Source organism: Nitrospira marina, from assembly GCF_059568365.1.
Window position 1 is genome coordinate 3,229,602 of the sequence record NZ_JCANTH010000001.1, and the last position, 57,671, is coordinate 3,287,272.

Genomic DNA, 57,671 nt, shown 5'->3' on the forward strand with positions numbered 1-57,671 from the left:
AAAAGTTATTGGTCAAAGGGTATGTGCTGGGTCCCGGAGCCGGAGGTGTGACTTCCGGTGAGGCGGCCTCACTGGATCACTTCTTGATGATATTTTTCCTAAACCCCAATGATTTGCTCCAACGAAGGATCGACACTCAGACTGTAAATCCCTCACGAGATTGTGTTATTGGACAGAACTCACCGGGATGTCCCACGAACGTTGAAAGACCAAAAACATTAAATCCGACGGTGAATAGACAGGCGCCCCTAAGCCCGATAATACAAAGTCCTCGAAGTCCGATAATACAAAGTCCTCGAAATCCGATTTTACAAAAGCGTACCCCTTAAAGGCGCGCGGCAGAAAAACATCAAAGCCCGACGGCTCCACACAGCCTCGGGCTTTGGTGTGATCCGGCTACCTGATGGCTGCCTCGATCCGGGAGCAAATTGTTCCTGCCCCTGCCAAACACCAAGCTTTTCCTCAAAAGGAGGAAAATTTTTCAGAAATCCCTGGAGTTTCTTGGTCAAGCCGCTTCAGGAGAAGGCAGCTTTATCGACGGCTCCCGGGACACTGGGAAGTGGATTAACCGTGGTTGCCTGTGGCCCCTTCTCCCCATCTTCCACATTGAAGGAAACCTCCACCCCATCCTCAAGTTCCTCGAATTTCATTCCGTGTACCGCATTTTTGTGAAAGTAGACCTCACCTCCACCGTCCTGGAGAAGGAAACCATATCCTTCCTTGGGAAACAATTTAGAGATCACTCCGCGTAACGGAATAGGGGGAACCCGTATTTCTTTGGAGGCCCGTTTGTCCCGAAACTTCTTCACCTCGATGGCCATGGCAAAAAACGCCGCACGGATCGCCTCTTCAAACGTCTTTTCCTCTTTTCTCGCTGTGAGGGTATGACGGCCAGGCATCGTGACAACCACCAGGGCTTCTGCCACATTTTGGGATTTTTTGTGATGGGCATTTTTTGTGAGCGTCACCCGCCCGTGGATCAGATCCTCATGACCGGCCTGGAGATCGGCCATCCGACTTTCAATCTCCGTTTTCCACCGTGGAGTCATTGTCACATTTCGACTGTCAATTTGAAGATCCATAGTGTTTTCTTCCCTCTCGATTTGAGTATTAGAGACAACAGGCACTCACATCCCACAAACTAGGCTTTCAGTATACTCATGAAAGCGCAGGAGGGAAATATGGAAAAATTCTCCTAGCACAAGGCCACGTGACGAAGTGCGGTCATTGGTCCACAGATTTTCAATCGATCAAGCTGAGTCTGATTCTTCACCAAAAAGCCTCCGGCAAACCCCAGGGCATTCACGGAAATGCCTTCAAAACACTCGGTGGACCGTGGCACCACAAACATCCACTGTCGTGTGACCAATAAATTGTAAGGACCAGGGCTCCTGGTTTCCTCTCTCGTTCCACTGTCCGCCAAGCCGAGAATCTGCAACATACGCAGATATTGATTCAGCAACTCTTGTGCTCCTTTCAAGGGAGAAGCAATCCATTCCGGGTTCATCCGGACCAAAACATGGGGAAAAGGAAGCCCGGTAGCTCTCCCAATCGTCCCCCCGAATCGGGCTCTATCCAAAAGGGGTTCAATGGGAAGATGTGACATTTCAGCCGTCAAGGGAAGAGGGACCATTTGCAAATGCTTATGGCGTTGACTCGCGCCAGCAGCTTCCCCCGCGTTATAAAAGGCCAATCCTTCGAATTCGGTCAAACACATTAACACGGCTTCGATATCACTCAGTGTGAGGAAGGATTCCTGTTCCTGAAACGATCGCGTCACCATGAGGATGTGATGATCCAGAACGTTAAATTTATTCAATAAACACACATGGGTATCGGAAATGTCCACCACAAACAAATCCGGATCATAAGGCAGAAAGGGGTCCTGATCCATATTAGCAGACTTGGAAAGATGCCGTTGATCGACGTTTGCCTGAGACTTCCTGACCAGATTGGAGACCATTCGAATGAGAAAATTGACCCCGGCTTGTTCCACCAACTCGAAACGGGTGGGAATCCTATGAATCGCGCCTCGGTGCAGGGCGTGAGCGGTTCTGGCTTGCACCTTGGCATGCAAGGTTCCTGGTTCGAATGGCTGAATGATAACAGACATATGTATTCCCCCGGCTTAGGAGGGCGCCACCCCTTTAAAATGGGGTATCTCACTCATATGGACTTCTTTTTTGAAAATGTAGTCTCACGTTTTTCAAGGGGTACCGGTTTTTTAGTCAAATCATCTCCATTCTGCCAGATCCCGTTAAACCTTCAAAACACCAAACCCAGCTTACCAATTAATCATTCAGGAATCATGGTTTCTAACCTACTGAACGCCCTAATGGACTTAGCCCGTTCCGGGTAAACCCTGATTGGGTTAGAGGCTTTTCCGCTGAATTTCTACCTATCCTTTTGCCAGAGTAAAAATACCTCTCGGCATGAGACCTCAGGCCTCGCCATTTTGTATAGTCATCCCTCGCGTCCGATCCATTCACAAATAGCAGAGAGAAGATGGTGACATCGAGAATAGCGAGAAGAATCCGGAAATCGTACGACCCGATGTTTTGCTAGAACTACTGTGCGAGTTTTAATATACACGTCCACATGATCCTATCCAGGATCGCCTTATAGGAATTTTTATTCATCTTTTAGGAGGTTTCATGGCTACACCGAATCTTCAGATTAAGGCCCGTGATCTTATGCAAACACGTATGGTCGCGGTCACCCGTCAGTATAGTGCTCGTGACCTCTCGATCCTCATCCATTCCGGCACGTTTAGCGGAGTACCTGTCATTGAACCGGGCAACCATCTGGTAGGAATGGTCACCGAATTTGATGTGCTGAAAGCCCTGGTCGATGGGAAGGATTTGCACGGGCTAAAGGCCGAAGACGTCATGACCATGAACCCGGTGACAGTTGATGAAACCGCAACAGCAGAGGAAATTGTCCAACACATGATCAAGCATCAGATTATCCGGATTCCCGTCGTACGTGATGGTAAGCTTCTGGGTATGATCTCCCGCACAGACCTATTGAATCACCTGATTGATAACCATTTGATTAATGTCTATGGAGGTTAGCAGCCGGGGGAGTTAATTTTTCAAGCATCGAGGAGGCTACATCCTCCTCGAAAGGCGGCCAGGTTGAAGGCTGTTTCGGTTCCAAGAAGGCAGCGCCTTTCCGACCACTAACCCACCCGTTTTTTCCATCTCTAGAACAAGTCAAGACAAAGAGGACGTCATGCATGGGGAAAGGGACCACACGTCGTTCTCTTCATCAATGCTTGGTGAAAGAGCCATATGCGAAGACCATGAACTTCTTCAGAATGCGTAACTCAGTTCAAGCATGTGCAAGTCTACACCACGACTTTCCCCATATATTGTCGCATCAGACATGTGATGGAATCTCCAGCCCACAATCATATTTTTGGGGAGCTGAACACCCACACCAACGTGTGCAATGAATTGAAACGGACCACCGATATCTTGGCGGCCAAACTTCCACTTGCTGATGAGCGCTCCTCCGACTCCGCCATCAATTATCAACCACCATTTTGGAATTTTTAAAGCTAAACCCGGGGTAAGCGTGGTGATAAAACCGAGATCCCCGGCTCCCCTCAATGCACCAGCAGATCCCCATACTTGCGAACGCACCTCCCATCCGGACGCACCCTCCCACCTCCAGGGAAGCCCCAGGATCCCAAAGACGTCAAATTGTTCAAAATCTTCTTTTTCGCCAGGCTGCAAACCGGCATCTTTAAAGTTCATGCCACCTCTCACCCCCAGGGTAACCAATTCAATGTCTTTGGCCCATCCGATTCCCGAACATCCCAAGAAGCAAAGGAACATTAATAACGCCCTCATTAACTTATGACTCCTTTTGAAAATTATGACGACACGTTTCTGACAGCCCCTCAGACCCACATACTTCCCTACCCCACCAGGATTCTCATATTTGTCGTCAAATGAATTGATTGGGTATGACAAATATTTAAAATGAAATATCCCTAAATGTGAGGCTCTAAACCTGGTAAAACTGAGGACAGGCGCAACACCTCTCCTAAGTTGAAATGAGGATTTTTGCGCCACTTTCCCAGGTTGGAAGATTTTCTTTCCTAAAAAATCAAAGTCATCTCTTTCTGGCATTTTGGCACAGGTTTTGATGTTTCCAGATTGTACAATATTTCCATAACGGATAGCTCTTCTTATGTTACTCATTGCCACCATCGACCCCATCTTACGAAAAAACTTACAGCGGACTTTAATGGAGAAGGGCGATCCTTTTCTTTTGCTAGAAGAGGGGGAAAATATTATTGAATCCGTAATAAGTCATAACCCTTCCCTGGTCGTAGTGGATTTATATTTGACCCAGCCCAGCGGTCTGGAAATTTTGCGTCAACTCCGCGAAAAGGGATTCTCAGGAAAGGTGGTGGTATTGGGAGGGCAATCTAACCAAAGCCTCTCTCCAGAAGCCAGTCAACTGGGTGCCATTCAAATTATCGGACGTCCTTTCAATGCCAACCAGGTACTGGGCGCAGTACGAGTTGCCAGTGGCGACTTAGACTAAGTGACCTACCAAATTGGCTTTTCCCATCTGAAGAGGTGTGATATGAAAAAGTATCGTAACATCGGACACCATGAACGAGTGATTCGCGTCGGGGTAGGGTTTTTCCTTCTTGCCTTGTCAGGATTTTCCTTCTTGCCGGGGTGGGCCGATCTCATCCTTATAATTGTCGGCCTTATCGCCTTGTTGACCGGCATTATAGGATACTGTCCGGCGTGGCAAGCGTTGAGAATTAATACATGCCCACTCCAAAAACCTGAGCATCCGCTTTCACACTCTAGTCCAACAGTTCATGAACAGGCGAATCCCTCATCCCACAGATCGTAAAGAAGCGGATTTTCAACTTATAATCAAGCTCCCTGGCACGGACAACACCAAGATAATGATGAATTCTGAAATGTTCTGCGCAGAGAGTCATTTGTCCACGATGCGAAATTCAACGACATTTATTCTGAATCGTAGGGGGGGGACTCATTTTAGTAAACGAATATTTCGCCATTTGCGTTGAACGTGCTGGTATGGCCGCCGGCTCAATATTCATGCCCTCTATTTTTAGTCGCCACACGCTTGATGAACCATTTGATTGGCGACATTTTATTTAGACCGGTCACGATCATCAATCATAGACGAACGCTGGTCCACCACATTGAGATACTCCATATGCATGATCCTTTGACGCGGTTGGGGCTCGATTGCCATTGGCTCCCCAGATTGAAGACCAACAGGTATCACCACCCATGAAAGCCTCCCCTAAACCATGCCAGGATATTGCAACAGATTCTTCTACCAGATTACACGGAGCCTCATCCCATAGTCTGGTGGGGTCCCCATAAAACAATACATGAAAACTTCCTCCGCGCCAGTGAAATCCAAAACTATTTTGATTCCTGTGGATGATTCGTCACAAGCAGAGGAGGCTGTTCGAAGCTTACAGGCTTTGTCTCCTCCAGAACGCGTAATGCTGCTCCACACCATTTCCATACCCCAACTCGCCTATCCAGGTACAGGGATGAGTATTGGTCATAATTTTTCCGGAGCCGCAGAAAAGGCGTTGCGGGAAGAAGGCGCTCGAATCCTCGAAAAAGCCGCCTCCCTCTTGCCACCGAAGTGCGGGAAGGTCTCTCAACATCTTGAAATTGGGATTCCCGCATCGGTCATTCTCGCGATGGCCGGACACGAATCGGTTGACCTCATCATCATGGGTTCGCGTGGGCTCGGGACCATTAAGGAACACCTGATCGGAAGCGTCTCGCACCGGATCGCAACCCACGCATCTTGCCACATATTTCTCGTCAAGGCTCCCGTTGTCCCCTTCAACAATATTCTTCTTCTCATCGAACATCCTCTTGATGCCGAATGGGCCATTGAGTTTCTATCCCAGAAGCCTTTTCGAGGCACTATTCATGTTTCCGTGCTGCATGTCATCCCTTTTGCCCAGCCTCTTCTCCCAATTGGCGCACTCTTACCTGATTCCTGGAAGAAGGAGCTCCGGAATGGAGGAGCCCGTTTAACGAAAGACGTCACGGACAAACTTTCAGGCCTGGGGTATTCCATAGAGAGAATAGTCGAACCAGGGGCTCCTTCCTCAGTCATTCAACGGCAGATCTCACGTCTTCAACCCCAATTAGTCCTCATGGGTCCTCCCGGTCGTTCACCGCTTCAACGACTGGCACACGGGAGTGTGTCTCATGCGACCATTCACCACTCCCCCTGTTCCGTGCTCTTGATTCGTGAACCGACTTCACACGCTCCGGCTTGATTACTCGAACGGGCTCTCCCTATGATGGTCTGCTATAATCTTAAGTGCGAGAAACGACACCATGGATTCCCCATCCCCTAAATTCGCCATTCTAGTCGGGGGCGGACCTGCTCCCGGCATTAATAGTGTCATTGAAGCCGCCACGATTCGGAGCCGTCTCTGTGGGGTGGAAGTGATTGGGATTGAAGATGGATTCCAATGGTTGATGAAAAGCGACCTTTCCCACACTCAAGCTCTCACCCGCGAAACGGTCAGCCACTTGCACTTCCGTGGTGGCTCGTTATTGGGCACATCTCGAGCCAATCCGACCAAACGCGGTCAAGATTTATCTACCACGTTGACCTCCCTGCAAAAACTGGATGTAACCGGCCTTATCACCATTGGCGGAGATGATACGGCCTTTTCCGCATTAAAACTGGCGGAACTGGCCAATGGGCAATTGCACGTTGTTCACGTTCCCAAAACGATTGATAACGATTTATGCCTTCCCCACGGCATGCCAACCTTTGGTTTTCAAACGGCCCGACACATGGGAGTCGAACTGGTCAAAAATCTCATGATTGACGCCCATACCACATCCCGATGGTATTTTGTGGTCACCATGGGGCGAAAGGCCGGACACCTGGCCCTAGGCATCGGTAAAGCGGCAGGGGCGACCCTCACCCTGATTCCTGAGGAATTCAAGGGGACCACACTCAAGCTTGGGCACTTAACCAACATTCTGGTGGGTGCCATGGCCAAACGTCTGGTCCAAGGCCGATCGGATGGCGTGGCGGTGCTGGCTGAAGGACTATCGGAGTTTTTGGATCAGGACGACCTCGCACTCTTAGGCGGAGTTGAACGAGATGAACATGGCAATATCCGGCTGGCGGAACTGGATATCGGAAAAGTCTTGAAGGAAACCGTCACTCAAAAGCTGAAACACTCTGGCATCAAGATCACCATCGTGTCTAAAAATATCGGCTATGAACTTCGCTGCGCCGACCCGATTCCGTTCGACATGGAATACACACGGGACTTGGGGTATTGCGCCGCCCAATTTCTTCTGGATGGAGAAAATGGCGCCATGGTGTCTATCGTGAACGGACGCTTTACCCCCCTGCCGTTTAGCGACATCGTGGACTCCGCCACCGGCCGCACCCGCGTGCGCATGGTCGACGTGGATTCGGAATCCTATAAGATTGCCCGTGCCTATATGGCCCGATTGGAACCGGAAGATTTAGCAAACATGGAGACCGTTTCGCAGTATGCGGAAACCCTAAATATGACCCCCGACCAATTTCGTAGCACCTTTGACGGGGTCGCCAATCCCTCCTGAACATTCACGACATTTTCTTCCCACTGACTCTTTTCGAAATGGCCATTCTCTCCCTAAAGGGCAGAAACTCCCACACATCCAAATCCTTGCATAGACCATGGGTTGGCCATAGGAGACTGAACGCTTAGACAAAAAAAAGGAGGAAGTGGCAAGCCTTGGCAAAGAAAAAAACAAGGACGTGTTGTTATTGATGCGTTTCGTGTTTATAGAGGGATTCCGACACATCCATCGAAAATCCTCCCTCATCCGTGAGCACCAACCCTCCATCCTGATCCAGACTAAATCTCATCGAATCCAAGAGAGCCGTCACCGGTAGTTGATACACAATAAGGGTCCCTGAGACAATCGACATGACCTTTGTGCGTAGATCGGACTTCTTTTGCATGTTTCCGCTAAACATATCTTTGACAAACGTATACCCTTTCACTTTGACGATCCCGGCTTCATAGATCATCACCTCTCCCACAAAAAACCGGGGGGTATCTTTTTCAAATAGTCGGCGATGGACGATTAACAGTTTCTCTCCTTGGTTTAGCATGCGTTTTCTCCTTTAACTCGGCAAAAGGATACGTGAGGAATTGCCCGCTCCCTCACCATTGGGCCGAGAATCTCTTTCGCTTATACCCATTGGTCAAAGTCAGGATGGGCGACCAGGGCACGCAGAATATCACTTCTGGTAATCATGCCCACTAAGCCCACGGATTCAGACACAATCGGCAATGCGCCAATGTGTTCCTCCAACAACACTCTCGCCAGTGCGCAAAGCTCGGCCTCCGGGGACGCGACTAACACCGGGCGACTGACCAGACCTTGGATAGAACCCCCCGCTGGTGTATTAAACTCCGTTGTCCCTGTAAGAATCGACTCTATGGTTCCCCGGAACAGATCCCGATCGGACAACATTCCAACCACGACGTCCTCTACGCCCAGAATAGGAATGTGTCGAAAACGCCTGGAATGAACCACAGCCCAGGCTTGGGCAAGTGAGGACGTCACAGGAAGCGTGACGACAGGGGAGGACATGATGTCCCTGGCAAGAATCTTTGCTCGAGAAGATTGCGTGAGCGAGTCAACCTGTTCATACAAACGGGCCGGCAAGGAAGATGGGCCGGCATTCTTCTGGGAAACCGAGGGAGGATCTTCATGTCCAACCTTCACCTGGCGGGATGGAGAGGCCTTGGAAATTTTCTCGACATTTCTCTGCCGGAACGAACCCGGCACATAGGGAATCCGCATGCCTCCCGGCTCAAATAGGGTGAACATTCCGACACTCCGTGTGTGGTGGCATGGATTCACACTCTATACTTGTGAATGAGATATTGCGCATGTTCCTTGAACCACCTTCACCGTTTTGTGAGGTCCAAATTTTCCTGCTCAGCGCAGGCACGCAGATGGTGCCAGCAATCCTTCCGGCAACCGGGTTCGTGCATCAACACAAGCCTGATTCAGTTGTGCCTGGTTTAAACCTTGGGCATACCGAATGGCCACACCCTCCAAACGCGTGCCCTGAAAAGAGGCTTTTTCGAGATTCGCTCCCCGAAGATCGGCCCCGTAAAACCTCGCCCCATCTAGTTTTGCCTCTTGCAGATTGGTACGGAACAACACGGCAAATTCCAGATTGCTCTGCGAAAGATCTGCTTCAACCAGATTCGCCCACGAGACATCGGCGCCTTCCAGATTTGCCTTCTGCAGATTTGCCTTCGCCATATAGGCTTCATCCAATGTCGCCCGCAAGAGATTGCTACTCGCTAAATTCGCCTCAAGCAAGTCGGCATTTTGAAAACTTGCCCCGGCGCAATTGGCTCCTTCGAGATTGGCCTGAAACAGGACGGCCCTGTCCAAATTCGCTTCGCGGAGATTGGCCTGCGTCAGCACAGCCTCATTCAGATTGGCTAATCCCAAATCCGCCCCGGACAAATCGGCCGAGCGAAGATCGGCTTCTTGCAAGTTGCTTCGGTTTAAATCCGCATCCAAAAGTTTGACATTGGCGAGTAAGGCTCGGTGAAAATTGGCTTCTCGACCATCGGCTCGAATAAGAGACGCCTCCGCCAAATTGGCCATTTCGAAATCCGCCCTGACCAGATAGGCCTCCTCCAAATCAGCGCCTCGTAAAACACCCAGGCGGAAACGGGACTCTGCGAGATTCGCTTCTCGCAAATCGGCTCCTGTGAAATTGGCCTGGGTCAAATCGGCTTTTCGAAAATCCGCCAACCGGGCCCTCGCACCGGAGACTTTGGCTCCGCGCATATCAACCGAGTAGAAAGAGGCTTCGGTGAGAATAGCTTTTTGAAAGTTCACATGGACTAACTTGGCCGTGGTGAATACGGCCCGCGTCAGGTTGGCCCCTTGAAAATTGGCCCCGCTCAAATCTTTTTCCCGAAAATCGACCCCGGCCAGATCGGCCCCGCATAAAACAGCCTGCACGCCTTTCGGGTCTTGATGATCGGCGAGCCATCGGGCATGTGCGGCAAACATCCGGGTCAGCGTCTCTCCCGGAACCTGTTTTCCGAGGAATGCCCCATGACAGTCCGAGGAGGTGTCTGTGAGGCCATCGGCCACATCCAGATGCTCCCCATAGGCTCCGTTGGCCATCAGCAATCCGATGAAGACGAATCCCATCTGCCATCCGATCCACCACCCTCTTGGTTTCACCGAGCTCACATGCGAATAACCTGTCTTTCTTCTGTTCAACAATATCCCTCCTTTATTTCCTTTATGTCGTGTAAGGTCCGAGCTTCATCAGATGGTCATCTATGAAGGCAGACAAAACATTCGGCGTTCATGCGATTGTGGTTAATGCCGGACGACCAGCACGGACGAAGGCGCATAGGCGCTCACCCATTCCGAGACACTTCCCATGGTAAACCGTTCAACACCCGTCAGACCCTTGGATCCCATGATCACCAATTGAGCGTGACAGGCTGGCACCGTCTCGACGATTTTCTCCCGTGGATTCCCCTGAAGACGTTCTCCCACCACTTGAAACCCTTCTTTGAGAAACAATTCTCGATATTGCTCAAGGGATTCCTGAGCATGCTTCCGAAGAGGAGCCACCAGGGTCTTCAGCCGTGATTTCGGGAGTATCTTCTTGGACGCATCCGTCAAGATATCGGGCACAACCGACACCAGATGAAGGGTCACCTCTTCAGGAGACAACCATTCTTTCACCTTATTTGCCGCGAACTTGGATGGCTTGGACCCATCCAAGGCGAGTAGGACGGAAGCCGGAACGTCGAGCGGACTCTTGACCGTCAGGACGGAGCAAGGACCATGGGTCAGAATCGTCCTTGAAATACTTCCAAGCAAATATCCCGGGAGATCGTTCATTCCGCGTGATCCCACAACCACCAAATCAGGGAGGCTTCGCTCGGCATAGGTAATAATCGAATCAGCCACCTGCCCTTTCACCAAGGCCGTCTTAATCGCCGCGAAGGGTTTCGTGGTGGCCTGGCTTAATGCCAAATCGATTCGGTGGGCACAACCCGTCAAGACCTTCTGACCCGCTGCCTCTAGTTTCCTAGAAATATCTTTGGTATCTGACTCATGTTTTTTGGGTCGCTTTCCCCCACCACCTCTCAAGATCCGTGGATCAACCGCGTGCAATAGCACCAACTCTTTTACCGAATGGCGAAACAGCTTGCCTATACATTCCAGGGCCCAGAGAGAAAACTCCGAGCCATCAACCGCACACAGAATTTTCATCGTCTGATCTCCTCAATCTTGGTCATAGGATATTTCCCACCAGACCTTTTTTCATAACGGTACATTCTGGTCCTCGCAGGAATCCTGCCAAGTTGTATCTTTTTCAACAAAAATTTTTGTCTCCAGAATTTTGAATTTTTATGAAAGGAAAATATAGGGCCCGTTCACTTCATCCCCACATGCCCTTTTTTGGGACTATTTCCCTTTATCATACTGTAGCTTTTTTCCACTTTTTCCCAAAAACAATTGTTTAAGTCTCACTCAGAACTGGCTCTCAGGGAAGGAACATGATCTGGCATTTTCTTTGCTGAGTTCTCTTATGAAGATGATGATCATCAGTACTTTTCTGACTGGTTGTTAACGTTGCCGGAACCCGTACTCCAAAATTTTCAGGACGGCAGATGTGGTGGTTTGGACGCTAAAGTGGCGCGCGTCAGAATTCAAACGTCCTGAATCAAAGCCATTCACCATCCCTAGAATCTTTTCATGGCTCCTAACCTCAATCACTCGAATCCCGGCACAGTCGTCTCGGTACGTGGAAGTGTGGTGGATGTCCGGTTCGATGACCATTTACCGCCCATTTACTCCTTGTTGCGCACCGGACAGGAAGGACGAATCGCCATTGAGGTGTTAGCCCAACTTGACACACATCGCGTGCGCGGCATTGCACTGACGCCCACACAAGGCCTCGCGCGCGGCATGGTCGTGGAGGACACCGGTGGGCCGCTGATGGCCCCGGTCGGTAAAGGCATTCTCTCCCGCATGTTCGACGTATTTGGAAATTCCATCGACCGTGAGCCGGCACCAACAGAGATACAATATCGCTCCGTTCATCGAGCCCCGCCATCGTTGGCCCGGCGCTCCACCAAATCCGAGATTTTCGAGACGGGGATCAAGATCATTGATGTGCTGTTGCCTCTGGAGCGCGGAGGCAAGGCCGGTCTGTTTGGTGGAGCAGGCGTGGGCAAAACCGTCTTGCTCACCGAGATGATTCACAATATGATCGGGCACCACCAGGGTGTCAGCATTTTTTGCGGGATCGGCGAACGCTGCCGTGAAGGAGAAGAACTCTATCGGGAAATGAAGGAAGCCGGTGTGCTGCCGAACATGGTGATGGTGTTCGGTCAGATGAACGAACCACCTGGCAGCCGGTTCCGTGTAGGCCACGCGGCGCTGACTATGGCGGAGTATTTCCGGGACGACGAGCATCGTGATGTCCTGCTGCTGATCGATAATATTTTTCGGTTCATCCAGGCCGGCTCGGAGGTTTCAGGGTTGATGGGACAGATGCCATCACGTCTGGGCTATCAGCCAACGATGGGGACCGAATTGTCCCGGTTGGAGGAACGCATCGCCAACACCGATTCCGGGGCTATCACGTCCATTCAAGCCGTGTATGTGCCTGCAGACGATTTCACCGACCCGGCCGCAGTGCACACCTTCTCGCATCTTTCCGCATCCATCGTGCTTTCACGAAAACGAGCCAGTGAGGGGCTCTACCCGGCCATCGATCCCTTGCAATCAAATTCAAAAATGGCCACGCCGGGCACGATTGATGAACGGCATTACCGCATTGCGCAAGACGTCCGGCGGACACTCGCACAATATGCAGAACTCAAGGACATCATCGCCATGCTTGGCTTGGAACAACTCTCCATGGCAGACCGCAAGGTGGTTGCTCGCGCCAGACGGCTGGAGCGGTTTCTCACCCAGCCGTTTTTCACGACAGAACAGTTCTCAGGCCTCAAAGGACAGCTCGTCAGCCGCAAGGACGCCCTGGACGGTTGTGAACGCATCCTGCGGGACGAGTTTAAGGATTACCCGGAACATGCCCTGTACATGATTGGCAAGATTGAGGATGCGCAGGAACAAGCGAGATCAGGCAAACCTCCCGTTCAAGACAAATGTGAATCGGACAACCCACCAACGGGAAACCCGACACCGCATGCAAAGTCCGAACGGTAGACGAAGCCATCGTCGATATCGCAACCGGAGGTCAGACATGCCGCCGAACTTCATGACGCTGAACATTCTTCTGCCGTTCAGGATTTTCACCCAGCAGAAATCGGTGATGCGAATCATCGCAGAAACCCGGGAAGGCTCATTCGGTCTTTTGCCGCAACGGCTTGACTGCGTGGCCGCCCTCGAGCCGGGGATTCTGACCTATGAAACCGACACGGAAGAAGAGAGGTACGTCGCCCTTGATGAAGGGGTACTGGTCAAAAGCGGTCCGGACGTGATGGTCTCCGTGCGCAACGCCATTGCCGGAACCGACCTCCACCAATTGCGCGAGGCTGTGGAACGTGAATTCCTCATTCTGGACGAATACGAGCAGAGCCTTCGCTCGGTGATGGCCAAGTTGGAAAGTAGCTTTGTGCGCCGCTTCGCGGATTTTCGCCATGACTGAGGACCCGGAAGAGAAGCCTCTCAGGGAAGAGACGCCCTTAGCCCGACAGGTCGGAACGAAAGCCGCGCGCAAACTCAAGGCGCAACGTCACACAACGCGGACCATCTGGTTTGGGTTGGGCATGATGGGGTTGATCGGCTGGTCGATCGCCATTCCGACACTACTTGGGGCGATACTCGGTCTCTGGCTGGACAAACACTATCCCGCACCACATTCATGGACGCTCACACTGCTCTTCATCGGCCTGATCATCGGCTGTGTCAATGCGTGGCATTGGGTGACCAGGGAAGACCGGGAGATACGAGCGGAACAGGAGAATCACGATGAGTGAAATCTTGCATCTCGGGCCCGCACTGTTCACAGGAATGTTACTTGGAGCGATGTTTTTCGGAGGTCTGTGGTGGACGGTTCGGAAAGGCCTGACCTCCACGCGGCCGGTTCTATGGTTCTCCGGCAGTCTGATCCTTCGAACGAGCGTGACCCTGGCTGGTTTCTATGTGATCTCAGACGGCCATTGGGAGAGGCTGCTAATATGCCTGGTTGGATTTACCATGGCGCGTCCGATCGTGACGCGGCTCACCCGCTCAGACGAAAAGCCAACCCGCCTGGCACAGGAGGGCGGCCATGCACCTTAGTCCGGACGACATCATATTCTGGCAATACGGCTTCATCAAGCTGAATGCCACGATTATGGTCACATGGGGATTGATGCTCCTGTTGGCTATTGGATCAACAGTCATTACGCGCCGCCTGGCCACCGGACTGACACGCTCTCGCTGGCAAAATCTCCTGGAAATTGTCGTCACCGCCATCCAGAACCAAATTGAAGAAGTCGGCCTGCCTCATCCGCACAGGTATCTGAGTTTTCTGGGAACGATCTTTCTCTTCATCGCGCTAGCCAGTCTCTGCACCATCATTCCCGGTTACGAGCCCCCCACAGGCTCCCTCTCAACCACGGTGGCCCTCGCCCTGTGTGTGTTTGTGGCTGTGCCGCTCTTCGGCATTGAGGAGCAAGGAGTCGGCAACTATTTCAAATCCTACCTGATGCCAACCGTCATTATGCTCCCGTTTAACATTATCAGCGAGTTCTCCCGGACGCTGGCACTGGCCGTCCGCTTATTCGGCAACATGATGAGCGGGGCCATGATTCTCGCCATTCTCCTGACCATCACGCCCTTCATCTTCCCGATCGTCATGAGCCTGCTCGGTCTGCTCACCGGGATGGTGCAGGCCTATATCTTCAGCATCCTGGCCACGGTCTATATTGCGGCCGCGACACGAACCCGACAGCATGAACTTCCACCCGATTCTGGAGCACCGGACTGACACACAACTCACAGCAACCCAAGGAGATCCTATGGACAGCATGACTCTAATCGCCATGGCATCAATAGTCACGGCCGGCCTCACCACCGGAATCGGTACCATCGGCCCAGCACTGGGGGAAGGAAGGGCAACTGCAGCAGCTTTAACTTCCCTAGCCCAGCAGCCCGATTCCGCCAACACCATCACCAGGACGCTGTTTGTCGGCCTGGCAATGATCGAGTCCACGGCCATTTATGCTTTTGTGGTCTCGATGATTCTGATTTTCGCGAACCCGTTCTGGAATCATGTCCTTGCCCAGGCCGCAGGAAAGTAAGACGATGCTCATCGACTGGTTCACCGTAGTTGCGCAGGCACTCAACTTTCTCATCCTGGTCTGGTTGTTGAAGCGCTTCCTGTACAAACCCATCCTGAATGCGATTGACGCCAGGGAAAAGCGGATCACCACTGAACTGGCAGACGCCGACGCGAAAAAAGCCGAAGCCAGGCAGGAACGCGACACATTCAAGCGTAAAAACGAGGAGTTCGACCAACAGCGTGCGGCACTGCTGACCAACGCCGTGAACCAGGCCACCACTGAACGTCAACAGCTCCTCGAGAACGCGCGGAAGGAATTGGACATCTTGCGCGCCCAGTGGCAGGAGGCGCTAAGGAGCGAACATCAAAGTTTAAGTGAAGAACTCAGCCGACGAGCACGGGAAGAAGTCTTTGCCATCGTGCGAAAAACATTGGCGGACCTTGCCACAACGAACCTGGAAGAACAGATGGCCGACGCCTTCGTCCGCCGATTGCACGAACTCAATAGTGTGGAAAGAGAGGGGCTAGAGTCGGCCTTCAAGGCTGCGTCCACTCCCGCAATCGTACGCAGCACCTTCCATCTGCCTGCAACTCAGCGTCAGGCAATTGAAGGTGCGGTCAAGAACGTGCTCGCGATCAACACCCAAGTCCAGTTCGAGACAGCCCCGGACCTGGTGAGCGGAATCGAACTCACGGCAAATGGACACAAGATTGCCTGGAGCATCGGGTATTATCTCGCGTCGCTTCAAAAAAGCGTCGACGACCTACTGAAAGTGCGTCCAAAAGCGGCAACAACACCCAAAGCACACCCCGAACAACCTACCAATGAATAACCCATTTGAGAACCTGCACAGTCTCTTCGACAAAACGTTCACTGGTATGAGCCACGCACGCGAAAGCTTCGCGCCCGGCATAACAGCCCACGAGATAGGGAGAATCACAAACGTCTCCACCGGCATCGCCAGGGTTTCCGGTCTTCCAGGCGTGGGGTTTGAAGAGGTGCTGAAATTTCCTGGTGATATGTACGGCATCGCCTTCAACGTCGATGAAGACGAAATCGGCGTCGTGCTCCTTGGCGACTACTGGCAGTTGCATGCGGGTGATGAAGTCGAACGAAGGGGACACGTCATGGACGTGCCGGTAGGCAACGGATTAATCGGACGAGTCATCAACCCATTGGGACGGCCTCTGGATGGCTACGGGCCTGTGGTTTCCACAGAGCGTCTGCCTATTGAAGGTCCGGCACCACCCATCATGAATCGTGCCCCCGTCACGGTGCCGTTACAAACCGGCATCAAGGTCATCGATGCGCTTATTCCCATCGGGCGGGGCCAGCGCGAGTTAATTCTCGGCGACCGGCAGACGGGGAAGACTGCCATTGCGGTCGATACCATTCTCAACCAGCGCGACCAGAATGTGGTCTGCGTGTATTGCGCCATCGGCCAGCGTGCGTCCGGCGTGGCCAAAGTCATTTCCACACTCCACGAACAAGGCGCGATGGAGTATACCGTCGTCGTCGTGACCGAAGGCAACGACCCGCCGGGTCTCGCCTATATCGCGCCCTATGCCGCAACCAGTCTTGCGGAACATTTCATGAACCAGGGTCGCGATGTGCTGATAGTCTATGACGACCTGACGCATCACGCCCGCGCCTATCGTGAGCTATCCTTGCTCTTGCGCCGCCCACCCGGTCGGGAAGCGTTTCCCGGCGACATCTTTTACATCCACTCGCGGCTTCTGGAGCGCGCCACCCATCTGCGCAAAGAACTCGGTGGCGGCTCCCTGACTGCCCTACCCATCATCGAAACCGAAGCACAAAACATTTCCGCCTACATTCCGACCAATTTAATTTCTATCACGGATGGACAGATCTACCTCTCACCCTCCCTATTCGAATTAGGGGTGCTTCCTGCGGTCGATGTCAGTCGATCCGTTTCCCGCGTTGGAGGCAAGGCACAACGGGCGGCCTACCGGGCCGTCGCGGGAAATCTCAAGCTGGCCTATGCCCAGTTTGAGGAACTGGAAACCTTCGCCAGGTTCGGCGCCCGGCTGGATGACGACACCCGGCAGATTATGGAGCACGGACGGCGAATCCGCGCCTGCCTCAAGCAGCCGGCATTCGCCCCGATATCCGTGCCCGCTCAAATCGCCTTGCTATTGGCGTTGACGGAAAAATTGTTCGACCCTGTGCCGCTTGACCAGATGACCAAGGCCGAACAGACTTTACACAAGGCGTCCCTCGACGTACCGCCGGAGGTGTGTAAACGATTGAAAGACGCAACCAAATTGAATGCCGAGGATCGTGAAACGATTCTTCGGATTGCCCGCAAAGCACTGGAAGAATTTCAACTCGTACCGGAACTCAAGGAGAAGGCATGAGCGACAGCATGGTCAATCTGCGTCGGCAGATTGACGGAGCGGGGGATCTCCAATCTGTTGTTCGCACGATGAAGGCTTTGGCCGCCTCGAGCATCGGACAATATGAGCAATCGGTGAGTGCTTTGGCCGACTATGCTCGGACGGTGGAACTGGGATTAAGCATCTGTTTCGGGGAAAACCCGGCGGTGGGCTTGATGGGAGAACAGGAGAGAACACGACAAACAGGTGCGATTGGCGCAGTCGTGTTCGGTTCAGACCAGGGACTGGTCGGTCAGTTCAATGAGGTGATCACCGATTATGCGGTCAAGACCTTGGCCGCTCGGCCTGGTCATCACAGTGTTTGGGCCATTGGTGAGCGCGTGCAGTCGCGCCTGGCAGATACAGGTCTGTCATCAGCAGGATTCTTTCCCGTTCCGAATTCCGTCAAGGCCATTCCCCCGCTTGTCGGAAAGATTCTCCTGGAAAGCGAAGCAGTTCATAGCCGGGGAAAGATCCACGAACTCCACCTCTTTTACAATCGCCCCACGTCGAGAGCGGTCTATGCGCCGGTCAATCAGCGCCTGCTGCCACTGGACGAAACCTGGCGAAGCGAGTTGGCCATACTCCCGTGGCCCACGGGCAATTTGCCGGAGGTCATCGGCAGTGGTGCAGCAACGCTACGGGCGCTCATTCATGAGTATCTCTTTATCTCCCTCTTTCGGGCATGCGCAGAATCTCTGGCCAGCGAAAACGCCAGCCGACTGACCGCCATGCAACGCGCCGAGAAAAACATCGACGAATTGATGGAAGACCTCAATCGGCACTTCCACCAGTTGCGCCAACGTGGCATCGACGAAGAACTTTTTGATGTCATCTCAGGCTTTGAGGCGCTGGTCGACAAACCAGCCGCCAGGGAAGGCCATTCAGGTACCTCACACATCGCACTATGAAGGAAGAACAATCATGAACATTCAGACCAAAGGGTTTCGCATAGCTGAAGGCACAACGGTCGATCTCAGCAAAAAGCCAACCAGGGTAAAGAATATCTATACCTCGAAAAAACAGTACAGGCAGATTCTCAAGAAACATATTGAAGAGCTCAGCGACCTGCAGCGACTCCTCTATGCGTCGAACCGTTATGCGTTGTTGCTTATATTTCAGGCTATGGACGCCGCAGGCAAGGACGGCGCTATCCGGCATGTCATGTCAGGAGTGAATCCACAAGGGTGCCAGGTGTTCAGCTTCAAACATCCCAGCGCTGAGGAATTGGACCATGATTTTCTATGGCGCACCACCCAGTCTCTGCCCGAACGCGGACGCATCGGTATTTTCAATCGTTCCTATTACGAGGAGGTTCTCATCGTGCGAGTGCATCCGGAGATTCTGTTGAGCCAGGGGCTGCCGGACGAATTGCTTGACGAAAAGAATCTTTGGCAAGACCGGTATCGCTCCATCATCGACCTGGAGAGCCATCTCTATCGCAATGGCACGCGAGTCATAAAATTTTTCCTTCATCTTTCAGAGGAAGAGCAGCGAAAGCGGTTCCTTCAACGGATTGATGAACCGGAAAAGAACTGGAAATTCAGCCTGGCCGATATAAAGGAACGAAAGTATTGGAAAGAGTATATGCAGGCCTATGCCGCCTGTTTGAGTGCCACAAGCACAGAGACCGCTCCCTGGTATATCGTGCCTGCCGATGACAAAAAGAACGCCAGACTCATCATTTCGAATGTGATGGTCGAAACATTGAAGAGTCTCAACATGAATTACCCGACCATCACCAAGGCGCGCCAGAAAGAATTGCAGTCAATCCGAAAACGTTTGGTGAAGTAAGAAAATTATACGGAAATTATGGCTCGAGCCCTTTGACGTCACGCTCAGGACAAGCTCTGGAAGACTCCGTGCCTCTGCCTTTCATCCTGAGAGAAATGCGGGATCTGGGCCCAGCCCAACCAGGCCATGGCTCAGCCGAATGCTTCGCGCCCCTGCTTTGAGCGGAGTCGAAGGGGTTCAGCATGACAATTCTGTTGCGGGTATTTCCCATCTGGTCTTCTTGTCATCCTTAAACCTTTATGGACCCCATCAGGATTCATCTGTTCAGAATGATGAGCGCTGTGGAGCGTAGAACCCTATATTTTGTATGATCCAGTAAGATCTGAAGCTCAAGAGTAAAGGAGCAGAGATAGATTTTCAGCTTTTCATTCGCCGCGATGATTAACTTTTCAAAAGAAACCTTTCAGCCGTGAGCGCCTGCGGATAACGGAAACAGCACACGTGCATATACGACATAGAGAACGCCATCGGACTGATCGCATCGGATGGCTCCGGGCAGCGGTTTTGGGCGCCAACGACGGGATCGTGTCCACAGCCAGCCTGCTCCTCGGCGTTTCGTCGGCAAATGCCACTCACGGCGATGTTTTGATCGCAGGAGTAGCCGGGCTGGTCGCAGGAGCCATGTCGATGGCTGCCGGTGAGTATGTATCCGTCCAATCACAGGCAGATACCGAAGAGGCTGACCTTGCTCTTGAGCATACGGAACTCCTCTCGGACCCTTCAGGTGAGCACAAGGAACTTGCCGCTCTCTATGTTGGGAGAGGTCTCGATCCAGCACTCGCAAAGCAGGTCGCCACACAACTCATGGCCCATGACGCCATCGGGGCGCATGCACGCGACGAATTGGGCATTTCCGAAAACCTCAGTGCGCGTCCGATTCAGGCGGCCCTGGCATCTGCCGGAAGCTTTGCCATCGGAGCCGCCTTACCGCTTGTGACCGCGACCATGGTCCCCGAAGCCAGTTTGATTCCCGTGGTTACGGGAACCTCTCTGATGTTTCTCGCGGGGTTAGGAGGGTTAGCCGCTCACGCGGGCGGGGCCTCGGTCATGACGGGCTCTTTGCGCGTCACATTTTGGGGTGCACTGGCCATGGGACTGACCGCCGGAGTCGGAACGCTCTTCGGCCCAGCGGGGTAAATGAAAGCACGCGCATACGAATGAAGACTCAGGCCGACTTCATCTAAATTTTGTTACATCAAACATGAGCCGACTTCGAGAAATTCGCCGGATTCTGTGGTGGATCCTCATATTGAACCTGGCTGTCGCCGGGGCAAAGTGGGGCTATGGCGTAGTAACGCATTCATTGGGCATGCAGGCTGATGGCCTTCACTCAGCCTTCGACGGCCTCTCGAATGTGATTGGTTTGATCGGGCTCTGGCTGACCGCCCCTCCTCCCGATGCCAATCATCCCTATGGTCATAAAAAATTTGAAACCCTGGCAGCCGGAAGCATTGGCGGTTTTCTGGTCATGACCTGTCTCTATCTCCTGTGGAAAGCCTATCAGTCATGGACCTTTGATGTGCACCCTCAGGTGACCGGGATCAGTTTTTTCATCATGATCGGAACCATGGGAGTCAATATTTTCGTGACCCGATGGGAACGGCGGAAAGGCACCGAACTCAAAAGCGACATTCTCACAGCCGACTCCTATCACACGGCGAGTGATGTCCTGACATCATGTTCTGTCCTGGCAGGGCTCTTGGCTGTGAAAGCCGGGTATGCCTTCGTTGATCCTCTGGTGGCGGTCCTGATTGCCGGCGTGATCGCCTGGACAGCTTTCATCGTGCTCAAAGACGTCCTGTCTTCTCTAACAGATGCCGTTCGATTGGACCCTGGGGAAGTTCACACAGCTGTCATGTCGATGGCCGGCGTCCTGCATTGTCACGATATCAGAACTCGCGGGCTGAACCATCATGTCTTCATGGATCTCTCGGTTCACGTTGATCCAACCCTATCCGTCGAAAAAGCCCATACGCTCGCCAACCGGATTGAAGAGCATCTCATTGATCATTTTGAATCGCTGGAGGACGTGGTCGTCCACATCGAACCGGAAGGACACGAACAACGGTGATGGAAATCTTGAAGGGGGATCTTAAGGAGTGGAGTCAGGGATCAGAAGAAAAGAAAAAAAGAAGCATTCAGCAAATCACTCTTCAACTCCTGTTCTGCTTACGCCTCACGCCTGACTTGTTCAGAATAAATGGGCAGGGAAACGATAAAGGTTGTCCCGTGGCCCGGCACACTCGTCACACGGATGGCACCTTGATGTTCCTGGAGAATGCCATGAACCACGGTGAGCCCTAAACCGGTCCCCTCCCCCACGGCCTTGGTGGAAAAAAACGGATCAAAAATTTTTGAGAGTTGCTCCTGAGGAATCCCACTCCCGGTATCTTGCACATCGAGTTCCACGGTGTCATCGGTTGGATGGAGGGTCAGGCTCAGAGTCCCTCCATCAGACATCGCCTGACAGGCATTCAAAATAAGATTTAAAAACACCTGGTTCATGTGATCAGGATCCGCCAATACCTTTGGCAGTTGAGGAGCAACTGTTTTCATCACCTGAATATGTTGTGTGTCCAACCTTTCCTGCAGCACATCCAGCACATCGATCATCACGGCCTCTAGGTTGACACCCTGCCGTACAGCCGGACGTTTCCGGGCAAAGCTTAATAATTGATTCATAATTTTGGTAATGCGTTCCACCTGGGTGACAATGGTTTCCAATCCCCTTTTGGTGCGCTCATCCGGCGCTTTACGCATTAACAATTCCGCTCTCCCCAATATCACATTCATCGGTGTGCCGATTTCATGAGCCATTCCCGATGCCAACGTGCCCAACTCGGCCAATCGTTCCGTTTTTCGCAGTTGATCCTCCAACGCACGTTGTTGGGTAATATCCACCACATAGCCTTCAATTCTTTCCACGACCCCGTTTTCAGAAAAAACCCCACAACCTTGCTCCCACACCCATTTAACGGCCCCATCCGCCGTTCGGATTCGATAACTGAGTTGAAACGGCATGCGGTCTTTCACGGCCGTCTGCACCGCCTGCCACACTCGCTCACGATCCTCTTGAAGCATCACATCCCGACCATACGACACCTCTTGACTATTGATAAATTGCTCAGGTGGATACCCAGTCAGGGTTTGACAACTTGGACTGATAAATTCCATGGTCCACTCCTGATCAAGATAACCCCGATACACCATGCCGGGGAGGTTGGTGAGGAGGGTGGATAAGGTTCTTAGGGCCTCCTGTAATTCCCGCTCCGTTGCCACCCGTTCCGTCATATCCATGATAATCGCGAGGAAGACCCGACGACCCTCCTCCTGTAAATATTGAAGATGGACTTCAACCGGATACGTCGTTCGATCTTTTCTCCGATGAGATGTCCGGAAATTCACTTGTTCCCGTTGGCCCGTCTGAAGAAGTGCTAACAACTCCCGAAACTGATTGTTCGGAAGATCCGGTTTCAAGTCCAGCGGTGTCATCACGCTCAATTCTTCCATGGTGTATCCGATATTTTCCCTCGCGCCTTTGTTGACTTGAGTAAATCGCAGAGTCGTGGCATCAAACACATAAATCTCATTGACTGACTCCTCAAGAATTCTCCCCAGGTAAGACAACCGTTCTTCATGTTGCTTTCGCTGGGAAATATCCCGAAGAATCACCGTCAACCATCGCTTCCCCCCTCGTTCGGTTTGAGAAATGGAGGCTTCCAAAGGAAAGGTCTCACCATTCCCTCGCAGGCCGGAAATTTCCATGTTGGCCCCCATCCGTCGGGAAGTTGCACCAGTTTCGGCAAATCGGCGGATGTGTTCACGATGGGCGGACCGGAGAGGGACCGGAATAAATTGGTCAAGGGTATTTCCCAGTGCCTCTTGAGCCGAACACTGAAAAATTTCCTCAGCAGCCGCATTAAAGATGACAATCCGATGATCGTCATTGATGATAATAATGGCATCCATGGCCGAATGGATGATGCCTGCCAGTTGCTGCTCAATCGCCTCCAACCCGTCCCTGGCTTCCTGATGCATCGCCTGGACGGCCCGTAGTTCGGCCAATTCCTGCCGGAGTGCATGAACTTCCTGATGAAGGTCTGGGGGTCGTGGCTCGTGACTCATCGATTGCCCGGGAGGGTGATTCTGACAATCAGGAGACTAAGATTCAACGAATGAATGAGACAGGGACAAATGAAACATCTCTCGCAAGGCTAAACCCGGAGAAAGAGGGAGCACTCGGCTGGCTCCATGATGCAGCAGCTCTAGGATTCTCACTCTTGGTGCCTTCATACCACTTCCTCCATTTCAGCCAACTTGCGATATAACGTCTTTCGATCAATGCCGAGTACATGGGCCGTTTGATATTTATTCCCACCCATTTTTTCCAGCACACGCCGGATGTAAGCCTTTTCCAACTGCTCCAGGGGGAGGAGCCGCTCCGCGGCATCACCGATAAGTTGTCCATCTCCTTGGATGTTCCGAATGTTGGAGGGAAGATCATCCAGACAAATCTTTTTCCCTTGCGTCAGGGTCGCCGCACGCTCGAGGATATTTTCTAACTCTCTCACATTACCCGGCCACTGATAATCCATCAGCCGGGCCATGGCCGGTTCTTCGACACTTTCAATGTGTTTTTGCTGCGCAGTCACACTTTTTTGCAGTAATCCCTGAACCAGAATCGGGAGATCCTCTTTGCGATCACGAAGGGCAGGCAAGTGCAGTTCAATCACATTCAAACGATAATACAAATCCTCCCGAAACCGCTTGGCCTTGACCTCTTCAGCCAATTGCACGTTCGTGGCAACCACCAACCGGACATTGATCGACATGGAGCGAGTCGCCCCTACCCGGCGGATTTCCCGTTCTTGCACGGCCCGAAGTAACTTGGCCTGAAGCATCATGGGCATTTCACTGATTTCATCCAAAAACAATGTGCCATCGTGAGCCTCTTCAAACAAACCGGGTTTATCCGACTTGGCATCCGTAAATGCGCCACGCACATGACCAAATAGCTCGCTTTCCAACAACAGCTCGGGAATCGCCGCACAATTCACCGGAACAAAGGGAGCAGACTTACGTTGACTATTAAAATGAATGGCTTTGGCTACGAGTTCTTTTCCCGTCCCGCTTTCTCCCGAAATTAAAATATTCGTCTGTGAATCGGCCACCCGCCGGATCAGATCGAAAATGTCTTTCATCGGTTTACTTTTCCCGAGAATCTGGCCAAACGCAAATTCCCGGCTGACCTGTTGCCGTAATTGCTTGACCTCCTGGCGAAGAAGCGCCTCTCGCATGGCTTTCGCCACCGTCACCGATAATTCATTGCTCTTGATGGGTTTGGTGAGATAGTCGAACGCACCTTGCTTCATCGCATCAACGGCCGACTCAACGGTGCCAAATGCCGTCATCATGATGAGATTAGACTCCGGATGCTTTCGAAGGACATGATCCAACAATCCCAGCCCGTCCATGCCTTTCATGCGTAAATCCGTGACGACCACGGGAAACTTCTCCATTTCCATCCGGTTAAGCGCGTCGTGACCATCTGAAGCCACCATAACTCGATAGTGCTCTTCCTCGAGAATATCCCGCAGTAATTGCCGCATTTCGGGTTCATCATCGACAACTAGGACAGCTGGAGAATCGTTGATCATTGCCATATTCCTTGTTTAACTCAGTAACCCAGAGACCACGATTTATCAAAAATAACAGCCTCAGCCCACCCTGGTTAAGATACATTTCCCTTCAATGGCTCCCCCATCCCTTCCCGGATTATCGACGAGAGGCGACTATAAACATTTAACATCTGTAGCCTTTTTCACCAATCAGAAATATCCCAACTGTAGCAATTTGCGTCACCTGATCCAACCAAAGCCATGCTACGTTGCCACACCAGTCCATCAGCGATGCCCCACTCCCTACTACCCTAAAAATACGTTGTCAGTACCAGGGAGAGCCCATTCCCGTAGTCGTTCATCACCGCGATCCCTTCTCCTGGTATCAGACTACACACGAGAAAATCAGAGAAAAGCACACCTCTATGAAGATTACGTGGTATCACGGTGGCATTCCTCTTGCTGTCTCTCTACTAAGATAGGGCACGGAGAACAACATGGAAAAGGGAGATCCCATGAGAATTGTGGTTCCAGTTGATGGTTCATCCTGTTCAACCTCTTCTGTTCACACTCTTGCACATTTTGCGCCTCCGGAAGAATTGACGCTGGTTCATGCTCTCAACCTTCCCGATTTCAACTACCCGATGATTACGCCGGATCTCAGAACCGAGGCCCAGGAAGAAATCAAAGAACAATTGCGAAAAGAAGGGGAGGAAATTCTCGATGAGGCGCAGAAACACCTGCCTGCCGATTTCTCCAATGTGCAGCGGATCCATCAAATTGGACATCCGGTCGACGTGATTGTGGAAACGGCACGATCCGCACAATCCAACCTGATCGTGTTGGGAGCCAGGGGTCTTGGCCCAGTCAAAGAACTGGTTCTCGGGAGTGTGTCTCATCGGGTCCTGATGCATGCGCCGTGTTCAACCATGATCGTCAAAACCCCCATGAGTCAGTTAAAAAAGATTCTTCTCCCCATTGAGGGTCAAGAAGACGCAGAGGCGGCGTTACAGTTTTTAGCTCTCCAACCTTTTCGACAACCGGTTGAGGTCGAGGTCTTTGCCGTCTGGCCACAACCCCAATTGTCATGGCCAACCACAGTAGGACAATCGGACCGACTGGAAGCTCAAGCCATAGAAGAGGCCCAGGAACGCATGAAAGCCATCACTGACCGGCTCACCCGGATGAACTTCGCCTGTCAAGCGCATGTCGGGATTGGCGATCCCGCCTTTGCCATCCTCGAACAACGCCACGCCTCCCAATCCGACCTGATCATGATGGGCATGCATGGCCGGGGAGGGTTCTCCCGGTTTTTGATGGGGAGCGTTTCGCATTCCGTATTACACCAGACCCCATGCCCGGTATTGATTGTCCGGTAAGCTTTCACGAGCAGGAGGACGGATTCCTTTTCCTGTTGATGACATCTGCTACAGACCCGGTCGCCTTGAATGAGGCGCTTTGCCACGAAGGCTGGAGAACGACGTAGTTTTTAAAAGCTTTTCCCTCAAATTCCGTTGCCTTTCTTTTTAAACTGTTGGCATACCCATTGCTGTCTATCAGGTTGAGGTATGATCCATATGTTTTCCCCTGGGTAAAAAAGGAGGTTACGAGATGAGTGCCATCACACGTTGGGATCCGTTTCGAAAAATGGATGAGTTAGAGGGTCGGCTTTCAACCTTGTTTGGCCGGGCTCCGGTCAGAAAAGAAGGGGAACGTCAAGAAGCGTTGCGCGTTGCCGAATGGGCTCATCTGTTAGATATTACAGAAGACACCAAAGAATATGTGGTCAAGGCCGAGCTTCCGGAGGTCAAAAAGGATGAAATTAAAATCAGTGTACAAAACGATGTGTTGGTCATTTCCGGTGAACGAAAGGATGAGAAGGAAGAGAAGGATAAAAAGTACCACCGGATCGAGCGAGCCTATGGAAATTTTTCACGGAGTTTTACCATCCCCGAAGATGCTGATCCCGAGAAAGTGTCGGCGGAATTCAAAGAAGGGGTGTTGCACGTCCATTTACCGAAAAGCGACCGGGCAAAACCGAAAAGTATTGCCGTGAAAGTTTCATGAGTACCGGGTTCCCCCTTCTGAATTGAAAGGGGAACCCTGGTACTTTGTAATGACAAGACGATCAGTAGCAGCAAGTCGAGTGAGACAAATGACTTCAACGCAAGGGAGATAATCCACACATGCATAACCTTCGAAAATGCCTATTTCGCAGGGCTTGGGTTCTGTCCATTGGATTCTTTCTCCTAGGAGGTATGACCTCGCCCAGCGCGCAGCCCATACAAGAAGTGATTGTGACCATTGAGGGATACACCTTTCAAACCACCCAGATGCCTCTTCAACTGGACAGAGAGACCATTATCTACATCACAAACAAAGATACGGTACGCCATGATTTTGGATCCGACATGTTCCTACATACTCTGACCCATGTCGATAGCAACGGCGTCATAACCTATGGGAAAGGCGTGGAAGGCGTCCTTCTTGAGCCCGGCCAGGAAGCATCAATCCGGTTGATGCTTAACCACTCCGGACGATTCCAATTTCAATGTTCGATCCATAAGGAGATGAAAGGGGAAATTCTCCTCCTGACCGTGGATGCCGTGTAATCGGCAACCTATGCATTACCCTACGGGTTGTGGTCGGGTGCCCGAGCTATTAGAATTTCTGAGAGTGCTCTCTGGCTTTCACTCTAAGGCGAAAGGCTAATACCGTATGGTCAAGATCGTCACCCATATCCTGCTTCCTACAGATTTTTCACCAAGCTCCACTCCTGCCTTTCGATATGCGGTCGAGTGGGCAAAAGTCTTTGAAGCGCAACTGACCATTCTTCATGTCCATTCCCTGCAACCGGGGCTGGATATTGACGCCGGAGTCGCCCAACAATTCCTGGATGAACAACGCAAGGTGGCGCGGGAAGAGTTGGACACCCTCGTGGCTGAGGCCCGACAGCAGGTCCCGCGCGCATCCATGGAATTGCTGGCAGGCCTCCCCTCTGAATGCATTTGCGAGGTCGCACGGGAAAACAAATGCGATTTAATTATGATGGGAACCCACGGGTGGACGGGATTCAATCGAGTCTTATTCGGGAGCGTCGCGGAACGGGTGATTCAACGAGCCCCATGTCCGGTTCTGTCCATTCCTCACCGGGAATCAGCGGATATCTCCGCGATGCATGCCTTGCAAATCCTCCCGCGCCAAATCGTTCTGCCCTTAGAATTCTCCGATTGCTCCATGGATGCCTATGAATATGCGGTCCAAATCGCCAAATGGTTTGATGTGCCTCTGACTCTGGTCCATGCCATTGAACCATTATCTTACAGTTTGGACTTCACCCTGACTCATCCGCTTCAAGAAAAAACCAACCGGGATAAGGTCGAAAAGCGTTTGGCTGACCTCACCGCTGTCCTGACCGAACAGGGTCTATCCGCCCAATATGAGTTACTCGATAAGCCAACCGTGGATGGCATCCTGGAAACCAGTGCCATTCAGCAAGCAGATCTTATTATCATGGGGAGCCATGGCCGAAAAGGACTGACCCGGATGATCCTGGGAAGCACAGCCTATAAGTTACTCGAACAAAGTCCCTATCCCGTCCTCACGATTAAAAGTCCGAAATTCGAAGGAGGACATCATTCATCGCTCGCCAATGGCAAGACCACATCCTCTCCAGCATAAACTTTGAACCTGTGACGATGGCAGACAATCACTCTCACCCTATAGCCGGATCGGAAGAAGGCCTTCGAAGTCTGTTAACCCGATTGGAGCATCAATCGCTCCAACCGGACTTTCAGATACAGCGACAACTGGCCCTAAGCCACGCCCTTCAGCCCTATTTCCATCCACTCATGGTTCCTCCCTTGGTTCCCTTGCCGGAAGAAGAGGACCTGGCCAGGTGGTTCGTCTATACCGATTATTTGCCGACTGACGGCCATGCTTCTCTCATCGAGCAGGTGCGAGACCTGGTAACGGAACATGTCCCGCAAGAGGAACGAGTCTGGCTGGATTCCTTGCGACATTCCTATATGGATCTGCTCGAGGTTCAAGGGCTGGATCAGGGGAATCAGACTACTCAAACCCGTCTGAAATCGTTGGGAGACAAACAGATATTTAATGTTGTCTCTCACCCAAGCCCGGTTCCATATAAGGCTGGACAGGTCCTGCTCACCCGGCTTCTTCGGGGATTGGCCGACATTCGCCTACCTGGCCTCCCACTCATCCTTTCCTCCAGCATGGGAAAAGCCGTCTTCGAATTGACCAATGAGACGCGCCGGGAAATCGAGATTGGCACGGGGAATTTTGCCCTTGCAGAATGGGCAGAATTCGCTAAGAACTTCGGGTATATGATCATGTGGAGTGTCGCCAAAGTGCGACGGGGAGCCTGGGCGGTCGTCGACTCACAGATTGATTATCAGAATACCCAAGGCGAAACATTTCTCTATGCCATCGCCCTGTATGAACACCATGACTTCCGCGCACTGGCTAACGGACTTCGTGGTATTGATCAATTCACTCCCTTTCAAAAAAACGCCGACAAGCCGTCGTCAACGGCTTCACAAAGCGACACCTTAACGTGGATATGGCTCCCACCACAGGACCCATCCGGTACCAGAGTATGCCCTGTCGCCCGCCTCACCTTGACACCCACACAATTATTTGTCGAAACCGATTCTTCAGACCGGCTGGATACCGTCAAGCACCAACTGGCGGCAGCCTTTGGCTTCTTACTGCACTTCCAGGGGGAAACCACCGCTGCCCCTCAACATCGGACTCCTGAAGTGGATCTCTTATCAGACAGCTACATCGCTTCCCCCATCATCGTCTCCAAAGAAAAAGAGCAACAGATCCTCAAGTCCTTGCTTGAAACCGTCCATTTGGAATGGGCAGAAAGGCCTTCGCCGCTTCTGAAAGGACAAAGCCCTCGGCATTTCTGCTTTGCGCAACAGGACACAAAGGAGGTTGCAGCCATCATTGATCAAATGGAACAACACGATCTGGGTCTGCGACGCACAGGCCAATCCGCGTATAATTACAACATTCTCCGTGGCCACATTGGGCTGTAAACTATAAGGCAACCATGGCTCAAGACTTTTTTGAACCACCTCCACCAGGTCTCTTACACCGCCAGGATTTTTCTCATCTGATTCGCATTCTCCAGAACCTTGGCTATCGGATCCTTGGGCCGGTCCTCTCCAACGGCGCGATTCAGTGGGGGGAAATTTCTCGGGGAGAAGACCTCCCGATCGGGTGGAAGGACCAGCAACATCCAGGAAGCTATCGACTGGAACCAGACTCCAATCCCCGGTATTTCAATATCGTTCACGGCCCACAATCTCTCAAGCCACTGGTGTTTACTCCACGAGAAACCCTGTTAGTCCTGGACCGCAACGGAAAAACATTTACTGTCAAAGAGACCGTTCCTGAGATACCACGAACCGCCGTGCTGGGAGTACGAGCGTGCGATCTTGCAGGACTCGGCATTCAAGATCAGATTTTCCTGAATGGTTCCTATCCTGATCCCTACTACCAACAGCGACGGAACAACCTCCTCCTCATCGCCGTCAACTGCACGAGGGCGCTGGAGACGTGCTTTTGCGCATCAATGGGGACCGGACCAAAAGCCCAGGAAGGGTACGATCTCAGCCTGACCGAAGCCGATGAAGACTTTCTGATCCAAGCCGGAAGCCCCACAGGACTGGAAGTATTGGAACACCTTGCGTGCGGTGTGGCATCTGAAGCGCGGATTCAGCAGGACGATGAACGAATAGCCGCCTGCGCAGCCAGCCAGACGAGGACCCTTCCACATGCTGCGTTACCCCAAGGATTATATGAGGCTCACGATCACCCTCGATGGGACGAGGTCGCCGCACGATGCCTGGCCTGCACCAACTGTACGATGGTCTGCCCCACCTGTTTCTGTCATGGGGTAGAGGAAACTCCGTCCCTGGACCACCAACAATCGGAACATGCTCGAGTTTGGGATTCATGCTTCACGTCCGATCACGGCTACATCCACGGAAAAAACTTCCGGCCCACCACCAAAGACCGCTACCGAATGTGGCTGACTCACAAATTAGGGTCATGGATCGACCAATTCGGCATGTCGGGATGCGTCGGTTGCGGACGCTGCATCACCTGGTGTCCGGTGGGCATTGACCTCACCGAGGAAGTCCACGCTCTCTGCCACCTACCCGAATAAGCCAAACGGCAGTGGGTCGGCCCAATCGACATCGCCTGGCTACTTGTGCGCGATGGGTTTCTCTGTAAACAGAAAGTCCTTCAAATGCTTCGAAAATGTAGGATCCTTGCGTCGAATCCATTCAAGCACCATTGAGGCATGTTCCTTCTCCTCGTCTCGATTGTGCGCAAGAATGGCTTTGAGATCTGCGTCTTTGCACGCATTCGCGCGCTGATTGTACCAATCAACAGCCTCCAGTTCCTCCATCAACGAAACGATAGCTCGATGCATGTCGCGGGTTTCATCGGACAATTCCTCAATGGGTTCGTGATAACCGACACTCGCCATATTTTTCTCCTATGTTGTGTGAAGTGAATGAATAGTGCGTACAAAAGCTCTCACCGGAAAAAGACTTTGGAATCGGGACCTGAACCTTTGTCCAATGATGCGAATTCTAGGCACCAGACTTTTTGAGATGGCCATGATCTCTAAATTAACAGCCTTCAGGATGGCTACGTTGTCATTCCAACGTTATCAACACCAATGAACAAAGAAGGAATCCCCAATTCGAAATACGATATCCCAATTCGTGCCTCTCCATCCACATATACATTTTCCCGGTACCCTAACAAATCGGTGATTACCTGCTCAGGCCTTTGCGGATTTGCCGATTTGCACTTCCAGTGAACACACTCCACCGGGACACCCCGATGCCGGTTTACCTCGCAGAGTGACATCAAGATTAGGAGGAACACTGAAGGTCCTCACGACTTCCTGTAATGTCAGAGGCGAATCCCGGTTCCATGGGAGCAAGGAAAGACCGCGTGCCAGCAGACAGTACCCGGTAAAACACAGGATCAATGTGCCAATAGCCGGGACCCAATAGAGGAATCGAAGTGGCGGCAGATACAGCACGACGAGGAGAAGCAGATACGCGAGACGAAGTTGCGCAGGAAAAGACAAGGCATTTTCTTCGCGAGCAAAAAAAACCAAGGCTTGGATGGTGGAAATGAGGATAGCCAGAAAGAAGTAAGTCGGGTCAACGAGCAGGCCGGCCAGTAAGCAACCGGCGAGGCACAACCAGATCCACCAGGTGTAATCGGATAAACGGATAAATCGCATCATGGATCATAGAATAGGACATATGGAAAAAAATGTAAAAACCCGGATTTTACGACCCAGACCTTGGAGGAACAAATAATGATTCGGTTATCCCTTCATCATATGGCATCCTGAACCGGCGGCGAAGAATTGTGCCCAACAGAATCCCCTTCCCGCCCGGAACGTCGGTGTGTCATGACCCATTCCTCACTTCGCAAACAAGGTCTACCGGATGGCATTCAAATTTTTATTCTCTCAATCATATCCATAGAACCATTTGGTGGTCGCATAATGAATATTTTTTACCGAATGACAGGCCTCTTTCGGAATGAATACCTCATCTCCGGGTTCCGCGATAATCTCTTCACCCTCAATGGTCAGGCACAATTTCCCTTCAACAACAGTGACCAGCTCGTTAGTCGAATGAACGAAATCATTCCACTCCCGCCCGGGAGGATCAATAAACACATCGCACGAATAGCCCCGCTGACTCCAAGACTGGGCCACCTCCTGTCGATTAAGTGGGAGAGGAAATTTTTTGCAGGTCATATATTCCAAGTCACTACCCTCCGGGCTACCGCTTGAAAAACATTTCTGTGTGCCTCTTCATCAGTTCTAGGTATTCTTTATCTTCTCTGGCTTTTTTCCACTCCTGATAGAAGATCTTAGCTGATTCAGCCTTCTCCTCATCTTCTACAACGGGCAGGATTTCCCTGCTCTGCTGAGCATACTTACGACCTGATTTGTGGTTGGCATATCTTCTCGACCTCGTATATCCCATCTGTAAGTATTTACGTGCCATATCCATTCCGACAAAGTCGCTTTTGGCCTTGTACGCGAGAAATAATTTGTAAATCAAGTTGGCCGACCTGCGAGCCATCCGAGGGGTTTTAAATTTCCAGTGGGGTAAAATCTCGCTCTTATAGGGTTCAACCAAAAGAACTCCCTGCTCTCCTTTGCCGATACCATACAGTTCCGGATGCTTTCTAAAATCAATATGGGCGAAATCTAGTGAGTAATCGAATGACATGGGCTTAAGGTATTCTACACTAAATTCGTGAGGTTTATTGCTGAGGGAGCTTCTTCTCCCGCAGCTATGTATGCGGTTAGCAAGGAGCGAGGAAACCCCGCAAGGGGGACTTATCCCCGCATGTACCATCTCGGATTCCGTAACCCTTCGGTACGTTCTCAGAAACTTAGGAACACCGTACCGGCGATCTGCTTGTTTTAGATCGCTTATTCTTAAGCAATTGAGGTCGTTTTCGTTCGCGATTGATGACTTTCACCAACTTGGCAATGTCCGGATAATTGCGCCATTCGTGAAGACCAGATCCTTGGGAACCGGCTTTCATCCGCCAGACCGGATAGTCACGTGAAGATGCCCCAGGGATGTTGGGCGTCTCTGTATCTCCGAGAAGATCTTCCAGGGAGACCGCTAAGAGAAAGCTTGGGGTCCTGGCCAAATAGGCATACACAGCCTGCTGCAATTCAGGGGTGAAGGATGAGATGGCTTTAGGCATACCTGAGTTTGCGCCATGTAAAAGGCCTTCTTTTTCCAGGGCCTGCAGTAATTTCTCCTTTTCCTTGTTTCGTGCATGCCATTCTTTTTCGGCATCGTTCGGGTCAGGATATACATTCAATTGTTTTTTCCAGTGAATATCCCGGCCTTCCCAATATCCTTTCAATGTGGGTAAATCATGGGTGGATACGGCAACCATCGCCGACTTTTTATACCGGTGCGGCGGGATAAAATTCCCTGTCTTGGTTTTTTCAAATAATAAAAGCCGGTAGCTCAACAGACCAGAGAGGCTGAGGGTTTTTCTAATGTGAGGGGTGATTGTTCCCAGATCTTCTCCAACAATGGTGGTCCCGGATTTGTGACTCTCCAAGGCCAAAATGGCTAATAACGCTTCGGCGGGATAATGAATATAAGCCCCTTCTGAGGGCGACTTTCCTCGCGGAATCCAGAACAATCTGAAGAGCCCCATGGCGTGATCAATACGCAATAACCCGCCCCCTTCCATCATGGACTGGAACGTTTTGATAAAAACCTCATACCCTTGTTGATGGAGGTGTTCGGGAGAGAGCGGGACCAAGTTCCAATTTTGGCCTTTTGGAGAGAAAATTTCCGGGGGGGTCCCAATGGATGCCTGGGTCACTAATTGATTCTGAAAAGCCCAGGCTTCGTAGCCATTGGGATCGATCCCTACGGCGAGATCTTGATAGAGGCCGACGGGCATCCGGATACGACGCGCGGTTTTTCTGACTTCCTCAAGCTGGCTCTGACACAACCATTCAAGGTACCGAAAAAAATTGATGCGGGTGGCATGTTTGCGGGAAAAGGTTTGAACATGAGGAGAAAGAGGACTTTGATAGTCTTTTGGCCAATCCTGCCACCCTCTTGCCTTTTTCCTGGATGAAGGGGTACGCGCGAAGGTTTCATCTAAAGCTTGGAAACAGGCAAAATGTTCGAGGTTACTTCCCTGTTGTTGAATAAATCGTAGAAAGGTCAATCCCCGGCGTGACCGGGGAACCAGATGGTTTTTGAGGAACAGGCGATATAGGGTCTCTAAATTTTTATATTTGATGGCCTGGACCGAATCGTAATCGACTGTCGGAGATGACCGAAGGGCAATCAGTGTCTTTTGGAAGACTTGGCTTTTAATGCGTCGCTGAACAACCGTGCTCTCACGAAATTCAGGAATTCGTTCCATATCCAGATATAATGGCTGATGAAACATCCGGCTGGAAGGGGAATACGGACTGATTTCACCGGGCAGCAACGCATGGAGAGGATTGACTCCTACCATAGCTGCCCCTAAGTCTTCCCCGGCCCAACGAACTATATCGTTGAGGTCGCTGAAATCACCGATTCCCCAGTTCCGTTCGGAGCGTACTCCATAGAGTTGAACCGTCAATCCCCAGAGACCACGGCCGGTCTTATAAGAAGTCGGGGAATACGCTCTGTCGGGAGCAACGATGACGCGCGAAGTTTCTTGTGCGTGGAAGGATGGCGAGGTAATAGTTAATCGAAGCGCATAATATCCAATCTGCAATCGGCGGGGAAACGGAAGACTGACACGCAGATATTGTCGACGGTTGATTTTTTTTCGCGCAAGGATCTTTATTGAACTTCCACTGGCCTGCTGGGTTGCCCGAAACTTGTTTTCTCCCAGAATGGTCCAGGTGATGTGTATGGAAGAGAGTGATTCAGATCCCAGAGGAATGTGGAGTGTCCATCCTGAGGACAGCTCCGATTGAAAAATGACGAACGTTTCTTGAACGCATTTCGTCCATTCATTGGTCTTCGAGGCTAAAACAGATTCACGGACTTGTTGGGGCGTTTGGGCGGAAACACCCATCAGCCGGAGAAGTCCTTGAAGACTTTCATCAGGCACCACTCGCCGGTAACCACTCTCATCCCGATAAACAGGCTGAATGCCATGACGCCGGGCCAATTGATGCAAGAGCGAAACGGATTTCTTTAGAGATGTATCGGTTTTCGGTAAAGGTTTCATCTGGATCCTATGATTCTGTGTGATTGTTCAAATGTCCTTGGTCTTAAGGCTATGGTCCCTCCGTCAGGAATCATTTGTAATTTTAATCCAATGACCATCACAACCTCCTTAATCAAATGGACAAAATCATTCCACTCCCCTCCAAGTGGATCGACAAACAGATCACACTGATATCCCCGCTGAGCCCATGATTGAAACCTCTTCTCGATTCAGAGAACAGGAAATTTCTTACGGGTAAGAAATCACATGGAATTGCCCTCAGAACAGAACGAACAAGGTCACCGGCGCAAAACCGGCGGTTGTTGCCTGCGATAAAGTGCCCTGTCATCGCCTTTCATGGTCAGGCGACTGCCGTCTGGCCCAAGAGATTGACGCTCTTATTCTCTGGCGGGCCTTGGTTGAGCCCTTCGATAAAGCTCAGGACAGGCTCCGCGAGTTGGTCCGCCCTCTTGAGACTAGCGACCATCCATTCTCATGAGGCAAGACGGGGCGTCACTTTGCAAGGTGCGTCTCGAGGAGCGCGACCGTTGTTTGGTCCTTTTGCCAAACCAAAAGGCCCTCGCCTGCCGAGGCGAAACCGGGCAACACAGAACATCATCTTGACACCAGAGTTGGGCGCACAAATGCGAGGAGCTCACCTGCAAGTCTTGATTACGGGCAACCCCTCAACAACATTTCCCATACACATCGCCAAACACTGAGGCCAGAATCAATATTCCTGAAGTTTCAGATTTTTCGAATGGCCTCTATCAGAAGATCAGCTACAGCACCACCCGATGCCGGATTCTGTCCGGTGATAAGCCTGGTATCTTCCAGCGCAAATGAACCCCAGGGCTTATCGGCTTTCTTATATTTCGCCCCTCGCTTAACCAATTCGGTCTCCGTCAGCAATGGCACGACCTTATCGAGTTCCACAAGCTTTTCTTCTTCATTTGAAAAGCCGGTAATATTTTTGCCTTTAATGAGTAACGTTCCATCCGATAACTGAATGTTCAGCAAACCGAGAGCGCCGTGGCAGACTGAGGAAACACATCCACCATTCTCGTAAATTTTCCGGCTGATCGATTGAAGTTTTTCGTTATCGGGAAAATCCCAGATCACCCCATGGCCACCCGTAAAGTAAATCGCCACATACTCATCCGGGTTGACGTCGGCGGGTGTAACCGTGGTTCCCAGACGATTCATAAATTCTTTTTTCTGGTACCATTCCCAATCAGTCGCATCTGCTTGTGCAAGACTATGAGGATCAATGGGAGTGTATCCTCCTTTGGGACTGACAAAATCAACCCCATAGCCAGCCTCTTGAACTTTCTTTACGAAGTGTACGGCCTCACCCAACCATAATCCGGTCGCCCGATTTAAGTTTGGATATTTTGCCACGCTGGTAAGAACTACTAGGATTTTCTTGCTCATAACGCCCCCCTTTCTGCTTGGTGCAGAGTTGAATCTTTTTCTAACAATTTGTTTTTTACTCTAAAACTTTAGGGGGAACAGATAAATGGCCTTTTAAAGGTTTCACAATTAACTATTTTCTGGAACTAGATTTAAATTTTTTTTTAAACTCGATGCTTAACTAGCAGTTTCTCAATAATTTGGCTTTGGTCTTGCTATTCTCTCAAAAGAGACCTCTAATCCCTGGTATTTGAGGAGAAATGCTACACTACCATGAAGCGTTCATTTGGAGAAATTAGAATTCAGGTGATTGTGGTTTCATTTGTTAGGATACCCTATGGGGTCTCAACTTCTCTTAAGAGGACGCCAGCGTAAATTCCAAACCATGACTCTTAATCCCTACCTCATTCATCCGGCTGTGATCGTGGACAGGAAACAGGAATCCACCGATATCGTGACCTTTCGCCTGCAACTCACCGACCCTATTCACCGGGAGGCATTTCGGTTTGAGGCGGGACAATTCAATATGCTGTATGTATTTGGTGTAGGGGAAGTCGCCATTTCCATTGTCTCCGACCCTGGCGAGCCGGAATTTCTTGACCACACCATTCGTGTGGTGGGTCGGATCACGCAGGTACTGGGAGCAATGCAAGTCGGTGAGAGTGTGGGCGTTCGCGGGCCGTTTGGAATTGGATGGCCCATGAAGGAAGCGCAAGGAAAGGACGTGGTTATCGTCACCGGCGGATTAGGTTGCGCCCCGGTGGTGGGAGCCATTGAATATATGTTCCGCAGGCGAGAGGAGTATGGGGCCATGACCATTCTCCACGGGGTAAAAACCCCCCACGACTTGCTCTACCGGGAACGATTTGATGCCTGGCGCCACCAACCCCGTACACAAGTACTACTGACCAGCGATGAACCCGGTAAGACCTGGCATAGCCATGTGGGTGTGGTCACCGAATTGTTTGACCAACTGCAGTTGGACCCTGACAATACGCTGGTCATGATGTGCGGACCGGAAATCATGATGCGGATTGCCTGTAATACCCTCTCACATCAAGGTCTGCGCCCTGACGCCATGTATGTGTCGTTGGAGCGGCATATGGAATGCGGCATCGGACTCTGCGGGCATTGTCAGCTCGGGCCGTTTTTTGTCTGTAAAGACGGGCCCGTGATGCGCTTGGACCGACTGGTGCCTTTTTTGGGGAAAGTGGGGGTCTAGGAAAAACTCAAAACCATATTTCCTCCACTTTGTAAGGGGAGGATTGAGGTAAGGTAGAATTGTCAAAGGGAAAATCGGTGGCAGTAGGGGAACATCTTTCAGCCTGGGAAACTCTACCTCCCCGCACCCCTCCTTACAAAGGAGGGGAACTGATTTAAGAAATGGATTCCCGATTGAAAATGTCGGGGATGACGGGAAAAAAGAAAAGCAAACGTCCCTGCTTCCCGTGTTCAAAAAGGGGATATTGAATAGCCAGTGATGAATACGAACGGAAAAACTACCCCAACTCAGCATTCTTCAACCAGGCCCCGCCCACGGATTGCGGTGGTGAAGTTTGCCTCTTGTGACGGATGCCAGTTAAGCATTCTGAATATGGAGGACGATTTACTGGCGTTGGGAGAGGCCCTCGACATCGCCTATTTTCCCGAAGCCTCCAGCAATATGCAGCCTGGCCCGTATGATATAACATTCGTTGAAGGCTCCATTACCTGTCCTGAAGATCTTTCTCGAGTTCTCGATCTCCGGCAACAGACAACCATTTTGATCACCATCGGTGCCTGTGCGACCTCCGGGGGCATTCAGGCTCTTCGGAACTGGGGCGATGTGGAAGCCTTCAAGCGAACGGTGTATCCCAGCCCCGAATACATCCACAGCCTGAGCACATCGACTCCTATTTCCGAACACGTCAAGGTGGACTATGAATTGTGGGGATGCCCGATTGACAAGCAACAACTCCTTCGAGTTCTCACCGATTTACTGAGAGGCGTCACACCCAACATTCCCGCACACAGTGTATGCCTGGACTGTAAACGCCAGGGACATGTCTGCGTCCTGGTCGCGAAGGGACTGCCCTGTCTTGGACCGGTGACGCGTACCGGTTGCGGAGCCATCTGCCCCGCTATGGGCCGGGAGTGTTATGGGTGCTTTGGCCCGGCCGAACAGGATTCAGTAATTCCCGGAGTGCCCCCCAATACAGGATCTCTGGCCAAACAATTTCATGAGCATCTGCAACTCATTCCCCTGGAAATGGTTCGCCGTTTTCGAGGAATCAACGGATCGGTTCAGCCGTTCCGGAAGGAAAGCGATGCCTGGGACTCCAGATAGGGAATATTGAAAAAGCATGCCCTGAGCCTGGTCGAAGGGGCCACCAGCGGCGTTGTCCTTGTTCGTAGGACTCTACGTACTGGTTAGTACGCCTCGTCCTTCTCACTGCGTGCGGCCTTGCTGGATGGACCTTTTAGATCATTCCCGGAGAATAGGATTTTTTCTGACTTTTCTCATTGAAAATCGAAGGTAGACAAATGAACGATCCTCTAACAAACCCGGATCAATCCAGAACCATCAAAATCGACATGCTGGCCAGGGTAGAAGGGGAAGGGGCCCTTCATATCACCGTCCAGGATGGTCAGGTCCGGGATGTTCAACTCCGGATTTTTGAACCTCCACGATTCTTTGAAGCCTTCCTCCAGGGACGTCACGTCACCGAAGTGCCCGATATCGTGGCCCGTATTTGCGGCATTTGTCCGGTGGCTTATCAAATGAGTGCGGTCCATGCCCTGGAACAAATCTTCGATGTGGAAATACCACAAAGCCTTAGCGATTTACGTCGACTCCTGTATTGCGGAGAATGGATCGAAAGTCATGTTCTGCACATTTATATGCTCCAGGGTCCGGATTTCTTAGGATTCGACAGCGGGCTTGAGATGGCTCGTTCACACCCCGATCTTGTGAAGCGAGGGCTTCGAATGAAGAAGGCGGGCAATGATCTGTTAACGTTGTTGGGGGGACGATCGGTTCATCCGGTTTCGGTGAAGATTGGCGGATTCTCGCAAGTGCCGACCAGGAATGCCTTACATGGGCTGAAGGACGAATTCCTTTGGGCCAGAGATGCCGCGGCGGAAACGCTTCGGTGGGTGAGCGGATTTGAATTTCAAGACCCCGAACAGGCCTACACCTTCCTCGCCCTTCGTGGACCTTCTGAATATCCGATGAATCAAGGCGACGTCGTCACCAATCAGGGACACCGCATGGCCGCATCGGAGTTTGAACACCATTTCCATGAAGAACAAGTACCCTATTCCAACGCCCTCCACTGCACGTTGAATGGACAATCTTATCTCACAGGACCGTTAGCCCGGCTCGCTCTCAACCAGGACCAGCTCTCGTTGTTGGCCAAAGACGTCTTACAGAGCACGGGATTAATCCTCCCGTTCAACCGCGCGTCCATGGGTATTGTGGCACGATCGGTGGAAGTGCTCTATGCCTTTGACGAGGCCCTTCGACTCATTGACCAGTATGAGCGGCCAACTGCTCCAGACGTTCCAGTGACACTCCGCCCCGGAACCGGTATGGCCGCGACCGAAGCCCCACGAGGCCTTTTATACCATCGTTATGAGGTCAAGGCTGATGGCACCCTTCGCCTCGCCAAGATTGTGCCGCCAACCTCCCAAAATCAACGCCGCATGGAGGACGATCTTCGAAACCTCCTGCCAGGCATCCTTCATCTCAACGATCAGGAAACCGCCATGAAATGCGAAGAACTGATTCGCAGTTATGATCCCTGCATCTCCTGCGCCACCCACTTTTTGAAATTCACGAGAGAAAAGGTATCCTGATTGATGCCCACCATCAAAATTATCGGGTTGGGAAACGCTTTCCGTGCAGATGATGCCGTCGGCATTGTGGTTGCCCGTCAACTTCTTCCTTATGAAAGTCCTTCCATTTCAATTATTGAAGGCGGTTTGGCAGGCTTAACTCTCCTTCATGAAATGGAAGGAACGGATAAGCTTATTCTGATTGATGCGGTTTCCAGCCAATCCAAAGAAGGCACACTCCTTCGTTTCACGATCCCACAGGACCTGGAAACAATCGGCCGGCTTGCGTGGAACACATCCGGTTCCTCCACTCACGGCTTGGGTTTGGGAGCAGCCTTGACACTGGCCAATACATTAGGAGAATTACCTCCGTCCGTGGTGATCTACGGCATTGAACTCGGCACTGTCCAATACGGGTGTGAGTTATCCCCAAAAGTCGTCGAAGCCATCAACGCCGTGGTGATCCGTATTGCTACTGAAGAATTGGGGCAGCCGACATGCACGAACTCCAATTAATGCGTCAGATGGTGAGCAGAGTGACCGAAATCTGTCAAAGCCATCCTGGAACCCATCTGATTCTCATCCGGCTGGAAATCAGTAGCCATTCCCATTTGGCGAGTCATACCTCAGAGGAATTACAGACCACCTTTCATCTCGCTGCGCTGGGGACGCCGGCCTCTGACGCGACTCTCGACATCCGTATCCTATCTGCGAAAGGCACTTGTGGATGCTGTGGATACACAACTGACCGAGGGCCTGAGACGTATGTCTGTCCTCACTGCTCGTCAGGAAATGTCCTATGGGAAGAGCTGCCGGAATTGGTACTCAAAGACATTCAATTGCTGGGGCCAACGGAATGACGCTTGCGGCTTCTTCCACTACCACACCAGGTTGCAACGAACGGATCCGGCTTATCGTTCGCGGAGTTGTTCAAGGCATGGGATTCCGGCCTTTTGTCTTCCGGTTGGCACATGAACTCTCTCTTGCCGGTTGGGTGGCGAATACCGGTCAAGGCGCCATACTCGAACTGGAAGGTGAGACCAGCAACCTCCAACGCTTCCAGGCGCGTCTTCAGACCGAATCTCCTCGCCACTCAAGGATTCAAACACTCATAGTGACACAAATCCCCAAAGTGGGCGAACACACCTTTTCTATTCGTCCCAGTCAATCGGATGGCCGGCGACAACCCGTGATTTCCCCTGACCTGGCAACGTGCCTAAACTGTGTGCAAGATATCAGCCATCCTCAGTCCCGTCGATATCGCTATCCATTTACCACCTGCACACAGTGCGGTCCACGGTATAGCATCGTGCTCCGTCTGCCTTACGATCGCCTGAACACCACCATGGACCAGTTCCCTCTGTGCTCTGATTGCCAACACGAATTTGACAGTCCCTTAGATCGCCGCTTTCACGCAGAAACCATGTCCTGTCCGACGTGCGGGCCTCAGATTGCGTTATGGAACCATGAAGGGAGCATCCTGGCGCCGCGAGAAGATGGGATTCGAAAAGCCTGTGACATTATCATGAACGGCGGCATTCTCGCGGTGAAGGGATTAGGAGGCTTTCAATTGTGGGTGAACGCCCGATCATCCGAGGCCGTTCAACGGCTGCGTCAGCGAAAGCATCGCCCCATCAAGCCCTTTGCCGTTCTTTTCCCTTCCCTAGACATGGTCGCACAACATTGCCTAGTCGGTCCAAAGGAAGCAGAACTGCTTACATCCCCCGCCGCCCCCATCGTTTTATTGAGACGAACCGATCCGTCGACCTTATCTTCCAACGTTGCACCCGATAATCCCTACCTGGGAGCCATGCTGCCCTACACCCCACTCCATCACCTCATGATGGCCCATATGCCAATCCCGGTCGTAGCCACGAGTGGAAACCGATCAGATGAACCTATCGTTTTTGACGAACAGGACGCATTGGAACGCCTTCGCGGAATTGCCGATGCGTTCCTCGTCCATAACCGCCCGATTGCCCGACCGGTGGATGATTCGATAGTGCGAGTGGTGAGTAGGAAACCGGTAATGCTTCGTCGCGCACGCGGGTATGTGCCCACACCTCTTCCATTGAGCACATTGTCGGACAGCAACAAAAGTCTTCCCTGTATTTTGGCCGTAGGGGGACATGTGAAAAATACGATCGCGGTCACGACGCAGGACGACGTTCTCGTCAGTCATCATATCGGTGACCTCTCAACAGCTGAAGCCTCCGCGCAATTCGAACGAACGGTTTCCGATTTTCTGACCCTGTTCGATCTGACGCCACAAGCCATCACGTGCGATAGTCATCCGGACTATCGTACAACCCGATTCGCTCACCAGTTTGGGCAACAACGTCATATCCCAATTATTCCCGTCCAACATCACCATGCCCATATTGCATCGTGCATGGCCGAACATGGGTTGAGTGGTTCCGTCCTTGGAGTGGCCTGGGATGGAGCCGGATATGGTGCGGACGGAATTCTGTGGGGCGGAGAGTTTTTGCTCTGTGAGCCTTCAGGATTTCAACGAATCGGCCATCTTCGCCCGTTTCCGCTGCCCGGCGGGGAGACCTGCATGCGGGAACCACGGCGGGTGGCGCTGGCCTTACTGTATGAGGTTGTTGGTAAGCGAGTATTTGAACTGGATTTTCCACCAATGCAATCTCTAGGACACCATATGACTGAATCTTTGGTTGCCATATTGGATAAAGATACCCATTGTCCGACCACGACCAGTATCGGTCGCATCTTTGATGCCGTGAGTGCGTTGTTAGGTCTATCACAAGTGGCGAGTTTTGAAGGTGAAGCGGCCATGGCCCTTGAATTTTTGGCAGATCGTGAAACGAGTCAAACCCAGTCTCAACCCTATTGCATTTCTTTACAATCTCCCTCAGGGTCGCAAGGGCCATGGGTGGCTGATTGGGGACCATTGATCTCCGACATTGTCCATGACATCTCAGAAAAGAAAAGTCCATCGGAGATTGCACTCGGATTTCATCACGCACTCGCCATGTTGATTACGGATGTTGCAGAGCGCATTCAGTGTCATCAGATCATACTCTCCGGTGGCGTCTTTCAAAATGCTCTTCTCCTCAAGCTTTCCGAAACGGCACTCACTACACGCGGGTTTGCCGTCCATACTCCACAACTGTTTAGTCCCAATGATGGGAGCCTATCTTTGGGACAGGCCTTTATAACCATGAACCAGTTAGCCCAACAACATCACCCAGCATAATCGATCGTTCACACACCATGTGTCTTGCGATTCCAGGACAAATTCAACGCATTGATGATGATGCACTCCGCACGGGAACCGTGTCGTTTGCCGGCGTGACGAAAAAAGTGTGTTTAGCGTTGGTTCCGGAAGCTGACGTTGGCGATTATGTGATCGTTCACGTCGGATTCGCCATTAGCAAAGTCGATGAGCAAGCGGCTAAAGAATCGTTATCGCTGATTGAACAACTAAGTTCTGGTCAAATTGACGAAAGCCCTTCTCCATGAAATACGTGGATGAATTTCGAGATCCGAACGCCGTGCGCGTGCTTTCCAGAGAGATCCATCGGATTACCCGCCATCCCTGGACCATTATGGAAGTCTGCGGCGGGCAAACCCATTCCATTGTCCGGTATGGATTAGATCGCCTCCTGCCTCCAGCCATCACACTCATTCATGGACCGGGATGTCCTGTATGCGTCACCCCCATCGAACTCATTGACACCGCATGCCAAATGGCTGCGCTTCCTGGGGTGATTTTCTGTTCATTCGGCGATATGCTGCGGGTGCCCGGATCTCATGAAGATCTCCTCCACGTGAAAGCCCAGGGAGGAGACATCCGCATCATCTATTCCCCCTTGGATGCGGTGGGGATTGCTCAGAGTAATCCTCAACGTCAGATCATCTGCTTCGCCGTGGGATTTGAGACAACCGCTCCGGCTCAAGCCATGGCGGTTCTCCAAGCCCGCCGTCTTCACCTTTCCAATTTTAGTCTACTGGTGGCTCACGTATTAGTCCCTCCGGCCATGGAAGCCATTCTCTCATCCCCTGAGAATCGAGTGCAGGGCTTTCTGGCTGCCGGACATGTCTGCAGCGTCATGGGCTATAAAATGTATGAGCCCATCTGTCTCCGATATCGGGTGCCTATTGTCGTCACCGGATTCGAGCCGGTGGATATCTTAGAAGGGGTCAAGTTGGTGGTCGCACAACTGGAAGAGGGCCGCCATAAGGTGGATAACCAATACGCCCGTTCTGTTCATCGGTCGGGAAATCTTGAAGCTCGCAAGGTTGTGGACGAAGTCTTTGAATCCGTCTCCCGCAATTGGCGCGGGATAGGAGAAATCCCGGAGAGTGGCTTACAACTTCGCCAACCCTTCGCCGAATTTGACGCTCTTCGAATCTTCAAAGGACGCATTCGGCTGAGCAGCCGTGCCAACATCCTTGAATCTGAGTGCCAGAGCGGACGAATTCTCCAGGGTCTCATGCAACCCTCAGCCTGTTCAGCATTTGGTACCCGGTGCACGCCAGACCACCCCCTTGGAGCTCCAATGGTGTCGAACGAAGGGGCTTGCGCCGCCTATTATCGATATCGACACCACGAAGTCGCCCCAGGTGAACTATGAACCCTAAACCCACCATTGACATTCACTGCCCCCTCTCACTTTCCGCTGATGACACCATTCGCATGGCCCATGGCGGTGGGGGTTATCTCATGCAAACCCTCATTCATGAGATTTTTCTTCAGGCCTTTTCCAATCCTTTTCTGAACACGCTACAAGATAGTGCCTTAATCCCTGCCCTGGACGGTCGGTTAGCCATGACGACCGATTCCTATGTCGTGCAACCACTCTTTTTTCCTGGAGGAGATATTGGCAGCCTGGCCATCCACGGAACCGTCAACGATCTGGCCATGATGGGGGCCATTCCCCGGTATGTAAGTGCCGGGTTCATTCTGGAGGAAGGGTTATCCGTCGACACTCTCAAACACGTGGTCAGCTCTATGGCGAAATCCGCACAAGCATGTGGAGTGCAAATTGTCTGCGGCGATACCAAGGTGGTGGATCGCGGAAAAGGCGATCAGATTTTCATCAATACCACCGGGCTTGGCATCATTCCACCGTCATGTAATATTGGCCCCCACCACATTACTCCCGGCGACAGGATTATCGTCAGTGGCGATGTCGGCAGACATGGCATGGCCGTGCTCAGCATGCGGGAAGGACTCACTTTTTCCGGAGATCTTGCCAGCGACTCCGCGCCGCTTCATGAACTTGTCGCGGAGCTGATAGAAAAGGGTGTGGCGGTTCATTGCCTGCGGGATCTCACTCGTGGCGGACTGGCCAGCGCATTGAATGAACTGACGACAACGGCCAGAGTTACGATGGCGATCAACGAGTCACACGTTCCGGTCAGTGAATCCGTCCGTGGGGTATGTGAAATTCTCGGGTTAGATCCGCTCTACGTGGCAAATGAAGGACGATGTGTTCTCTTTCTGCCATCCGGTGACGTGGAGAAAGCCCTCTCCATTCTTAAGAGCTATGCGATCTCGGAACACGCGGCCGAAATCGGGGAGGTGCTTCCCCTCGTCTCGAATCATACGCCTCAGGTCATTCTTCAAACATCCTATAAGACGCACCGAATTCTGGACCTCCTGTCTGGCGAACAACTCCCCAGAATATGTTGAAAATTCCTTGGTATTAATCCTTAAAACGGCAGACCGAAGAGGGACAGATTATCTCGGAAGTCTATAACTACCAATATACCAATTCTTCAATGAATGAGCGGAAGGAATTGCTTCAAGCGGATGTTGGGAAAAAGGGACAGGACTAGCCCGCGCCGGGCATCGCGTTCTGCAGAAACAGCGCATCGAGTTGATTGGCAAGCGGAACATGTCGATGACTCAATACGGTTCTTGCCTGTTCCATCAATTGATGAAGATTCGCCTCACTGTGGCTGTTCATCTCAAAAAGTTTTTCGGACTCATGTACAACATCTTTCATTTTTCTCAAGATTTGGGCAAAGGCAAACGGATCGATCCCCAAGCTACTTTCCGCAAGATCCACCTGTGCCAGGAAAGTCTCATCCGAGGCATGGGTGATGACTAATCCTGCCAAAATCACCGCGAACCCCACGCAATTGAAAAATTTTTCCGGTCCGCCGGAATCCGGCAAGAGTCGAGGCTCATCACTTAATTGAACCGCCTTACAAATTTTTGATGGAAAATTCCAACCCGTGAGCAACCAACTCCCAACCAGAGCATGAGTGGCCCCCAACATGTCACGCTCATGCGCGATGACCTCCGCATGCAACGATTGATTGAGCGCCTCTGAGTGATAGAGCTCTGGATTCAAGCGATCCAGAGCTAGCATACCAATATCCTGAATTAATCCGGCCAAGAACAGTTCTTCTGTATCTTTTTTTTGTCCACAGACATCCCCAATAGAGCGACACGCAGATGCAATCAGAAGACTCCGACGCCAGAACAGGTCTAAATCTAAACCCTTGGAGCCTTCCTTTCGGAAATGTTGGACCACGGTAAAGGATAAGGCGGTGGCCAAGATTCCATTAAAGCCAATAAGAATGGCCGCCTTGAGTAATGTGGTTACCTGGCACTTATACGGGAAAAGTGAAGAATTGGCTAATTGCAATATTTTTGCGGTGAGCACGGATTCACTGGACAAGACCTGAACAATCTCTTCTACATCCGGACATGGTGATTCCATCAGTTGAATCAGTCGCGTTGCCACGGCTGGGGAACTTGGCAAAGCGGGGCAGGCACGTAATCGTTCCCTCAGTTCCACATGTTCGGTCATACCCAGCTTCTCCTACCAAACCCTTCGTGATTATTAATAACGGTGGGGATTATTTCTGTTGGTAGTTAATTCGGAATCCTTCCCTCAGAAGTTAACCTTCAGAACTAGATGAGGTTTCGACAAGAGTCTGTTTCCCGTTCATTATCTTGCAAAAGAGTGATGAATCATCTCCCAAAAATCCCTATTTTCCGTTTCCCGGCTCCTGTTCTCAAGGGAATTTTATCTTACCGGCCGATGGAATTCTCTGTTGCCAGACTTTTAGGTCTGTTACCAAGAACCCGAAAAACCTCTTAAGATTCGGACGGTCCCAATCAAGGACTTACAGGGAGGGCACAGAGTGGAAGATCTTGATTTTGTGATGAAACAAAGATAGGGGAGATTATGCTTAAGCCCAGGGGTTTATGACCAATTGTATGCCATTTATGCGAAAGCTACCCGTATCAAACCGATGTTAACCACCACTCAGATGGCACCAAAACAGTCACTATTGAAAACGGGATTTTATAAATACAAACAACTAAGCTTTTGTATTTAGGCAGAAAGGGAAAAGGAGTAGGGTGTTGTTAGGGAAGCGTGGCTAAGTGATGCCCGGTCAGTCCGAAGTACGCTTCATCCACCGTCCCAACGGGGGAGACATGCATCAGAAACGGCGTACGCCAGTCACCATCCCGAACATCATATTCGCTGGGAACCAACACACGCTGAAAGTGATTTTCGTAGGCAGCTAGAATTTTGAGTTGAAGCCCTCCCACCGCTCCGATCGATCCTCTTTCCGTAATCGTTCCGGTGAGAGCCCGACCTTCCAGGAGATGATCGCCCTTAATCATGGACACCACACTCAGGCCCACCATGGCCGAAAGACTTTCCCCATACACCGTAAGGCCGGTATAGGGAAATTTCAGGAGAACAGTCCGGGATTCCGACGGAAGATTGGCAGCAGCCAGCGCCCGAGTGATGGCTGCATGGATCGACTGACGGGCAAACAAGGAAAAATTTCCTGGTTCGGTATGAAATTGGATTTGAAGGCCGTTGCGATCCTGACGCTCATAGACATCAATCACCACCTGGCTTACCATGCCTACCGGCCTGAATTGTTTGTTGAGAGATGTCCCCAGGATGGGAATGATCAGATGCGGAATCTGGTGAACAGACGGACTGGCCCCCAGACTGTTTGCACACACCACATTGAGGGTCAAGACTAACCCCAGAAGCAATGAGACCTTCTTCCTGTCCGCTTTATTAATCATTTATTGATATCCTTTGAATGAAAGAGGAAATACCCTCCTTCTTTATACCTTTCCTTTATTATAACGGACAATCTGGTTTTTTGTCGCCTGGCAGCTTCTGAGCGACTCGAAGGCTCCACCAGCTTATTCGGCCCCCTGATATTCCTCCAGCACCCTCATATGTTGGGCCCGAATGCCCCATATGAACAGAAATGGAAAAGAGCTCAATACCCTCCTCAATACCTAGTCGCAGATTCTTGAGGAATGTGGCCAGAACAGGCCGAAAGATTTGGCAGGACCGGGGAGCTAGTCTTTACTCTACCACTTCAAGGCGACCAGATCGACCTCTTCGGGGAGTAAAGCCGGACAGGATTGCCCAATCGAAAAAAAATGTGTCAGCGGATGGAGGAGGACGTGCGACTAAAGTCAAGATTGCCCTTACTGGCAGGGGCTGGGACACCAAAACACCAGATAGAAATAAACTACCACGCCTATCGCAATTGCACCAATAAGGTACCAGGTTTTTTGCATACAACCTCGGAAAAGGAATGTTTGTCCAGATTGGTCCTTAAGACCGGGTCATTCACGCACAAACAAAATTGAAGAATCAGTGTGATGCACCACGGAATGGGAGACGCTCCCCAAAAGAAAGCGACTCACGCCGGACCGGCTATGTGTCCGCATCAGGATCACATCAGCAGCATATTTGCTCGCTTCTTCAATGATCGTGTGCGAGGGTGCCCCGACGACGACAATACCTTTGGCCTCATGCCCCATCTGCTTCAATTCCGCGCTGAGCCCGTTGGTAAATTTCTCCCCATAGGCGATCATTTCTTTTCGAAATTCTGGAGAAATCATTGCACCCACCGGCCAGACCGGTTCTGAAAACGGAATGACATGCAGAACGGTCGCAGCGATCGGCTCCCGGAATGGCTTCTTTTTCAAAAACCGCACGACCATTTCTCCGTCTTCCTGACTTTCAACAGGAATTAAAATCTGCTGGATCTTCCGAGTGGGCTTCTTAATGATCAGAGTCGAACACGACGCATGGGTCATCACACGATGCGAAACGCTCCCGAACATCTGCTCTCGAATCTGACCAATACCCCTGGCGCCCAACACCACGAGATCGATTCCCTTCTCCTTGACCATGGTGAGAATGACCTCGGCAGGAGTACCCATTTCCAGTCGTCTCATGACCGATCCCGGATGAAGAGGCAGGAGGGACAAAGCCTGCTCAATGATGCGTTCGCCTTCTTCCCTCATCGCCTTGTCCACCGCCAACCTCAAATCTTTCGCGATCCCCGCCCCGATGGACGGATAGGGGATACCCGGCACATTCACCACATGTAACACCATCAAGCTCTCCGCGGGGCTCAGCCCTTCAAACGCCCGTATCGCATCGATTGATTGATCCGATCCATCAACTGCTAATAGGTATTTCATACATTGTCTCCCGGGTGTGACGCATCCTTTGTGCCGTGTGTATTGCTGTCAAATAACTCTTCGTACCTGTTCCAACTGCCAAACTCCGGTGTGCCCACCAATGTCCTGTTCCTATCTGACTTCCTTAACCATATCGATGGCGCCGCAGGGACATTCTTCCGCGCACACACCACATCCCTTGCAATAGTCATAATTCACTTCGTACCGTTGACCGGGGCCCAATTTGATAATGGCGTTGTCCGGACACACGCCATAACAGGTATCGCACTCAAAGCAATTTCCGCAAGAGAGACAACGTCGGGCTTCGAGCAAGGCCGTGTCCTTATCCAAACCGCCGACCACTTCTTCAAAGCTGGCGCGACGCCTGGCCAGATCCAGGTAGGGCTGCCGACTCTTATCCGCATCGGTGTAATACCAGGTATTGAGCCGGTCATAAGTCGCAACGGTATTGGGCGATGGTTTCCGATACTCAAATCCGCGGAGATACGCATCTATATGCCGTGCCGCTTTTTTCCCATGGCCGGTGGCCACCGTCACCGTGCGCTCTGCAGGAACCATATCCCCCCCGGCAAACACTCCCGCACGCCCGGTCATCATTGAGGCATCGACTTGAATCACCCCATCGGACGAAATATCCAATCCCGCCACATTCTCTAAAAACCCGGTATCCACTTCCTGGCCCACCGCCAGAATAACCGTGTCGGCCTCCAAGGTCTCAATCCGGCCAGTGGGTTGAGGGTGCCCCTGCTCATCCAGCGTCATCTCCTCAACGGTCAACGTCGTATTGTCCACTTGTCGGATGGTATGCAGCCATCGGGTCAGCACCCCCTCCTCCAAGGCTTCTCCCACTTCAAAATCATGGGCGGGCATGTGCCCGCGATCACGCCGATAAATCAGGATCGTTTCCTCGGCACCCAGGCGCTTGGCGGTTCGCGCGGCATCAACAGCCGTATCACCTCCACCATAGACGACGACCCGCCGACCGATCTTGGGAACAGTCCGGCCATCCATTCCTTTAAGAAATCCCAAGGCATCGATCATCCGGCCGGCATCCCGGCCGGGAATATCAACCCGTTTACTCAGATGTGCCCCAATGGCCAGAAACACGGCATCGAATCCGCCCTCTTTGATGGTCGTTTCTAAATTGTCGACTTTCTGATTCAGATAAATCGAAATGCCCATGGCGACAATTCTTGCAATTTCAGCGTCCAGGACATTCCGGGGCAGACGATATTGTGGAATTCCGAACCGCATCATGCCCCCCGGCTTCGGCCCCGCTTCAATGATGGTCACCGCATGTCCCAAACGGGCGAGATGATATGCAGCAGAAAGGCCGCTCGGTCCCGCGCCGACAACCAGGACCCGCTTTCCGGTTGCCGCGCCCGCCTCCACCTGCCAACCCTGCTCAATCGCATAATCGCCTAAAAATCGCTCAACGGCATGAATGCTCACGGGCTCATCGAGCTGCCCCCGATTACAGGCCGTTTCACATGGGTGATAACACACGCGACCATGAATCGCCGGGAAAGGGTTCTCTTCCATAATTTTTCGCCAGGCCTGTTCATATTTCCCTTCCTCCGCCTCATACAACCAGCCTTGAATATTTTCACCAGCCGGGCAGCCCTGATTGCAGGGCGGAAGGTGATCCACATAGATCGGACGCATGGTCCGCCAGTTGCCGGTATGATTGGCCAGGCTGGAAGCGGGGTTCAAGGTAATGGCAAAGGGTTTCTGTTCCATCATCATGCCTTGACAGGAAGGAGCTGATACCGATCAATATTCGCATCCGCCATCGCCTGAATTGCTTCAAGAGCACCCTCATCTCGTGGATGAAAGAGATGTTTGAACCGACCTTGAAGTTCGAGGTATTGCTCAACAGGAACTTTTTTTCTAATAGGTGTTCGATCGGTCACTTCGCCCCCTTCGGCTTCAATCAAGGGAAAGAGGCCACTTTCCACCGCCAGGCGGGCAACCTTGATCGTCTGTGCAGGATCCGATTTCCAGCCTAGCGGACAGGGCACATGGATATGAATATACCGTGCGCCCCTGATGCTCATGGCCTTCGTCACTTTGGCTTCCAGATCATGGAGATCGGCCACCGAGGCCGTGGCCACAAAGGGAATACCGTGGGCCATCGCAATGCGTGGCAGATTTTTTCCAATGCCCATGGGGTTGCCGGGGTCGGTTCCCACGGCCTGCGTGGTATTGGTCCAGGCTCGTGGCGGGGTGGATCCCGAACGCTGCACTCCGGTGTTCATATAGGCCTCGTTGTCGTAACAGACATACAACACGTCATCATTGCGTTCGAACATCCCGGACAAACACCCGAACCCGATATCAACCGTCGCGCCATCTCCGCCCTGGGCGATGACTCGGATATCCGTCTTGCCTTTGGCCCGCAGGGCTGCCGCCACGCCGCTCGCCACCGCCGGTGCATTCCCGAATAACGAATGCATCCAGGGAATCTGCCAGGCACTTTCCGGATAGGGACTGGAGAAGACTTCCAAACAGCCGGTGGCATTCACCGCAACCATCTGCTGCTGTGTGGCGCGCATCACCGCATCAAGAGCATAGCGGGCGCCCAACGCTTCACCGCACCCCTGGCAGGCGCGATGGCCGGAATTGAGTGAATTCGTTCGGTCCATCCCGGCTTGGACCGTGCGATCGGATTCATCCAGTAACCGGTTGCCAACCGTGAAGGTTCCCGTTTGATAAAATTTCACTCGTTGATAGGACATACCGGCCTCACTCCTAATAATTAAATGGGCGATGCGCCGGGAGCACCGATTTCCCGGAGAATATTTTCTGCGGTGGGTCCCGAACGCCGCTGCGCCTGCTGTCTGGTCAATTCCCGATTAATGGCGTCCCAATTCAGATCGAGGAAATGAGGTTCCTCCAGACCCTCCAGGCATGCCTGCTTCACCGTATCCATGACCGAGGCTTTAGGAATGGGGCGACCTCCAAGTCCCGCGATCACCGTATCCACGATAGTTGGTAATCCCCGAAGTGCCATCTTCACATCGCTGGACACGATGCCCCCCTTACCCACTGCCAGATCTTTTTCAAAAACAATGATCCGCTTGGTATTCTGAACAACATGGCGAAGAGCATGGGAGGGGAAGGGTCGAAACGCACAGAGCGCAATAGAACCGACCGGCCATCCTTCTTTGCGCAAATCATCCACCGCGTCTTTAATGGTACCGTTCACCGATCCCAGTGCCAGCAGAATGGTTTCAGCCTCATCCGTGTGATAGGCCTTCAACAGTCCACCAGACCGACGCTGAAAAATATCCTCAAAAGCCCGAGAGAGTCGGGGGATCGCCCCTAACGCTCGCAGATGCTTGTCATGCGCAAGATACCGCACCTCGGCAAAAGCTTCCGGTCCGACCATCGCGCCGATGGACACAGGATCCTGCGGATCTAACACTTGAACGGGCTCAAACACCGGCAGGTACGCATCCACCTGCTCTTGCGTGGGAAGGTCCACCACCTCATAGGCATGAGTGAGGATATAGCCATCCATACAGACCATTACCGGGCAACTGAGTTCCTCAGCTAGGCGAAAAGCTTGAATATGAAGATCGATGGCTTCTTGATTATCTTCCGCAAACAATTGAATCCAACCGGCATCCCGCATGGACATGCTGTCCGAATGATCGTTCCAGATATTGATCGGCGCGCCAAGGGCGCGATTGGCAATCGTCATGACAATGGGAAGACCCAATCCCGCCGCGTTATAGACGGCCTCGGCCATAAACAAAAGACCCTGGCTTGTCGTCGCGGTATAGGTTCGCGCGCCCATGGCCGAGGCCCCGATCAGCACGCTTAACGCCCCAAATTCGGATTCGACATTCAAGAACTGGCATTTCCCCACTTCTCCCGCTTTGACCTTGCGTGAAAGAGTTTCGACAATATGGGTTTGAGGAGAAATCGGATAACAGGCCATCACTTCAGGCCGACAGAGGGCCACGGCGTGGGCCACGGCTTGAGATCCTTCAATATGGTGTTTCATGGTCTTCTGTTGAATCCTTGATTGAATTAGACCTTGGCCAGATTGGCCGAAACATAGGTATACACCTCTACCGCCACCGCCGCATTTAATTCTCCAATCTTTCCAGGAAACTTCTCTGTGATGGCCTGATTCACGGAAGCTTTGCTGACTTCCCCGGTCAGGGCCGCATAACCTGCCACCATCCCGATATTGGCAAAGGGTCTCCCAAGTTGTTTCAGGGCCAGATCGGATGCGGGGAGTGTATGCATCTGCACTCCGGGATGTTGGGTGACAAATTCCGTGAGATGAAGCGCGTCCAGATGTCGCGTGGAATTAATGAGAGCGAAGGCTGATACAGCCAATCCGGCAAAGACATCCACCTGATGCAGCAGGGTGGAGTCCTGTATGAGTAAGACATCCGGATGATAGACCGGCTCCCGACTCCGAATCGGTTGAGAATCGATCCGGCAGAATGCGGTTACCGGCGCACCGGTCCGTTCAGATCCAAAACTGGGGAAGGCCTGCGCCTCCTTCCCATCCCGGAATGCCGCTAACGCCAGGAGCTCCGCAGCAGTCACCACGCCCTGCCCTCCTCTGCCATGAATACGGATTTGGATCATCGGCCTCCCATCAATTCACCTGAATGTATCCCTGTCGCTAGCACTCACTGATAATCTATTTGGCAAGAGATATGCCTTATTTTGTGAGAACTTGAAATGATAGATATAACTAGCAAAACCTCAACTATCTTCAATGGGCCGAAAACGATGAGCCGGAGCATTGGGGAAAAGAGGTACAGTCAAAATCATTCGTCATGTAGAATAATGCCCCAGTCGATTCCCAAAATGAAGTCAATTTCTGAACGTAGCAAGGCTGATCTCCACAGGAAGGGGATTACGAGGTTATTAAATAAATAAGGAGATTCCAGTTGTCATCTTCACCATCCTTCTCAAAAATTCTTTGCCCGGTTGCTCTCGTGCTCTGGATAGTCAGCGCCGGCCTGCTGGGCTGGTTCTTTTTTCAAGGGGCAACCACCCCTTCAGCCGATGGCCGAACGGTTGTGCATCTTGCTCCAACCGAACGTGACTTTATCCTGACCGAAATGCGGCAACTCCTTCAGGCCGTGCATGGCGTCGTGACGGGCCTGAGCGATCCTGACCAGAGCCAAGGACATGCTCAGGCTGCAGCAGCGGCCCGTTCGGCCGGAATGAAGATGGCTGTAGATGACAACCCCTCCCTCATGCTTAAACTTCCTCTTCCCCTTAAACAGCTCGGCATGTCCGTGCATCGGGATTTTGACGAATTGGCGGATGCGATCACCGGGGGCACGACATCACAGGATATTCTTCAACGCCTGTCGACTATCACGACCAGATGCCTGGCATGCCATGAGATGTATCAAATTAAAGAGGGGTAACTGATAAATTTCCCGGGTCAGCCAAGCCATCCTCAATGGGAAATGATCAATATGAAACACGCAGACGACAAACCCATGTCATTCTGAGTGAAACGAAGAATCTGACTAAGCCGTGGCATCTTCACTCTGGGCACAGATTCTTCGCCATGGGCTCAGAATGACAATTTAATGCAGGCCTAATCAAAGCATGACGGGTTCTCTCCTGTCTGAATAATTTGAATCTAAGATGTTTTGCCACTCACGATCAGCAACACTTCAGACACACCTGAAGACGCACTACTAAAGATGACCAACGAGTCCAACAACCGCACGGAGACCTCCCCCCCATCTTCCGCCACCACGGTCTGGCATACTCTTTCTATCCCGGATGTCAGTCAACGGCTGGAAGTCGATCCTCACACGGGGCTGAATGCCGGAGAAGCCCGCCGCCGGTTGCAACAGCATGGCCAAAACACCATTCCCGAACACCGCCAGCGCAGTCTCACGCGAATTTTCATCGATCAATTTACCGACTTCATGATTCTGGTGCTTATTGGCGCCGCCATTGTCTCGGGCATATTGGGGGAGCGTCTGGATGCCCTGGCGATTATCATCATTGTGGTGCTCAACGGTATCATCGGATTTGTGCAGGAATATCGGGCGGACCGAGCCATGCAGGCTATTAAGAAACTCGCCACGCCTACAACGCGCGTTCGACGTGAGCAGCAGGTCGCCTCGCTCTCCACGCTCGATGTGGTACCGGGCGACATCGTCCTGCTGGAAGCCGGAGACCTCATCCCTGCCGACCTTCGCTTCATCGAAGCCATTCAACTTAAAGTGGATGAATCGGCGCTCACAGGCGAGAGCGTCCCGGTGGACAAACAGACCGACCCGCTGGACGACCCGAAACTTTCCCTGGGTGATCGACGGAATATGGCCTATAAAGGCACGCTCCTGACATATGGCCGCGGCACAGGGATCGTCATTGGCACCGGCCTAAAGACCGAGCTAGGACAAATCGCGTCGCTCCTGCATAAGGACGAAGACATCAAAACGCCCTTGCAACAACGCCTGGCGGTGTTTGGACGACGCCTCGCGCTGGCCGTTCTGGCAATCTGTATTGTGTTGTTTGCTGTGGGCGTCTGGCGGGGTGAGCCGCCGGTGCTCATGTTCCTGACGGCCGTGAGTCTGGCCGTGGCCGCGATTCCTGAAGCCTTACCAGCCGTCGTCACCATTTCGCTGGCCTTGGGCGCACGAAAAATGGCGCGAAAGCAGGCGTTGATCCGGCGACTGCCCGCCGTAGAAACCTTAGGCTCCGTCACCTATATCTGCTCTGATAAAACAGGCACGCTCACACAAAACTCCATGCGTGTGGAGCAGATGTCGGTGGCCGGGAACATACTGCGCCCATCTGCGGGTAGACAACCCGACAGCGAAGCCGACCTCCACAATCCCATTCATCTGTTTTTTCTGGGGTTGGCGCTCAACAACGATGCAAAGGCACAGCCCGAAGGCCAGACCTTGGGTGATCCCACAGAAGTGGCATTGTATCTGGCGGCGGTGGAGGCTGGGTATGACAAAAGCACATTAGAGTCCACAAATCCTCGCATAGAAGAAATCCCCTTCGACTCAGATCGCCAA

Annotated in this window: 56 protein-coding genes (1 of these 56 only partly in view); 34 read left to right on the forward strand and 22 right to left on the reverse strand. The window is 51.9% G+C overall.

The genetic code is table 11. From position 1 onward, the window contains the following. Nucleotides 1-515: 515 nt before the first annotated feature. Together LX98_RS13755 and LX98_RS13760 are read right to left on the reverse strand one after the other, a co-directional pair. Nucleotides 516-1,082: a cold shock domain-containing protein gene (locus LX98_RS13755; protein ID WP_312646921.1), complete on the reverse strand. Its 567-nt coding sequence runs from the start codon at nt 1,080-1,082 to the stop codon at nt 516-518. 113 nt (nt 1,083-1,195) lie between these two features. After that, nucleotides 1,196-2,113 (reverse strand): ATP adenylyltransferase family protein, encoded by a 918-nt coding sequence (locus tag LX98_RS13760; protein ID WP_496429441.1) that lies wholly within the window; start codon nt 2,111-2,113, stop codon nt 1,196-1,198. 541 nt (nt 2,114-2,654) lie between these two features. On the opposite strand from LX98_RS13760, the gene LX98_RS13765 reads away from it, so the two are divergent. Next, complete coding sequence (locus LX98_RS13765) at nt 2,655-3,074, forward strand: CBS domain-containing protein (RefSeq protein ID WP_496429442.1); 420 nt, start codon at nt 2,655-2,657, stop codon at nt 3,072-3,074. A 240-nt stretch (nt 3,075-3,314) separates the two neighbouring features. On the opposite strand, the gene LX98_RS13770 is transcribed toward LX98_RS13765, so the two are convergent. After that, nucleotides 3,315-4,211, reverse strand: a complete 897-nt coding sequence (locus LX98_RS13770) for an acyloxyacyl hydrolase (RefSeq protein ID WP_496429443.1) — start codon at nt 4,209-4,211, stop codon at nt 3,315-3,317. On the opposite strand from LX98_RS13770, the gene LX98_RS13775 reads away from it, so the two are divergent. From LX98_RS13775 to pfp, 4 genes are all read left to right on the forward strand, one after another. Next, on the forward strand, nt 4,201-4,560 hold the full coding sequence (locus LX98_RS13775; protein WP_496429444.1) for a response regulator: 360 nt from the start codon (nt 4,201-4,203) through the stop codon (nt 4,558-4,560). The genes LX98_RS13770 and LX98_RS13775 overlap by 11 nt on opposite strands. Before the next feature lie 42 nt (nt 4,561-4,602). Beyond that, nucleotides 4,603-4,884 carry a YgaP-like transmembrane domain gene (locus tag LX98_RS13780; RefSeq protein ID WP_496429445.1) on the forward strand — a complete coding sequence of 94 codons (282 nt, stop codon included), beginning with the start codon at nt 4,603-4,605 and terminating at the stop codon, nt 4,882-4,884. A 514-nt stretch (nt 4,885-5,398) separates the two neighbouring features. Beyond that, on the forward strand, nt 5,399-6,316 hold the full coding sequence (locus tag LX98_RS13785; RefSeq protein WP_496429446.1) for a universal stress protein: 918 nt from the start codon (nt 5,399-5,401) through the stop codon (nt 6,314-6,316). A 61-nt stretch (nt 6,317-6,377) separates the two neighbouring features. Further along, complete coding sequence (gene pfp, locus LX98_RS13790) at nt 6,378-7,634, forward strand: diphosphate--fructose-6-phosphate 1-phosphotransferase (RefSeq protein WP_496429447.1); 1,257 nt, start codon at nt 6,378-6,380, stop codon at nt 7,632-7,634. 184 nt (nt 7,635-7,818) lie between these two features. Here the strand turns inward: pfp and LX98_RS13795 are convergent, their stop codons facing one another. The 4 genes from LX98_RS13795 to LX98_RS13810 all read right to left on the reverse strand — a co-directional run bounded on the left by LX98_RS13795 (nt 7,819) and on the right by LX98_RS13810 (nt 11,336). After that, nucleotides 7,819-8,172: a hypothetical protein gene (locus LX98_RS13795; RefSeq protein WP_496429448.1), complete on the reverse strand. Its 354-nt coding sequence runs from the start codon at nt 8,170-8,172 to the stop codon at nt 7,819-7,821. Nucleotides 8,173-8,252: 80 nt separating this feature from the next. Further along, entirely contained in the window at nt 8,253-8,897 is a 645-nt protein-coding gene (locus LX98_RS13800; RefSeq protein ID WP_496429449.1) for a CBS domain-containing protein, read from the reverse strand. Between the two features lie 111 nt (nt 8,898-9,008). After that, nucleotides 9,009-10,253, reverse strand: coding sequence for a pentapeptide repeat-containing protein (locus tag LX98_RS13805; RefSeq protein ID WP_496429450.1), 1,245 nt, complete (start codon nt 10,251-10,253; stop codon nt 9,009-9,011). Between the two features lie 174 nt (nt 10,254-10,427). Continuing rightward, nucleotides 10,428-11,336 carry a universal stress protein gene (locus tag LX98_RS13810; protein WP_496429451.1) on the reverse strand — a complete coding sequence of 303 codons (909 nt, stop codon included), beginning with the start codon at nt 11,334-11,336 and terminating at the stop codon, nt 10,428-10,430. 486 nt (nt 11,337-11,822) lie between these two features. Between LX98_RS13810 and atpD the strand changes: the two genes are divergently transcribed. From atpD to LX98_RS13870, 12 genes are all read left to right on the forward strand, one after another. After that, a complete protein-coding gene (atpD, locus tag LX98_RS13815) occupies nt 11,823-13,301 on the forward strand; it encodes a F0F1 ATP synthase subunit beta (protein WP_496429452.1) in 1,479 nt (492 codons plus the stop codon). A gap of 37 nt (nt 13,302-13,338) precedes the next feature. Continuing rightward, a complete protein-coding gene (locus tag LX98_RS13820) occupies nt 13,339-13,743 on the forward strand; it encodes a F0F1 ATP synthase subunit epsilon (RefSeq protein ID WP_496429453.1) in 405 nt (134 codons plus the stop codon). Further along, nucleotides 13,736-14,074, forward strand: coding sequence for an AtpZ/AtpI family protein (locus LX98_RS13825; RefSeq protein ID WP_496429454.1), 339 nt, complete (start codon nt 13,736-13,738; stop codon nt 14,072-14,074). The genes LX98_RS13820 and LX98_RS13825 overlap by 8 nt, the downstream gene beginning before the upstream one ends. Next, nucleotides 14,067-14,378 (forward strand): N-ATPase subunit AtpR, encoded by a 312-nt coding sequence (locus LX98_RS13830; protein ID WP_496429455.1) that lies wholly within the window; start codon nt 14,067-14,069, stop codon nt 14,376-14,378. The genes LX98_RS13825 and LX98_RS13830 overlap by 8 nt, the downstream gene beginning before the upstream one ends. After that, nucleotides 14,368-15,069, forward strand: a complete 702-nt coding sequence (locus LX98_RS13835) for a F0F1 ATP synthase subunit A (protein ID WP_496429456.1) — start codon at nt 14,368-14,370, stop codon at nt 15,067-15,069. Before LX98_RS13830 ends, LX98_RS13835 begins: the two co-directional genes overlap by 11 nt. A 31-nt stretch (nt 15,070-15,100) precedes the next feature. Next, complete coding sequence (locus LX98_RS13840; RefSeq protein ID WP_496429457.1) at nt 15,101-15,382, forward strand: F0F1 ATP synthase subunit C; 282 nt, start codon at nt 15,101-15,103, stop codon at nt 15,380-15,382. Between the two features lie 4 nt (nt 15,383-15,386). Continuing rightward, the gene (locus LX98_RS13845) at nt 15,387-16,196 is read left to right on the forward strand and encodes a F0F1 ATP synthase subunit B family protein (RefSeq protein WP_496429458.1); all 810 of its coding nucleotides are present in this window, start codon (nt 15,387-15,389) and stop codon (nt 16,194-16,196) included. Beyond that, nucleotides 16,189-17,742, forward strand: coding sequence for an alternate F1F0 ATPase, F1 subunit alpha (locus tag LX98_RS13850; RefSeq protein ID WP_496429459.1), 1,554 nt, complete (start codon nt 16,189-16,191; stop codon nt 17,740-17,742). Before LX98_RS13845 ends, LX98_RS13850 begins: the two co-directional genes overlap by 8 nt. Continuing rightward, nucleotides 17,739-18,671 carry a F0F1 ATP synthase subunit gamma gene (locus LX98_RS13855; protein WP_496429460.1) on the forward strand — a complete coding sequence of 311 codons (933 nt, stop codon included), beginning with the start codon at nt 17,739-17,741 and terminating at the stop codon, nt 18,669-18,671. Before LX98_RS13850 ends, LX98_RS13855 begins: the two co-directional genes overlap by 4 nt. Nucleotides 18,672-18,684: 13 nt before the next feature. Then, nucleotides 18,685-19,554 (forward strand): ADP-polyphosphate phosphotransferase, encoded by an 870-nt coding sequence (locus LX98_RS13860; protein WP_496429461.1) that lies wholly within the window; start codon nt 18,685-18,687, stop codon nt 19,552-19,554. Nucleotides 19,555-19,995: 441 nt separating this feature from the next. Then, nucleotides 19,996-20,691 (forward strand): VIT1/CCC1 transporter family protein, encoded by a 696-nt coding sequence (locus tag LX98_RS13865; protein WP_496429462.1) that lies wholly within the window; start codon nt 19,996-19,998, stop codon nt 20,689-20,691. Nucleotides 20,692-20,755: 64 nt separating this feature from the next. After that, nucleotides 20,756-21,625 carry a cation diffusion facilitator family transporter gene (locus LX98_RS13870; protein WP_496429463.1) on the forward strand — a complete coding sequence of 290 codons (870 nt, stop codon included), beginning with the start codon at nt 20,756-20,758 and terminating at the stop codon, nt 21,623-21,625. 98 nt (nt 21,626-21,723) lie between these two features. On the opposite strand, the gene LX98_RS13875 is transcribed toward LX98_RS13870, so the two are convergent. Continuing rightward, the gene (locus tag LX98_RS13875; RefSeq protein WP_496429464.1) at nt 21,724-23,679 is read right to left on the reverse strand and encodes a PAS domain S-box protein; all 1,956 of its coding nucleotides are present in this window, start codon (nt 23,677-23,679) and stop codon (nt 21,724-21,726) included. 164 nt (nt 23,680-23,843) lie between these two features. After that, a complete protein-coding gene (locus LX98_RS13880) occupies nt 23,844-25,211 on the reverse strand; it encodes a sigma 54-interacting transcriptional regulator (protein ID WP_496429465.1) in 1,368 nt (455 codons plus the stop codon). A 458-nt stretch (nt 25,212-25,669) separates the two neighbouring features. Between LX98_RS13880 and LX98_RS13885 the strand changes: the two genes are divergently transcribed. The 6 genes from LX98_RS13885 to LX98_RS13910 all read left to right on the forward strand — a co-directional run bounded on the left by LX98_RS13885 (nt 25,670) and on the right by LX98_RS13910 (nt 31,374). Then, entirely contained in the window at nt 25,670-26,551 is an 882-nt protein-coding gene (locus LX98_RS13885; protein ID WP_496429466.1) for a universal stress protein, read from the forward strand. A gap of 232 nt (nt 26,552-26,783) precedes the next feature. After that, nucleotides 26,784-27,239: an Hsp20 family protein gene (locus LX98_RS13890; RefSeq protein WP_496429467.1), complete on the forward strand. Its 456-nt coding sequence runs from the start codon at nt 26,784-26,786 to the stop codon at nt 27,237-27,239. 191 nt (nt 27,240-27,430) lie between these two features. Then, a complete protein-coding gene (locus tag LX98_RS13895; protein WP_496429468.1) occupies nt 27,431-27,784 on the forward strand; it encodes a cupredoxin domain-containing protein in 354 nt (117 codons plus the stop codon). Nucleotides 27,785-27,890: 106 nt separating this feature from the next. After that, nucleotides 27,891-28,853: a universal stress protein gene (locus LX98_RS13900; RefSeq protein ID WP_496429469.1), complete on the forward strand. Its 963-nt coding sequence runs from the start codon at nt 27,891-27,893 to the stop codon at nt 28,851-28,853. A 17-nt stretch (nt 28,854-28,870) separates the two neighbouring features. Further along, entirely contained in the window at nt 28,871-30,238 is a 1,368-nt protein-coding gene (locus tag LX98_RS13905; RefSeq protein ID WP_496429470.1) for a hypothetical protein, read from the forward strand. Nucleotides 30,239-30,252: 14 nt separating this feature from the next. Continuing rightward, nucleotides 30,253-31,374, forward strand: coding sequence for a 4Fe-4S dicluster domain-containing protein (locus LX98_RS13910; RefSeq protein ID WP_496429471.1), 1,122 nt, complete (start codon nt 30,253-30,255; stop codon nt 31,372-31,374). Nucleotides 31,375-31,413: 39 nt separating this feature from the next. Here LX98_RS13910 and LX98_RS13915 read toward each other — a convergent pair whose 3' ends face one another. The 6 genes from LX98_RS13915 to LX98_RS13940 all read right to left on the reverse strand — a co-directional run bounded on the left by LX98_RS13915 (nt 31,414) and on the right by LX98_RS13940 (nt 37,385). After that, nucleotides 31,414-31,701: an encapsulin-associated ferritin-like protein gene (locus tag LX98_RS13915; protein WP_496429472.1), complete on the reverse strand. Its 288-nt coding sequence runs from the start codon at nt 31,699-31,701 to the stop codon at nt 31,414-31,416. 300 nt (nt 31,702-32,001) lie between these two features. Then, a complete protein-coding gene (locus LX98_RS13920; protein ID WP_496429473.1) occupies nt 32,002-32,478 on the reverse strand; it encodes a hypothetical protein in 477 nt (158 codons plus the stop codon). Nucleotides 32,479-32,709: 231 nt separating this feature from the next. Continuing rightward, nucleotides 32,710-33,003: a cupin domain-containing protein gene (locus LX98_RS13925; RefSeq protein WP_496429474.1), complete on the reverse strand. Its 294-nt coding sequence runs from the start codon at nt 33,001-33,003 to the stop codon at nt 32,710-32,712. Nucleotides 33,004-33,028: 25 nt separating this feature from the next. After that, nucleotides 33,029-33,484, reverse strand: a complete 456-nt coding sequence (locus LX98_RS13930; RefSeq protein WP_496429475.1) for a DUF4385 family protein — start codon at nt 33,482-33,484, stop codon at nt 33,029-33,031. Nucleotides 33,485-33,650: 166 nt separating this feature from the next. Then, complete coding sequence (gene malQ / locus LX98_RS13935) at nt 33,651-35,972, reverse strand: 4-alpha-glucanotransferase (protein WP_496429476.1); 2,322 nt, start codon at nt 35,970-35,972, stop codon at nt 33,651-33,653. A 726-nt stretch (nt 35,973-36,698) separates the two neighbouring features. Then, complete coding sequence (locus LX98_RS13940; RefSeq protein ID WP_496429477.1) at nt 36,699-37,385, reverse strand: DJ-1/PfpI family protein; 687 nt, start codon at nt 37,383-37,385, stop codon at nt 36,699-36,701. A gap of 316 nt (nt 37,386-37,701) precedes the next feature. Here LX98_RS13940 and LX98_RS13945 point away from each other — a divergent pair, with 316 nt between their 5' ends. The 9 genes from LX98_RS13945 to hypE all read left to right on the forward strand — a co-directional run bounded on the left by LX98_RS13945 (nt 37,702) and on the right by hypE (nt 46,842). After that, nucleotides 37,702-38,586 (forward strand): iron-sulfur cluster-binding protein, encoded by an 885-nt coding sequence (locus LX98_RS13945; protein ID WP_496429478.1) that lies wholly within the window; start codon nt 37,702-37,704, stop codon nt 38,584-38,586. 258 nt (nt 38,587-38,844) lie between these two features. Continuing rightward, nucleotides 38,845-39,690: an NADH-quinone oxidoreductase subunit B family protein gene (locus LX98_RS13950; RefSeq protein WP_496429479.1), complete on the forward strand. Its 846-nt coding sequence runs from the start codon at nt 38,845-38,847 to the stop codon at nt 39,688-39,690. 197 nt (nt 39,691-39,887) lie between these two features. Further along, the gene (locus LX98_RS13955) at nt 39,888-41,201 is read left to right on the forward strand and encodes a nickel-dependent hydrogenase large subunit (protein WP_496429480.1); all 1,314 of its coding nucleotides are present in this window, start codon (nt 39,888-39,890) and stop codon (nt 41,199-41,201) included. A 3-nt stretch (nt 41,202-41,204) separates the two neighbouring features. Continuing rightward, entirely contained in the window at nt 41,205-41,696 is a 492-nt protein-coding gene (locus LX98_RS13960; RefSeq protein ID WP_496429481.1) for a hydrogenase maturation protease, read from the forward strand. After that, a complete protein-coding gene (locus tag LX98_RS13965) occupies nt 41,678-42,040 on the forward strand; it encodes a hydrogenase/urease maturation nickel metallochaperone HypA (protein WP_496429482.1) in 363 nt (120 codons plus the stop codon). Before LX98_RS13960 ends, LX98_RS13965 begins: the two co-directional genes overlap by 19 nt. Next, nucleotides 41,980-44,400, forward strand: coding sequence for a carbamoyltransferase HypF (gene hypF / locus LX98_RS13970; RefSeq protein ID WP_496429483.1), 2,421 nt, complete (start codon nt 41,980-41,982; stop codon nt 44,398-44,400). Before LX98_RS13965 ends, hypF begins: the two co-directional genes overlap by 61 nt. A gap of 17 nt (nt 44,401-44,417) precedes the next feature. Next, nucleotides 44,418-44,666, forward strand: coding sequence for a HypC/HybG/HupF family hydrogenase formation chaperone (locus tag LX98_RS13975; protein ID WP_496429484.1), 249 nt, complete (start codon nt 44,418-44,420; stop codon nt 44,664-44,666). Next, the gene (gene hypD, locus LX98_RS13980; protein WP_496429485.1) at nt 44,663-45,781 is read left to right on the forward strand and encodes a hydrogenase formation protein HypD; all 1,119 of its coding nucleotides are present in this window, start codon (nt 44,663-44,665) and stop codon (nt 45,779-45,781) included. The genes LX98_RS13975 and hypD overlap by 4 nt, the downstream gene beginning before the upstream one ends. Continuing rightward, nucleotides 45,778-46,842, forward strand: a complete 1,065-nt coding sequence (gene hypE, locus LX98_RS13985; protein ID WP_496429486.1) for a hydrogenase expression/formation protein HypE — start codon at nt 45,778-45,780, stop codon at nt 46,840-46,842. The genes hypD and hypE overlap by 4 nt, the downstream gene beginning before the upstream one ends. Before the next feature lie 142 nt (nt 46,843-46,984). Here hypE and LX98_RS13990 read toward each other — a convergent pair whose 3' ends face one another. The 7 genes from LX98_RS13990 to LX98_RS14020 all read right to left on the reverse strand — a co-directional run bounded on the left by LX98_RS13990 (nt 46,985) and on the right by LX98_RS14020 (nt 55,254). Next, nucleotides 46,985-47,971, reverse strand: coding sequence for an HDOD domain-containing protein (locus LX98_RS13990; RefSeq protein WP_496429487.1), 987 nt, complete (start codon nt 47,969-47,971; stop codon nt 46,985-46,987). A 563-nt stretch (nt 47,972-48,534) separates the two neighbouring features. After that, nucleotides 48,535-49,218 carry a S16 family serine protease gene (locus LX98_RS13995; protein ID WP_496429488.1) on the reverse strand — a complete coding sequence of 228 codons (684 nt, stop codon included), beginning with the start codon at nt 49,216-49,218 and terminating at the stop codon, nt 48,535-48,537. 558 nt (nt 49,219-49,776) lie between these two features. Continuing rightward, nucleotides 49,777-50,643 (reverse strand): universal stress protein, encoded by an 867-nt coding sequence (locus tag LX98_RS14000; protein WP_496429489.1) that lies wholly within the window; start codon nt 50,641-50,643, stop codon nt 49,777-49,779. Between the two features lie 111 nt (nt 50,644-50,754). After that, a complete protein-coding gene (locus LX98_RS14005) occupies nt 50,755-52,386 on the reverse strand; it encodes an NAD(P)-binding protein (RefSeq protein WP_496430610.1) in 1,632 nt (543 codons plus the stop codon). After that, entirely contained in the window at nt 52,386-53,381 is a 996-nt protein-coding gene (locus LX98_RS14010; protein WP_496429490.1) for a thiamine pyrophosphate-dependent enzyme, read from the reverse strand. Before LX98_RS14010 ends, LX98_RS14005 begins: the two co-directional genes overlap by 1 nt. A 20-nt stretch (nt 53,382-53,401) precedes the next feature. After that, on the reverse strand, nt 53,402-54,655 hold the full coding sequence (gene porA, locus LX98_RS14015) for a pyruvate ferredoxin oxidoreductase (RefSeq protein WP_496429491.1): 1,254 nt from the start codon (nt 54,653-54,655) through the stop codon (nt 53,402-53,404). Nucleotides 54,656-54,681: 26 nt separating this feature from the next. Then, nucleotides 54,682-55,254 (reverse strand): 2-oxoacid:acceptor oxidoreductase family protein, encoded by a 573-nt coding sequence (locus LX98_RS14020; protein WP_496429492.1) that lies wholly within the window; start codon nt 55,252-55,254, stop codon nt 54,682-54,684. Nucleotides 55,255-55,562: 308 nt separating this feature from the next. Between LX98_RS14020 and LX98_RS14025 the strand changes: the two genes are divergently transcribed. Together LX98_RS14025 and LX98_RS14030 are read left to right on the forward strand one after the other, a co-directional pair. Then, nucleotides 55,563-56,051 carry a hypothetical protein gene (locus LX98_RS14025; protein ID WP_496429493.1) on the forward strand — a complete coding sequence of 163 codons (489 nt, stop codon included), beginning with the start codon at nt 55,563-55,565 and terminating at the stop codon, nt 56,049-56,051. Between the two features lie 285 nt (nt 56,052-56,336). Further along, nucleotides 56,337-57,671, forward strand: the 5' end (the start) of a protein-coding gene (locus LX98_RS14030; RefSeq protein ID WP_496429494.1) for a calcium-translocating P-type ATPase, PMCA-type. 1,341 nt of this gene lie beyond the right edge of the window; only the first 1,335 of its 2,676 coding nucleotides appear in the window; it begins with the start codon at nt 56,337-56,339; its stop codon lies off the right edge, out of view.

Bases quoted from the DNA above. Each gene is read 5' to 3' on its own strand.
- hypF (WP_496429483.1), top strand. From the start codon at position 41,980: ATGGGAAGAGCTGCCGGAATTGGTACTCAAAGACATTCAATTGCTGGG.
- LX98_RS13955 (WP_496429480.1), top strand. From the start codon at position 39,888: ATGAACGATCCTCTAACAAACCCGGATCAATCCAGAACCATCAAAATC.
- LX98_RS13870 (WP_496429463.1), top strand. From the start codon at position 20,756: ATGAGCCGACTTCGAGAAATTCGCCGGATTCTGTGGTGGATCCTCATA.
- hypE (WP_496429486.1), top strand. From the start codon at position 45,778: ATGAACCCTAAACCCACCATTGACATTCACTGCCCCCTCTCACTTTCC.
- LX98_RS13910 (WP_496429471.1), top strand. From the start codon at position 30,253: ATGGCTCAAGACTTTTTTGAACCACCTCCACCAGGTCTCTTACACCGC.
- LX98_RS13800 (WP_496429449.1), bottom strand. From the start codon at position 8,897: ATGTTCACCCTATTTGAGCCGGGAGGCATGCGGATTCCCTATGTGCCG.
- LX98_RS13825 (WP_496429454.1), top strand. From the start codon at position 13,736: ATGACTGAGGACCCGGAAGAGAAGCCTCTCAGGGAAGAGACGCCCTTA.
- LX98_RS13840 (WP_496429457.1), top strand. From the start codon at position 15,101: ATGGACAGCATGACTCTAATCGCCATGGCATCAATAGTCACGGCCGGC.
- LX98_RS13765 (WP_496429442.1), top strand. From the start codon at position 2,655: ATGGCTACACCGAATCTTCAGATTAAGGCCCGTGATCTTATGCAAACA.
- LX98_RS13845 (WP_496429458.1), top strand. From the start codon at position 15,387: ATGCTCATCGACTGGTTCACCGTAGTTGCGCAGGCACTCAACTTTCTC.
- LX98_RS13755 (WP_312646921.1), bottom strand. From the start codon at position 1,082: ATGGATCTTCAAATTGACAGTCGAAATGTGACAATGACTCCACGGTGG.
- LX98_RS13860 (WP_496429461.1), top strand. From the start codon at position 18,685: ATGAACATTCAGACCAAAGGGTTTCGCATAGCTGAAGGCACAACGGTC.
- LX98_RS13780 (WP_496429445.1), top strand. From the start codon at position 4,603: ATGAAAAAGTATCGTAACATCGGACACCATGAACGAGTGATTCGCGTC.
- LX98_RS13905 (WP_496429470.1), top strand. From the start codon at position 28,871: ATGGCAGACAATCACTCTCACCCTATAGCCGGATCGGAAGAAGGCCTT.
- LX98_RS13885 (WP_496429466.1), top strand. From the start codon at position 25,670: ATGGAAAAGGGAGATCCCATGAGAATTGTGGTTCCAGTTGATGGTTCA.
- LX98_RS13875 (WP_496429464.1), bottom strand. From the start codon at position 23,679: ATGAGTCACGAGCCACGACCCCCAGACCTTCATCAGGAAGTTCATGCA.
- LX98_RS13945 (WP_496429478.1), top strand. From the start codon at position 37,702: ATGGGGTCTCAACTTCTCTTAAGAGGACGCCAGCGTAAATTCCAAACC.
- LX98_RS13895 (WP_496429468.1), top strand. From the start codon at position 27,431: ATGACCTCGCCCAGCGCGCAGCCCATACAAGAAGTGATTGTGACCATT.
- LX98_RS13770 (WP_496429443.1), bottom strand. From the start codon at position 4,211: ATGAGTAACATAAGAAGAGCTATCCGTTATGGAAATATTGTACAATCT.
- LX98_RS13830 (WP_496429455.1), top strand. From the start codon at position 14,067: ATGAGTGAAATCTTGCATCTCGGGCCCGCACTGTTCACAGGAATGTTA.
- porA (WP_496429491.1), bottom strand. From the start codon at position 54,655: ATGAAACACCATATTGAAGGATCTCAAGCCGTGGCCCACGCCGTGGCC.
- LX98_RS13940 (WP_496429477.1), bottom strand. From the start codon at position 37,385: ATGAGCAAGAAAATCCTAGTAGTTCTTACCAGCGTGGCAAAATATCCA.
- LX98_RS13920 (WP_496429473.1), bottom strand. From the start codon at position 32,478: ATGATGCGATTTATCCGTTTATCCGATTACACCTGGTGGATCTGGTTG.
- LX98_RS13975 (WP_496429484.1), top strand. From the start codon at position 44,418: ATGTGTCTTGCGATTCCAGGACAAATTCAACGCATTGATGATGATGCA.
- LX98_RS13810 (WP_496429451.1), bottom strand. From the start codon at position 11,336: ATGAAAATTCTGTGTGCGGTTGATGGCTCGGAGTTTTCTCTCTGGGCC.
- LX98_RS13835 (WP_496429456.1), top strand. From the start codon at position 14,368: ATGCACCTTAGTCCGGACGACATCATATTCTGGCAATACGGCTTCATC.
- atpD (WP_496429452.1), top strand. From the start codon at position 11,823: ATGGCTCCTAACCTCAATCACTCGAATCCCGGCACAGTCGTCTCGGTA.
- LX98_RS14010 (WP_496429490.1), bottom strand. From the start codon at position 53,381: ATGTCCTATCAACGAGTGAAATTTTATCAAACGGGAACCTTCACGGTT.
- pfp (WP_496429447.1), top strand. From the start codon at position 6,378: ATGGATTCCCCATCCCCTAAATTCGCCATTCTAGTCGGGGGCGGACCT.
- LX98_RS13925 (WP_496429474.1), bottom strand. From the start codon at position 33,003: ATGACCTGCAAAAAATTTCCTCTCCCACTTAATCGACAGGAGGTGGCC.
- LX98_RS13760 (WP_496429441.1), bottom strand. From the start codon at position 2,113: ATGTCTGTTATCATTCAGCCATTCGAACCAGGAACCTTGCATGCCAAG.
- LX98_RS13890 (WP_496429467.1), top strand. From the start codon at position 26,784: ATGAGTGCCATCACACGTTGGGATCCGTTTCGAAAAATGGATGAGTTA.
- LX98_RS13930 (WP_496429475.1), bottom strand. From the start codon at position 33,484: ATGTCATTCGATTACTCACTAGATTTCGCCCATATTGATTTTAGAAAG.
- LX98_RS14005 (WP_496430610.1), bottom strand. From the start codon at position 52,386: ATGATGGAACAGAAACCCTTTGCCATTACCTTGAACCCCGCTTCCAGC.
- LX98_RS14000 (WP_496429489.1), bottom strand. From the start codon at position 50,643: ATGAAATACCTATTAGCAGTTGATGGATCGGATCAATCAATCGATGCG.
- LX98_RS13850 (WP_496429459.1), top strand. From the start codon at position 16,189: ATGAATAACCCATTTGAGAACCTGCACAGTCTCTTCGACAAAACGTTC.
- LX98_RS13775 (WP_496429444.1), top strand. From the start codon at position 4,201: ATGTTACTCATTGCCACCATCGACCCCATCTTACGAAAAAACTTACAG.
- LX98_RS13960 (WP_496429481.1), top strand. From the start codon at position 41,205: ATGCCCACCATCAAAATTATCGGGTTGGGAAACGCTTTCCGTGCAGAT.
- LX98_RS13990 (WP_496429487.1), bottom strand. From the start codon at position 47,971: ATGACCGAACATGTGGAACTGAGGGAACGATTACGTGCCTGCCCCGCT.
- LX98_RS13795 (WP_496429448.1), bottom strand. From the start codon at position 8,172: ATGCTAAACCAAGGAGAGAAACTGTTAATCGTCCATCGCCGACTATTT.
- LX98_RS13855 (WP_496429460.1), top strand. From the start codon at position 17,739: ATGAGCGACAGCATGGTCAATCTGCGTCGGCAGATTGACGGAGCGGGG.
- LX98_RS14020 (WP_496429492.1), bottom strand. From the start codon at position 55,254: ATGATCCAAATCCGTATTCATGGCAGAGGAGGGCAGGGCGTGGTGACT.
- LX98_RS13820 (WP_496429453.1), top strand. From the start codon at position 13,339: ATGCCGCCGAACTTCATGACGCTGAACATTCTTCTGCCGTTCAGGATT.
- LX98_RS13965 (WP_496429482.1), top strand. From the start codon at position 41,678: ATGCACGAACTCCAATTAATGCGTCAGATGGTGAGCAGAGTGACCGAA.
- LX98_RS13805 (WP_496429450.1), bottom strand. From the start codon at position 10,253: ATGGGATTCGTCTTCATCGGATTGCTGATGGCCAACGGAGCCTATGGG.
- LX98_RS13785 (WP_496429446.1), top strand. From the start codon at position 5,399: ATGAAAACTTCCTCCGCGCCAGTGAAATCCAAAACTATTTTGATTCCT.
- malQ (WP_496429476.1), bottom strand. From the start codon at position 35,972: ATGAAACCTTTACCGAAAACCGATACATCTCTAAAGAAATCCGTTTCG.
- LX98_RS13900 (WP_496429469.1), top strand. From the start codon at position 27,891: ATGGTCAAGATCGTCACCCATATCCTGCTTCCTACAGATTTTTCACCA.
- LX98_RS13950 (WP_496429479.1), top strand. From the start codon at position 38,845: ATGAATACGAACGGAAAAACTACCCCAACTCAGCATTCTTCAACCAGG.
- LX98_RS13915 (WP_496429472.1), bottom strand. From the start codon at position 31,701: ATGGCGAGTGTCGGTTATCACGAACCCATTGAGGAATTGTCCGATGAA.
- LX98_RS13995 (WP_496429488.1), bottom strand. From the start codon at position 49,218: ATGATTAATAAAGCGGACAGGAAGAAGGTCTCATTGCTTCTGGGGTTA.
- hypD (WP_496429485.1), top strand. From the start codon at position 44,663: ATGAAATACGTGGATGAATTTCGAGATCCGAACGCCGTGCGCGTGCTT.
- LX98_RS13880 (WP_496429465.1), bottom strand. From the start codon at position 25,211: ATGATCAACGATTCTCCAGCTGTCCTAGTTGTCGATGATGAACCCGAA.